This is a genomic window from Cupriavidus pampae (assembly GCF_914271485.1).
Lineage (GTDB): Bacteria > Pseudomonadota > Gammaproteobacteria > Burkholderiales > Burkholderiaceae > Cupriavidus > Cupriavidus pampae.
Window position 1 is genome coordinate 1 of record NZ_CAJZAG010000008.1, and the last position, 57,386, is coordinate 57,386.

Annotated in this window: 49 protein-coding genes and 1 rRNA gene (1 of these 50 running past the window's edge); 36 read left to right on the forward strand and 14 right to left on the reverse strand. The window is 65.3% G+C overall.

Annotation, left to right across the window (positions count from 1 at the left end; all coding sequences use genetic code 11):
• Positions 1 to 141: 141 nt before the first annotated feature.
• Together rrf and LDO41_RS20025 are read left to right on the forward strand one after the other, a co-directional pair.
• Positions 142 to 255: ribosomal RNA gene (rrf, locus tag LDO41_RS20020) — 5S ribosomal RNA — on the forward strand.
• Between the two features lie 242 nt (positions 256 to 497).
• Complete coding sequence (locus LDO41_RS20025; protein WP_223991441.1) at positions 498 to 1,451, forward strand: DUF3047 domain-containing protein; 954 nt, start codon at positions 498 to 500, stop codon at positions 1,449 to 1,451.
• 10 nt (positions 1,452 to 1,461) lie between these two features.
• Here LDO41_RS20025 and LDO41_RS20030 read toward each other — a convergent pair whose 3' ends face one another.
• Both LDO41_RS20030 and LDO41_RS20035 read right to left on the reverse strand, forming a co-directional pair.
• Positions 1,462 to 2,502 (reverse strand): DUF2891 domain-containing protein, encoded by a 1,041-nt coding sequence (locus LDO41_RS20030; protein WP_223991443.1) that lies wholly within the window; start codon positions 2,500 to 2,502, stop codon positions 1,462 to 1,464.
• Positions 2,503 to 2,514: 12 nt separating this feature from the next.
• Positions 2,515 to 3,708 (reverse strand): M20 aminoacylase family protein, encoded by a 1,194-nt coding sequence (locus LDO41_RS20035; protein ID WP_223991445.1) that lies wholly within the window; start codon positions 3,706 to 3,708, stop codon positions 2,515 to 2,517.
• A gap of 454 nt (positions 3,709 to 4,162) precedes the next feature.
• Here LDO41_RS20035 and LDO41_RS20040 point away from each other — a divergent pair, with 454 nt between their 5' ends.
• From LDO41_RS20040 to LDO41_RS20060, 5 genes are all read left to right on the forward strand, one after another.
• The gene (locus LDO41_RS20040; protein WP_223992071.1) at positions 4,163 to 5,686 is read left to right on the forward strand and encodes an ABC transporter substrate-binding protein; all 1,524 of its coding nucleotides are present in this window, start codon (positions 4,163 to 4,165) and stop codon (positions 5,684 to 5,686) included.
• Positions 5,687 to 5,829: 143 nt separating this feature from the next.
• Positions 5,830 to 6,807, forward strand: a complete 978-nt coding sequence (locus LDO41_RS20045) for an ABC transporter permease (protein ID WP_223991447.1) — start codon at positions 5,830 to 5,832, stop codon at positions 6,805 to 6,807.
• 4 nt (positions 6,808 to 6,811) lie between these two features.
• Entirely contained in the window at positions 6,812 to 7,759 is a 948-nt protein-coding gene (locus LDO41_RS20050) for an ABC transporter permease (protein WP_223991450.1), read from the forward strand.
• Positions 7,760 to 7,789: 30 nt separating this feature from the next.
• Positions 7,790 to 8,788 (forward strand): ABC transporter ATP-binding protein, encoded by a 999-nt coding sequence (locus tag LDO41_RS20055; RefSeq protein WP_223991452.1) that lies wholly within the window; start codon positions 7,790 to 7,792, stop codon positions 8,786 to 8,788.
• Entirely contained in the window at positions 8,785 to 9,873 is a 1,089-nt protein-coding gene (locus LDO41_RS20060) for an ABC transporter ATP-binding protein (RefSeq protein WP_223991453.1), read from the forward strand. The genes LDO41_RS20055 and LDO41_RS20060 overlap by 4 nt, the downstream gene beginning before the upstream one ends.
• A 43-nt stretch (positions 9,874 to 9,916) precedes the next feature.
• On the opposite strand, the gene LDO41_RS20065 is transcribed toward LDO41_RS20060, so the two are convergent.
• Both LDO41_RS20065 and LDO41_RS20070 read right to left on the reverse strand, forming a co-directional pair.
• Complete coding sequence (locus LDO41_RS20065) at positions 9,917 to 11,125, reverse strand: ABC transporter substrate-binding protein (RefSeq protein WP_223991455.1); 1,209 nt, start codon at positions 11,123 to 11,125, stop codon at positions 9,917 to 9,919.
• Positions 11,126 to 11,406: 281 nt separating this feature from the next.
• Positions 11,407 to 12,621 carry an ABC transporter substrate-binding protein gene (locus LDO41_RS20070; RefSeq protein WP_223991457.1) on the reverse strand — a complete coding sequence of 405 codons (1,215 nt, stop codon included), beginning with the start codon at positions 12,619 to 12,621 and terminating at the stop codon, positions 11,407 to 11,409.
• A gap of 184 nt (positions 12,622 to 12,805) precedes the next feature.
• Here LDO41_RS20070 and LDO41_RS20075 point away from each other — a divergent pair, with 184 nt between their 5' ends.
• The 4 genes from LDO41_RS20075 to LDO41_RS20090 all read left to right on the forward strand — a co-directional run bounded on the left by LDO41_RS20075 (position 12,806) and on the right by LDO41_RS20090 (position 18,638).
• Positions 12,806 to 14,914 (forward strand): molybdopterin-containing oxidoreductase family protein, encoded by a 2,109-nt coding sequence (locus LDO41_RS20075; RefSeq protein WP_223991459.1) that lies wholly within the window; start codon positions 12,806 to 12,808, stop codon positions 14,912 to 14,914.
• Positions 14,911 to 16,029 (forward strand): aminopeptidase, encoded by a 1,119-nt coding sequence (locus LDO41_RS20080; RefSeq protein ID WP_223991461.1) that lies wholly within the window; start codon positions 14,911 to 14,913, stop codon positions 16,027 to 16,029. Before LDO41_RS20075 ends, LDO41_RS20080 begins: the two co-directional genes overlap by 4 nt.
• A 66-nt stretch (positions 16,030 to 16,095) precedes the next feature.
• Positions 16,096 to 16,776: a TetR/AcrR family transcriptional regulator gene (locus tag LDO41_RS20085; protein WP_223991463.1), complete on the forward strand. Its 681-nt coding sequence runs from the start codon at positions 16,096 to 16,098 to the stop codon at positions 16,774 to 16,776.
• A gap of 179 nt (positions 16,777 to 16,955) precedes the next feature.
• Positions 16,956 to 18,638, forward strand: a complete 1,683-nt coding sequence (locus tag LDO41_RS20090) for a long-chain fatty acid--CoA ligase (RefSeq protein ID WP_223991465.1) — start codon at positions 16,956 to 16,958, stop codon at positions 18,636 to 18,638.
• A gap of 47 nt (positions 18,639 to 18,685) precedes the next feature.
• On the opposite strand, the gene LDO41_RS20095 is transcribed toward LDO41_RS20090, so the two are convergent.
• The 4 genes from LDO41_RS20095 to LDO41_RS20110 form a co-directional block, all read right to left on the reverse strand.
• On the reverse strand, positions 18,686 to 19,138 hold the full coding sequence (locus tag LDO41_RS20095; protein WP_223991467.1) for a hypothetical protein: 453 nt from the start codon (positions 19,136 to 19,138) through the stop codon (positions 18,686 to 18,688).
• A complete protein-coding gene (locus tag LDO41_RS20100) occupies positions 19,135 to 19,680 on the reverse strand; it encodes a MarR family winged helix-turn-helix transcriptional regulator (RefSeq protein WP_223991469.1) in 546 nt (181 codons plus the stop codon). The genes LDO41_RS20095 and LDO41_RS20100 overlap by 4 nt, the downstream gene beginning before the upstream one ends.
• Positions 19,681 to 19,744: 64 nt before the next feature.
• Positions 19,745 to 20,764, reverse strand: a complete 1,020-nt coding sequence (locus tag LDO41_RS20105) for a tripartite tricarboxylate transporter substrate binding protein (RefSeq protein WP_223991470.1) — start codon at positions 20,762 to 20,764, stop codon at positions 19,745 to 19,747.
• Between the two features lie 123 nt (positions 20,765 to 20,887).
• On the reverse strand, positions 20,888 to 22,030 hold the full coding sequence (locus tag LDO41_RS20110) for a porin (protein WP_223991472.1): 1,143 nt from the start codon (positions 22,028 to 22,030) through the stop codon (positions 20,888 to 20,890).
• A gap of 343 nt (positions 22,031 to 22,373) precedes the next feature.
• Between LDO41_RS20110 and coq7 the strand changes: the two genes are divergently transcribed.
• The 19 genes from coq7 (at position 22,374) to LDO41_RS20205 (ending at position 44,062) form a co-directional block, all read left to right on the forward strand.
• Positions 22,374 to 22,997, forward strand: coding sequence for a 2-polyprenyl-3-methyl-6-methoxy-1,4-benzoquinone monooxygenase (gene coq7 / locus LDO41_RS20115; RefSeq protein ID WP_223991474.1), 624 nt, complete (start codon positions 22,374 to 22,376; stop codon positions 22,995 to 22,997).
• Between the two features lie 511 nt (positions 22,998 to 23,508).
• On the forward strand, positions 23,509 to 23,937 hold the full coding sequence (gene mraZ, locus LDO41_RS20120) for a division/cell wall cluster transcriptional repressor MraZ (protein WP_223991476.1): 429 nt from the start codon (positions 23,509 to 23,511) through the stop codon (positions 23,935 to 23,937).
• 7 nt (positions 23,938 to 23,944) lie between these two features.
• On the forward strand, positions 23,945 to 24,937 hold the full coding sequence (rsmH, locus tag LDO41_RS20125) for a 16S rRNA (cytosine(1402)-N(4))-methyltransferase RsmH (protein ID WP_223991478.1): 993 nt from the start codon (positions 23,945 to 23,947) through the stop codon (positions 24,935 to 24,937).
• Complete coding sequence (gene ftsL, locus LDO41_RS20130; protein ID WP_223991480.1) at positions 24,934 to 25,251, forward strand: cell division protein FtsL; 318 nt, start codon at positions 24,934 to 24,936, stop codon at positions 25,249 to 25,251. The genes rsmH and ftsL overlap by 4 nt, the downstream gene beginning before the upstream one ends.
• Positions 25,248 to 27,104, forward strand: coding sequence for a peptidoglycan D,D-transpeptidase FtsI family protein (locus LDO41_RS20135; protein WP_223991482.1), 1,857 nt, complete (start codon positions 25,248 to 25,250; stop codon positions 27,102 to 27,104). Before ftsL ends, LDO41_RS20135 begins: the two co-directional genes overlap by 4 nt.
• On the forward strand, positions 27,101 to 28,648 hold the full coding sequence (locus tag LDO41_RS20140) for a UDP-N-acetylmuramoyl-L-alanyl-D-glutamate--2,6-diaminopimelate ligase (RefSeq protein WP_223992073.1): 1,548 nt from the start codon (positions 27,101 to 27,103) through the stop codon (positions 28,646 to 28,648). The genes LDO41_RS20135 and LDO41_RS20140 overlap by 4 nt, the downstream gene beginning before the upstream one ends.
• A complete protein-coding gene (locus LDO41_RS20145; RefSeq protein WP_223991484.1) occupies positions 28,645 to 30,090 on the forward strand; it encodes a UDP-N-acetylmuramoyl-tripeptide--D-alanyl-D-alanine ligase in 1,446 nt (481 codons plus the stop codon). The genes LDO41_RS20140 and LDO41_RS20145 overlap by 4 nt, the downstream gene beginning before the upstream one ends.
• Positions 30,091 to 30,092: 2 nt before the next feature.
• Positions 30,093 to 31,262, forward strand: a complete 1,170-nt coding sequence (gene mraY, locus LDO41_RS20150) for a phospho-N-acetylmuramoyl-pentapeptide-transferase (RefSeq protein ID WP_223991486.1) — start codon at positions 30,093 to 30,095, stop codon at positions 31,260 to 31,262.
• Between the two features lie 44 nt (positions 31,263 to 31,306).
• Positions 31,307 to 32,854: a Mur ligase family protein gene (locus LDO41_RS20155; RefSeq protein ID WP_223991488.1), complete on the forward strand. Its 1,548-nt coding sequence runs from the start codon at positions 31,307 to 31,309 to the stop codon at positions 32,852 to 32,854.
• Positions 32,851 to 34,092 (forward strand): putative lipid II flippase FtsW, encoded by a 1,242-nt coding sequence (gene ftsW, locus LDO41_RS20160; RefSeq protein ID WP_223991490.1) that lies wholly within the window; start codon positions 32,851 to 32,853, stop codon positions 34,090 to 34,092. The genes LDO41_RS20155 and ftsW overlap by 4 nt, the downstream gene beginning before the upstream one ends.
• The gene (gene murG / locus LDO41_RS20165) at positions 34,089 to 35,156 is read left to right on the forward strand and encodes an undecaprenyldiphospho-muramoylpentapeptide beta-N-acetylglucosaminyltransferase (protein WP_223991492.1); all 1,068 of its coding nucleotides are present in this window, start codon (positions 34,089 to 34,091) and stop codon (positions 35,154 to 35,156) included. Before ftsW ends, murG begins: the two co-directional genes overlap by 4 nt.
• Before the next feature lie 13 nt (positions 35,157 to 35,169).
• Positions 35,170 to 36,591 (forward strand): UDP-N-acetylmuramate--L-alanine ligase, encoded by a 1,422-nt coding sequence (gene murC, locus LDO41_RS20170; RefSeq protein WP_223991494.1) that lies wholly within the window; start codon positions 35,170 to 35,172, stop codon positions 36,589 to 36,591.
• Complete coding sequence (locus LDO41_RS20175; RefSeq protein ID WP_223991496.1) at positions 36,588 to 37,571, forward strand: D-alanine--D-alanine ligase; 984 nt, start codon at positions 36,588 to 36,590, stop codon at positions 37,569 to 37,571. Before murC ends, LDO41_RS20175 begins: the two co-directional genes overlap by 4 nt.
• 46 nt (positions 37,572 to 37,617) lie before the next feature.
• The gene (locus tag LDO41_RS20180; protein ID WP_223991498.1) at positions 37,618 to 38,505 is read left to right on the forward strand and encodes a cell division protein FtsQ/DivIB; all 888 of its coding nucleotides are present in this window, start codon (positions 37,618 to 37,620) and stop codon (positions 38,503 to 38,505) included.
• Positions 38,502 to 39,734, forward strand: coding sequence for a cell division protein FtsA (ftsA, locus tag LDO41_RS20185; RefSeq protein WP_223991500.1), 1,233 nt, complete (start codon positions 38,502 to 38,504; stop codon positions 39,732 to 39,734). The genes LDO41_RS20180 and ftsA overlap by 4 nt, the downstream gene beginning before the upstream one ends.
• 107 nt (positions 39,735 to 39,841) lie before the next feature.
• A complete protein-coding gene (gene ftsZ, locus LDO41_RS20190) occupies positions 39,842 to 41,032 on the forward strand; it encodes a cell division protein FtsZ (protein ID WP_223991503.1) in 1,191 nt (396 codons plus the stop codon).
• A gap of 393 nt (positions 41,033 to 41,425) precedes the next feature.
• On the forward strand, positions 41,426 to 41,932 hold the full coding sequence (locus LDO41_RS20195; protein ID WP_223991505.1) for a peroxiredoxin: 507 nt from the start codon (positions 41,426 to 41,428) through the stop codon (positions 41,930 to 41,932).
• Positions 41,933 to 42,085: 153 nt separating this feature from the next.
• The gene (gene lpxC, locus LDO41_RS20200) at positions 42,086 to 43,003 is read left to right on the forward strand and encodes a UDP-3-O-acyl-N-acetylglucosamine deacetylase (protein WP_223991506.1); all 918 of its coding nucleotides are present in this window, start codon (positions 42,086 to 42,088) and stop codon (positions 43,001 to 43,003) included.
• 171 nt (positions 43,004 to 43,174) lie between these two features.
• A complete protein-coding gene (locus LDO41_RS20205) occupies positions 43,175 to 44,062 on the forward strand; it encodes an alpha/beta fold hydrolase (protein ID WP_223991507.1) in 888 nt (295 codons plus the stop codon).
• 21 nt (positions 44,063 to 44,083) lie between these two features.
• Here LDO41_RS20205 and LDO41_RS20210 read toward each other — a convergent pair whose 3' ends face one another.
• Complete coding sequence (locus tag LDO41_RS20210) at positions 44,084 to 44,599, reverse strand: DciA family protein (RefSeq protein ID WP_223991508.1); 516 nt, start codon at positions 44,597 to 44,599, stop codon at positions 44,084 to 44,086.
• Positions 44,600 to 44,707: 108 nt separating this feature from the next.
• Between LDO41_RS20210 and LDO41_RS20215 the strand changes: the two genes are divergently transcribed.
• The 6 genes from LDO41_RS20215 (at position 44,708) to LDO41_RS20240 (ending at position 53,468) form a co-directional block, all read left to right on the forward strand.
• On the forward strand, positions 44,708 to 45,622 hold the full coding sequence (locus LDO41_RS20215; RefSeq protein WP_223991509.1) for a M23 family metallopeptidase: 915 nt from the start codon (positions 44,708 to 44,710) through the stop codon (positions 45,620 to 45,622).
• 227 nt (positions 45,623 to 45,849) lie between these two features.
• Positions 45,850 to 48,642, forward strand: coding sequence for a preprotein translocase subunit SecA (secA, locus tag LDO41_RS20220; RefSeq protein ID WP_223991510.1), 2,793 nt, complete (start codon positions 45,850 to 45,852; stop codon positions 48,640 to 48,642).
• A 113-nt stretch (positions 48,643 to 48,755) separates the two neighbouring features.
• Positions 48,756 to 49,982 carry a bifunctional glutamate N-acetyltransferase/amino-acid acetyltransferase ArgJ gene (gene argJ / locus LDO41_RS20225; protein ID WP_223991511.1) on the forward strand — a complete coding sequence of 409 codons (1,227 nt, stop codon included), beginning with the start codon at positions 48,756 to 48,758 and terminating at the stop codon, positions 49,980 to 49,982.
• A gap of 29 nt (positions 49,983 to 50,011) precedes the next feature.
• The gene (locus LDO41_RS20230) at positions 50,012 to 50,890 is read left to right on the forward strand and encodes an ATP-binding protein (protein ID WP_223991512.1); all 879 of its coding nucleotides are present in this window, start codon (positions 50,012 to 50,014) and stop codon (positions 50,888 to 50,890) included.
• Positions 50,891 to 50,898: 8 nt separating this feature from the next.
• Positions 50,899 to 51,345, forward strand: a complete 447-nt coding sequence (locus tag LDO41_RS20235) for an NUDIX domain-containing protein (RefSeq protein WP_223991513.1) — start codon at positions 50,899 to 50,901, stop codon at positions 51,343 to 51,345.
• Between the two features lie 59 nt (positions 51,346 to 51,404).
• Entirely contained in the window at positions 51,405 to 53,468 is a 2,064-nt protein-coding gene (locus LDO41_RS20240; RefSeq protein ID WP_223991514.1) for an OPT family oligopeptide transporter, read from the forward strand.
• Here LDO41_RS20240 and LDO41_RS20245 read toward each other — a convergent pair.
• The 5 genes from LDO41_RS20245 to LDO41_RS20265 form a co-directional block, all read right to left on the reverse strand.
• Positions 53,456 to 53,647, reverse strand: a complete 192-nt coding sequence (locus tag LDO41_RS20245) for a DNA gyrase inhibitor YacG (protein ID WP_223991515.1) — start codon at positions 53,645 to 53,647, stop codon at positions 53,456 to 53,458. The two genes, LDO41_RS20240 and LDO41_RS20245, sit on opposite strands and share 13 nt — an antisense overlap.
• Positions 53,648 to 53,669: 22 nt before the next feature.
• Positions 53,670 to 54,428: a cell division protein ZapD gene (gene zapD, locus LDO41_RS20250; RefSeq protein ID WP_223992074.1), complete on the reverse strand. Its 759-nt coding sequence runs from the start codon at positions 54,426 to 54,428 to the stop codon at positions 53,670 to 53,672.
• Positions 54,429 to 54,662: 234 nt separating this feature from the next.
• On the reverse strand, positions 54,663 to 55,271 hold the full coding sequence (gene coaE, locus LDO41_RS20255) for a dephospho-CoA kinase (RefSeq protein ID WP_223991516.1): 609 nt from the start codon (positions 55,269 to 55,271) through the stop codon (positions 54,663 to 54,665).
• A 97-nt stretch (positions 55,272 to 55,368) separates the two neighbouring features.
• The gene (locus LDO41_RS20260) at positions 55,369 to 56,232 is read right to left on the reverse strand and encodes a prepilin peptidase (RefSeq protein WP_223991517.1); all 864 of its coding nucleotides are present in this window, start codon (positions 56,230 to 56,232) and stop codon (positions 55,369 to 55,371) included.
• 3 nt (positions 56,233 to 56,235) lie between these two features.
• Positions 56,236 to 57,386: the 3' portion of a type II secretion system F family protein gene (locus LDO41_RS20265; protein ID WP_223991518.1), read on the reverse strand. The gene runs 118 nt beyond the window's last position; only the last 1,151 of its 1,269 coding nucleotides appear in the window; its start codon lies off the right edge, out of view; its stop codon occupies positions 56,236 to 56,238.

Sequence of the window (57,386 nt, forward strand, 5' to 3'; positions counted from 1 at the left end):
CCGTAAGGCTTGATCCTATAACCGGTGTGTCTTGCCCGGTGTATAGCGTTCCGCCAATGTGCCAGGCCACATACAGCACAACCTACCTTTACTACACCCAGATTCGTCGCGCTGACGCGTTCAGCGTGACAACCCCTTATGCCTGGTGACCATAGCGAGTTGGAACCACCCCTTCCCATCCCGAACAGGACCGTGAAACAACTTTGCGCCGATGATAGTGCGGATTACCCGTGTGAAAGTAGGTCATCGCCAGGCTCTTATGCTCAGAACCCCTCAGCGCTTCCCGCTGAGGGGTTTTGTTTTTTTGCAACGCGAATTCGCGTCAGGGTACCGGAGCATTCCTGCGTACCAACCCATCTGATATCTTCGTCCCAAGTTTTCGGTTTTCTGCCGAAAACGAAGCAGTCTGCAACAGCAAAGCCGTGGTGCCAAGTTGGAGCAATGACGTAGGACAGGCGCCGTAGCGGCACAGAAAAGTATTCGGGTTGGGGGAAGTTATGCGGGCCAAGATATTGCGGCCAGTGGTTTGGACTGGTGTGGCCGGCGCACTGCTGCTTGGTGGGTGCGCTTCGACGGTGCATCCGCCTGACGATCCATCCACGCTTGCGGCCGCGTCTGCGGTCGATTGCAAGACGTTTGCGGCCAAAGCGTCCCAGAAAGCCTCCCAAAACGCCTCCATACAGGCGGCTGTAAGCACACTCCCTTCATCCCTCGATCCCCTTGAAATTGCCAATCGCGCCGGCCATCCGGATGCCGATGCTGGTGGTGGGGACAGCGAGGGCGATACCGTCATCACACCGCCGTTGGCAACGCTGCCGCTGTTCTCGACGGCCGCCGACGCCAAACGCATGCCGTCTGGCTGGCAACCCTGGACGGTCAATCGCAACAAGACACCAACCCGCTACGCGCTGACGCAGGTCGACGAGCGCGTGGTGCTGCATGCGGAAGCCGACAGTTCGGCGTCCGGTCTCTACGTGCCGCTCGAGCAGCGCACCGCCGGTGGCATTCGCTGGACGTGGAAGACGCGTGACGTGATCCGTGGCGCGGACAATGGCGAGAAGCAGCGCGAAGATGCGCCGTTGCGTCTGTTCGTCGCGTTTGACGGCGATCATTCGACGCTGTCGCTGCGCGATCAGCTGATGTTCGAGATGGCGCGCATCACGACGGGGCGCGAGATGCCCTATGCCACGCTGATGTATATCTGGGGCGGACGTCGTGCCGAAGGCACGGTGCTGTCCAACCCCCATACCGATCGCGTGCGCATGATCGTCGTCGATTCCGGTTCGCGCCATGCCAATGAATGGCGTTGCCACGAGCGGGATCTGCGCGCCGACTACAAGAAGGCGTTCGGTACCGATCCCGGCAAGGTGATCGCGGTGGGTCTGATGACCGATACCGACAATACCAAGTCGCGCGTCGAGGCCTGGTACGGCGACATCGCGCTGGACTGATGTCGATCGCTTAAATGGAACAGGTCAGCGGTTCGGGCTTGTCCGCGAGGGCGAGCAGCGCGAACGACGCTAGCCAGTGGGTGGCCACGTAGTGGCCGTCCGCGGCCTGCGGCAGCGAGGCCTCGAGGTGTGCCGACCATGCGCGCACCGCCAGCGGTCGCAACGGTTCGGGTAACGCCGGCTCCAGCAGGCGCCAGCACCACGCGCGCGACAGGTTCAGGCCGTCGAGATGCGACAGCTTGGGATCCGAGCGGTCGCTGACCATCACGGGCGTCATCCACGTGGCCAGATCCGCCTGCGTGGGCGCGAACATCTCCCACCATTCATCGAAGTCGCAGCCGTCAAGCACATAGCGCATCAACACCGCTTCGGTCATGCCCCCCGAGAGGAACTCATCGCCGCCCGGTTCGTAGCGCGCCGGATACCGCTGATCGTGGCCGAACCAGCGATGGGCACGACGCACGATCGCGCGCTTCAGCGCGGGATGCGAGTCGGTGTTCGCGTACGACAATGCCATGATCAGCGCGAAGGCGCTGTTGAAGTGCGTGCCCGTACGAATCGGGAAATCCGCGATATCCAGGTAATCGATCAGGCGTTGCGCGAGGTAATCGGCCAGGGGCGCGCACGCTTCGGCCCAGTGCATTGCCTGCGCGTCGGTCGCCGCCAGCGTGTGCAGTTCTGCCTGCAGGCGCAGGACCCATGCCCAGCCGTAGGGACGTTCGAATGTGCGAGCGCCGCTATGCTCGAAGTACGCGAGCTCGATGGCGATGGCGTCCGGGCGCAACTGCGCATCGAGCGTGGCGCGGATCTCGGTGGCGATGTCGAGCGTGGGTCGCAAGGCGAGCACGCGCACCAGCAGCCAGTGCATGTGCACGCTCGAGTGCCAGTCGTAGCTGCCGTAGAACACCGGATGCATCGCGATCGGCTCGGCGATATCGTCGGGGCCGGTCATCAGGTGATCGACCTTGTACGGATAGCGCCGTACGATGTTGTCGAGCGCGACGCGCGCGAAGCGCGCAGCAGTGTCGTCATCCAGCAGCGTAGACGTCATGGGAAATTATGCTCAGGCCGGCGCGAGCCATTTCTCCACGAGCTTGACGAAGAACGTCGAGCCCACGGGCAACAGGTCGTCGTTGAAGTCATAGCTCGGGTTGTGCAGCATGCACGGACCCATGCCATGGCCGGACTCGCGATGCTTGCCTTCGCCATTGCCGATGAACAGATAGCAGCCAGGCTTCTCCTGCAGCATGAACGAGAAGTCTTCGGCGCCCATTGTCGGCTCGTAGTGGCCATCGACATTGTTCGCGCCCACGAGCTCGCTCGCGACGCCGACCGCAAACTCGGTCTCGGCGGGCGTGTTGATGGTCGGCGGATAGTTGCGGTGGAACGTGAATTCGACAGTGCAATCGAAGGCCTGTGCTACGGCGCGCGAGACTTCTTCCATACGGCGCTCGATCAGATCCAGCACTGGCACAGTGAAGGTGCGCACGGTGCCGCCGAGCCATGCTTCGTTCGGTACGATGTTGGTGGCATCGCCCGCGTGGAACTGCGTGACCGAGATCACCGCGGTGTCGATCGGGCGCTTGTTGCGCGTGATGATGCCCTGCAATGCCGAGACGATCTGCGCGCCGGTGAAGACGGGGTCGGCGCCGTTGTGCGGCATTGCCGCGTGCGCGCCCTTGCCGCGCACCACGATCTTGAACTCGTTGCTCGATGCCATGAACGGCCCGGCGGTAGTGCCGAACGAACCGGCCGCCATGCCGGGCCAGTTGTGCATGCCGAAGACCGCGTCGCACGGGAAACGCTCGAACAGCCCGTCCTTGATCATTTCGCGCGCGCCGCCACCGCCTTCTTCGGCCGGCTGGAAGATCAGGTTCACGGTGCCGTCGAACTGGCGATGCTGGGCGAGGTAGCGCGCGGCACCGAGCAGCATCGCGGTGTGGCCGTCGTGGCCGCACGCATGCATCTTGCCCGTGTGCTGCGAGGCGTGGCCGAACGTGTTGGCCTCCTGCAGTGGCAGCGCGTCCATGTCCGCGCGCAGACCGATGGCGCGGTTGCTGTTGCCATTGCGGATGACGCCGACGAGGCCGGTGGTGCCAAGGCCGCGATGTACCTCGATGCCCCACGACTCGAGGCTGCTGGCGACGAGATCGGACGTGCGCTGCTCCTGAAAGCACAGCTCAGGGTGCGCGTGAATGTCTCGTCGGAGCTTCTGTATTTCGGCTTGCGCCTGAAGAATTTCGGGAAGGAGTTTCATGATGCCGGCGGGGGTCGGGCCTTTGCAGGCCATTGGGGACACACCGGGATCATGCCACGAGAGCCACCAAAGCGCCAAAGCATGCACTTTCGATCACGCGGCCAATCACGTGACCAGGCACGCGGATGAGCACAAGGATGGACGCAAGGATGGACGTAACTGCGGCCGCAAGGACAATCGCGCGCGATTGCGGGTGGGTTTTCACGCATGGCGTGGAGGGGTTACTGCTGGAACAGTTCATGCTTGAAGTGCCCGGCCAGCCGCGTGAGATTCCACGATACGTAACGTGCCGCACCAAAACGGCGCGACGCGGCTGAATGATTTCGATGGTCAGTCCATTCAGATTCCAATTAGGGGGATTCGCGCGATGTTCCTTCGTCACGTCAAGGGGGCGGCCGGAAAGGCGGCCCGTCAGCTATGCGGGGCCGCATTGCTCACTGGTGCGCTGGGCCTGATGGCCGCGGCACCGGTTCAGGCAGCGGACCTGAAGATCGCCATGAGTTCGCCGCCGACCTCGATGGATCCGCACTTCTACAACCTGTTCTCGAACATCAACGTCTCGGAGCACGTCTTCGACACGCTGATCAAGCTCGATCCGGACAGCCGCGTGATTCCCGGCCTGGCCGAGTCGTGGAAGCTCCTCAACGACACCACGTGGGAATTCAAGATCCGCAAGGGTGTGAAGTGGCACGACGGTACCGAGTTGACTACCGAGGACGTGGCCTACGCGCTTGATCGTCCCGCGACGATCCAGAACAGTCCCGGCAAGTTCGACGTCTACACGAAGGCCATCGTCAGCAAGAAGGTCATCGACAAGTACACGATCCAGCTGATCACCGCGCAGCCTTATCCGCTGATGCTGAACGACCTGACGTCGGTGTTCATGGTGCAGAAGAAGGCGACGCAGGGCCTCTCGTCGGACGACTTCGCCCAGGGCAAGGGCATGATCGGCACCGGTCCGTTCAAGTTCGTGAGCTACGCGCGCGACGATCGGGTCGAGCTGGTGCGCAACCCGGATTACTGGGGACCGAAGCCCGCGTGGGACAAGGTGACGCTGCGCTTTATCCCGAACCCGGCCACGCGTCTGGCCGCCCTGCTGTCGGGCGACGTGCAGGCGATCGAGAACGTGCCGACGCCGGATCTGCCGAAGGTGCGTCAGGATCCGAAGCTGAACTTCTTCTCGAAGATCTCGCATCGCGTGATCTACCTGTACTTCGATACCAAGCGCGACAATTCGCCGTTCGTCACGACCAAGGACGGTCAGCCGATGGACAAGAACCCGCTGAAGGACGCGCGCGTGCGCATTGCCATCAGCACCGCGATCAATCGCCAGGGTATCAAGGACCGGCTGATGGAAGGCCTGTCGGAGCCGACCAACAACCTCGTGCCGGCGACGCTGTTTGGCTATAACCCGGAGCTCAAGACGCTCAAGTACGATCCGGAAGCGGCCAAGAAGATGCTGGCGGACGCGGGCTATCCGCAGGGCTTTGGCCTGACGCTGCATACGCCGAACAACCGCTACGTGAACGACGAGCGCATTGCGCAGACGATTGCGCAGAACCTGACGCGCATCGGCATCGTGACCAAGGTGGAAGGCTCGCCGATGGCCACGTATGCGTCGAAGGGCGGCAAGCATGAATGGTCGTTCGGCCTGGTCGGCTGGGGTGCGCAGACGGGCGAGGTGAGCTCGCCGCTGCGCGCGCTGCTCGCGTGCCAGGACTCGAAGAAGGGTTTCGGTACGGTGAACTGGGGCGAGTACTGCAATCCGAAGCTGGATACCGTGCTCGAGAAGGCCCTGGCCACCGTGGACGACAACGAGCGCTCGAAGCTGCTGCAGGAAGCGACGGCGATCGGCGTGCTCGACGGCGGTATCATCCCGATCCATCATCAGGTGACGACGTGGGCGACGATCAAGGGCATTTCATACACGCCGCGTACCGACGAACGCACCTATGCGCATAATTTCAAGCCGCAGTGATGGACGTATCGCAGTGAGTCGGCTGTAGTCTGGCAGTCGATTAAGAGTAGATTGACGAAACACGGCCGGCACGCCATGCGGTGTGCCGGCCGACTCGTCTGGCGGTCCGTATGGAGCGCCGGCAAAAGGATAGTGTCCCCAATATGCTGGTCTTCATCATCCGGCGGCTGATGCAGAGCGTTGTCGTGCTGCTGGTCATGTCGCTGCTCGTCTTCCTTGGCGTGTTCGCCATTGGCAATCCGGTCGATATCCTGATCAGCCCGCAGGCGGACCAGGAAGACATCCGGCGCACCATCGAAGCGCTTGGTCTCGACAAGCCGTTGTGGGAGCAATACGGGATCTTTCTGCAGAACGCGCTGCACGGGAATCTGGGCACGTCGTTCGCGCATGGCACCCCCGCGCTCAAGCTGATCTTCGAACGCATGCCGGCGACGATGGAACTCGCAATCTGCGCCATCCTGCTGGCCGTGGTGCTTGGCATTCCGCTCGGCCTGATCGCCGGCCTGCGCCCGAACAGCGTACTGGCCAAGTCGATCATGACGATCTCGATCCTCGGCTTTTCGCTGCCGACGTTCTGGGTTGGGCTGATGCTGATCGTGGTCTTCGCGGTGCAGCTGGGCTGGCTGCCATCGAACGGTCGCGGCGAGACCGTGTCCGTGCTCGGTGTGCCGCTGAGCTTTCTGACGATGGACGGGATTCGCCATCTGATCCTGCCCGCGATCACGTTGTCGCTGCTCAATATCGCGATGGTGATCCGCCTGACGCGCGCCGGTACGCAGGAGGCGATGCTGCAGGACTACGTGAAGTTCGCGCGCGCCAAGGGGCTATCGAACTCGCGCATCGTCGGCGTGCATGTGCTCAAGAACATCATGATTCCGATCGTGACGGTGATCGCGCTGCAGTTCGGCTCGATCATCGCGTTCGCGATCGTCACCGAGTCGATCTACGCGTGGCCCGGCATGGGCAAGCTGATCATCGACTCGATTCAATTGCTGGACCGGCCCGTGATCGTCGCGTACCTGATGGTGGTCGTGACGCTGTTCATCCTGATCAACCTCGTGGTCGACATTGTCTACAGCATGCTCGATCCGCGGGTGCGCATCGCCGACAACAAGGGCTGACGTCATGAGTCTGACTACCGCACCGCAAGAAACCCCGCGCTCGCCGACTCCGGTCGCGGCCGCCAAGCCGCAGCGCGAGCAGACGCCGTGGCGCCGCTTTGTCGCGCAGTTTATCGCCAGCAAGCTGGCCGTGACCGGGCTGATCGTGCTCGTGGTGATTCTGCTGATCGCGCTGTTTGCGCCGCTGCTGTCGCCGCAGAATCCGTATGACCTGTCATCGGTCAATATCCTCGACAACTTCCGCCTGCCCGGCGAGCGCGGCGACGACGGCATGCTGTTCGTGCTCGGTACCGACGAGCAGGGCCGCGACATTCTGTCGGCGGTGATGTACGGGCTGCGCATCAGCATTGCCGTGGGCGTGGTGAGCACCATCATCGCGCTGGTCGTCGGCGCGACACTGGGGCTGCTGGCGGGCTTTCTTGGTGGCCGCATCGAAGCGATCGTGATGCGCGTCGCGGATCTGCAGCTGTCGTTTCCGCCGATCCTGCTCGCGCTGATCCTGCTGGCGCTGCTGGGCCGCGGCATTGGCAATATCGTGATCGCGCTGGTGGCTGTGCAATGGGCGTATTACGCGCGCACCACGCGCAGCGCGGCACTGGTCGAGCGCCGCAAGGAATATATCGAGGCCGCGACATGCCTCGGCCTGCCGACGGGACGCATCATGTTCCGGCACCTGCTGCCGAACTGCCTGCCGCCGCTGATCGTGATCGCGGCGCTGCAGGTGGCTTCGGCGATCACGCTCGAGGCTACGTTGTCGTTCCTCGGGCTTGGCGTGCCGGTCACGGAACCGTCGCTGGGCTCGCTGATCGCCAACGGGCAGCAGTTCCTGCTGTCGGGCAAGTACTGGATCAGCTTTTTCCCCGGCATCGCGCTGGTGACGACGATCGTCGCGATGAATCTCGTCGCCGATCAGTTGCGCGACGTGCTGAATCCGCGTTTGCAGACGCAATGACGCCATGAGGCCATGACGAGGAATACAACGATGAGTCAGCCTACGTTGGTGGTGGAGAATCTGAAGACGCAGTTCGCGACGCGCGCTGGCATTGCGCGTGCTGTCGACGACGTGTCGTTCTCGGTGCGCCGGGGCGAGATCATGGGTCTGGTCGGCGAGTCCGGCTCGGGCAAGTCGATGACCGGCTATTCGATCATGGGATTGATCGATGCGCCGGGCAAGGTCGTCGATGGGCGCATCGCGCTCACGAGCCGCGATGGCGTGACGCGCGACCTGCGCGCGCTGACGCCGGCGCAGCAGCGCGACGTGCGCGGCAACCGCATCGCGATGATCTTCCAGGATCCGATGATGACGCTGAACCCGGTGCTGCGCATCGACACGCAGATGATCGAGGCGGTGCTCGCACACGAGAATGTCAGCAAGGCCGTGGCGCGCGAGCGCGCGCGCAATGCCCTGGCGCGCGTCGGCATTCCTTCGCCGGACGAGCGACTGCAGGCGTATCCGCATCAGTTCTCGGGCGGCATGCGGCAACGCGTGGCGATTGCGATCGCGCTGCTCAACAAGCCGGATCTGATCATCGCGGACGAGCCGACCACCGCGCTCGACGTGACGATTCAGGGCCAGATCCTGTACGAAATGCAGACGCTATGCCGCGAGTCCGGCACCGCGCTGATCTGGATCACGCACGATCTGTCCGTGGTGGCCGGCCTGGCCGACAGCGTATGCGTGATGTACGCGGGCAAGATCGTGGAGTCCGGCAGTGTGCAGCAGGTGCTTGAACATCCCGGACATCCTTATACGCATGGGCTGATCGGCTCGGCGCCGTCGCGCAATCCGCGCGGCACGCCGCTGCGGCAGATTCCCGGCATGACGCCGTCGCTGCTCAACCTGCCCGGTGGCTGCTCGTTCCGCGAGCGCTGCCCGTATGCGACCGATATCTGCAAGACCGAGCCGCCGCTCGCGCAAACGGCCGATGGCCGCGGGCTGCGCTGCTTTCATCCGGTCGCTGCGCAACAGGAGGCCGCATGAATGCACCCGTGATCGATCCCACGCGCGCCTCGGGGGCCCCGGCCGCGCGCGCATCCGCGAGTGTCTCCGATACGGTCGAGGGCACGCCCTCGGCGCCGTTGCTGGAACTACGGAGCGTGTCGAAGCGCTTCGTGAAGTCGCTCGATGTCGCCGCGAAGATCGCCAATGTGCTGGGCGCGCGCATGCGCGAGGAAGTCGTGCACGCGGTGGATCGTGTCGATCTGTCGATCCGCACGGGCGAGGTGGTGGGGCTTGTCGGTGAATCGGGCTGTGGCAAGTCCACGCTCGGCCGCATGGCGGTGGGCCTGCATTCGCTGACCGAGGGCGAGCGCTTCTGGCGCGGTACCGACCTCGACCGCCTGCCGCCCGAGAAGCGCCGCGAGCGGCAGCTGGCGATCCAGATGATCTTTCAGGATCCGTATGCCTCGCTGAACCCGCGCCTGCGCGTGCTCGATATCGTCGGCGAGGCGCCGGTGGTGCACGGTATCGTGCCGAAGGCCGAACAGAAGGCGTATGTCGAAGACATGCTGGTGCGCGTGGGACTCGATCCGACCGTGCTACGGCGTTTTCCGCATCAGTTTTCGGGTGGCCAGCGCGCGCGCGTCGGCATTGCCCGCGCGCTGGCGGTGCGGCCCGAGTTTCTGGTCTGCGATGAATCGGTCGCGGCGCTCGACGTCTCCATTCAGGCGCAGGTGTTGAACCTGTTCATGCAGCTACGCGAAGATCTCGACCTGACGTATCTGTTTATCAGCCACGATCTGGGCGTGGTGAAGCACATCAGCGATCGCGTGGTGATCATGTATCTGGGTCGCGTGGTGGAGTCAGCACCGACCGAGGATGTGTTCGCGTCGCCGAATCATCCCTATACGCAGGCTTTGCTCGCGGAAGCGCCGAAGCTGGAGGTGGGCAAGAAGACGTACGTGGCGATTCGGGGCGAGATCCCGTCGCCGCTGCATCCGCCGACGGGTTGCCATTTCCATCCGCGTTGTCCGCATGCGATGGAACGCTGCCGCAGCGAGCAGCCCGCGTTGAAGGAGATCGCGCCGATGCGGTGGTCGGCGTGCCACCTCAACGATATGGGGTGAGGCGTGAGGAGACCCTCTCCCTGTCGGGAGAGGGTGTTCTGCTTCAGCGAATAACGACGCCGCGCGAATTGATGATCGTCATCTCGACGAACTTCGAACCGACGTGGTTGTCCGGTCCGAACTGGACGATAAAGCCGCCGAGGTCGACGTTGCGCATGCCTTCGACCGTCGTCACGAATTTCTCGCGCGTCAGGTCGCGGCCGGTACGGCGCAGGCCTTCGACGAATGCCTTCGCGGCGATAAAGCCTTCGATACTTGCGTAGTCGAACTCGTTCTGGCGGCCCGCGACCTGCAGCAGACGCAGGTATTCGCGCACTACCGGCAGCGTCGCGTTGCCCGGATGCGGCATCACCTGCGAGATGATCACGCCGCTGCCTTGCGGGCCCACTTCCTTGGCCAGCGCCTGCGTGCCGACGAACGACACGTTATAGAACTGACCGCTATAGCCGCGGCGTAGCGCTTCCTTGACGAAGGAGCCCGCAGTCCGGTACGCGCTGACGAGCACGATCGCGTCCGGCTTCGCCTTCATCGTTTCCTGCATGGCATCGCCGATCTCGACGGTGTTGCGGACCACGCTGGACCGTGCGACCAGTTGCACGCCGCTGTCGCCGGGCAAGGCCCGGATCGCGTGTTCGACGCCTTCGAGGCCCGACTTGCCGTAGGCGTCGTCGTTGAACACCACGGCGACACGCTTGAGACCGGTGGTGCGGATCTGCCGCACGATGGCCTGGGTTTCCTCGTCGTAGCCCGCGCGCACGTGGAACACATAGCGGCTGCGCGGATCGCGCAGCGACTGGGCGCCGGAGAGCGGCGCGAAGAATGGTACGTGTGCCTGATTGGCGAGCGGCACCGCGGCCTGCGACGTCGGCGTACCCACGTAGCCGAACAGCGCAAAGACGCGCGTATCTTCGATCAGTTTCTTCGTGTTCTTGACGGCTTCGTCCGGCTCATAGCCGTCGTCGAGCACCTGCAGGTCGATGCGACGACCGAACACGCCGCCCTGCTGATTGATGTAGTCGAAATAGAGCCGCGCGCCCGCGTTCATCTGCTTGCCGAGCGCGGCAGTCGGGCCGGTCAGCGCGGCGGACTGGCCGATGACGATCGTGTCCGCGGTGACGCCGACTTCGGCGGGCGCGGTGTTGGCCGCGAAGGCGGCGCCAGAGATGCCGCCAATACCTGTTGCGCCGATGGCGGCGCACGCCACCAGCAGGCCGGCGAGCTGCCGGCGCTTGACCCCTGCTTGCAAAACCATTGTGATAGCCCCGTCAATCAAACCATTGTGCGTGCTGCGCTACGCGGCCTCCGGTCTGTCGCCGGTGCATGATTGTTGCGGGCCAGCCCGGCGTTACGCCGGGCCTTCCGGCCCCAAAAGGGGCCGGGAAGCGCCCGGATATCATAATCGAAGACCGGCAATTGCAAGCAAAATATGACGGTTTCGGCTGTTGCGGCGAGGCAGGCGCGCCACACACAAGGCGGCGCGAGACTGGAGAGCAGGTGATCGGGGCGGGGGCTTGGCTGGGCTTGAAGGGGCGGTTAGCGGACGGCCAGTCCGCGCGCATTGAGGATGGCCAGCTCCACGAACTTCGAGCCGAGGTGATCGTCCGGCGAGAACTGGATGTCGTAGCCGCCCAGATCGGTGGCGCGCATGCCTTCCAGCGCGGCGATGAATTTGTCGCGGGTCAGGTCGCGGCCGGCGCGCCGCAGCCCTTCGACGAAGGTCAGCGCGCCGATGAAACCTTCGAGGCTCGCATGGCTGTTGGCATTGGCCTCGCTGGCGGCGTTCAACAGGCGCTTGTAGTCGCGAACGAGCGGAAGCGTGCCGTTGCGCGGGCTCGGCATGACCTGCGAGACCACGACGCCGGCGGCTTGCCCCCCGAGCGCCTTGGCCAGCGAGGTGGTCCCCACCGAGGACAGGCAATAGAACTGGCCTGCGTAGCCCTGTCGCAGCGCCTCGCGGATAAAGGCCGCGGCGGTGCCGTAGGCGCTGATCACCGCGATCGCGTCGGGCTCCTGCGCCAGCACGGCGGTGGTGGCGACACCCACATCGACGGCGTTGCGCTCCACGGCATGCCGGCCGGTGATGTGCAGGTCGGCGGCGGTCCGGGCCTGCACCGCGTTGGCGATGCCTTCGAGACCCTCGCGGCCATAACTATCGTTGTTGTAGACCACGGCCAGGCGCCGCAGCCCCGAAGTAGCAATCTGTCGCACGATCGCCGCGGTTTCCCTGTCATAGCCGGCCCGCACATGGAACACGTGACGGTTGAAGGGACTGCGCAGCGCGCGGGCGCCCGTCATGGGCGCGATGAACGGGATGCGTGCCTGCTGTACCAGCGGTAATACCGCGAGGCTCATGCTGGTGCCCACATAGCCGAACAACGCGAACATGCCGTCGACGAGCAGCGTGCGGGTGTTGCGTTTGGTTTCTTCGGGATCGTAAGCGTCGTCGAGCGCGCGCAACTCGATCTGGCGGCCGAAGATGCCGCCCTGCCGATTGACCTGGTCGAAGCACAACCGGGCGCCGCGATTCAGGTGGATGCCGAGCTCGGCGGCCGGTCCCGTCAGTGGCGCGGACTGGCCGACGAGGATGGTGGTGGCGCTGACGCCGATCTCGGGCTTGGCGTTGGACCTGGTGTCTGGCGTGGAGGGCTGGGACTGCGCGGCATTGGCCCGAAGCGCCCAGAGTGGGGGCAGCGCGCAGGCAAGCTGGCCGCAGAAGCGCCGGCGGTGTTGTTGTGGTCGTGAATCCATATCTAAACGCGTGTGCGCAGGGGGTGGCGGTGAGGACGCAGGAGCGTACGGCGGGCCGCCGACCAGAGGCTGGATTCGAATACAATCCTTAACAAAATTCCGCCGCCCCTCCGTTTCGGGTGCGCGGGCGGTTTGCCGAACCTTTCGCCCCTCGATTCGCCCCTGATTTCGCATTCCCATCCCCATGGCCACCAGCATCGTCCGCGCCGCATGTCCCCACGATTGTCCCGATACCTGTGCGCTGCACGTCACCGTCCAGGACGGCCGCGCGATCAAGGTGGTGGGTGACCCCGATCATCCGGCCACACGTGGCGTGCTGTGCACGAAGGTGTCGCGCTACACCGAGCGGACCTATCACCGGGACCGGCTGCTGACGCCGCTGCGACGCGTCGGCAAGAAGGGAGAAGGGCGCTTCGAGCCCATAAGTTGGGATCAGGCGCTAGCCGAAGTGGCGGAGCGGTTGTCCGCGATCGCGGCGCGCGATCCGCAGGCGATCGTCCCCTACAGCTACGCCGGCACGATGGGCCTGGTGCAAGGTGAGAGCATGGCGGCGCGTTTCTTCCACAAGCTCGGCGCCTCGCTGCTGGATCGGACGATCTGCGCGAATGCCGGTGCCACCGCGCTGCGCTATACGTTTGGCGCGACCGTCGGCATGGACATCGAGTACGTGGCCGATGCGAAGCTCGTGATCATCTGGGGCGGCAATCCGATTGCGTCGAACCTGCATTTCTGGACGCGCGTGCAGGAAGCCAAGCGGCGTGGCGCGACGCTCGTGGCGATCGATCCATACCGATCGCTGACGGCCGAGAAGTGCCATCGCCATATCGCGCCGATGCCGGGCACCGACGGTGCGCTGGCGCTGGCGATCATGCACGTGCTGATTCGCGACGATCTGCTGGACCATGACTACATCGCGCGGCATACGGTGGGCTTCGAGGCCTTGCGCGATCGCGCGGCCGAGTTCTCGCCCGCGCACGCGGCGGCAATCTGCGGCGTATCCGTGGACGATATCGAATGGCTGGCCGGACTCTATGGCCGCACCGCGGTGACGGAGCGCCAGCCGGTGGCGATTCGCCTGAACTACGGCATGCAGCGCGCCCACGGTGGCGGGCAGGCTGTGCGCGCGGTGGCATGCCTGCCGGCGCTGGTCGGCGCGTGGCGCCATGCGGCCGGCGGCATGCAGCTATCGACGTCGGGCTTCTTCCCGATCGACAACATGGCGCTGCAGCGGCCCGACCTGCTGCCGGACTGGCCGCGCGTGCCGCGCACCGTGAACATGAGCACGATCGGCGACGCGCTGCTCGATGACGGTCAGGGTGGTAACGGACCAAAGATCGAGGCGGTGGTGGTCTACAACAGCAATCCGGTAGCCGTGGCGCCGGAGTCGGCAAAGGTGGCGGCCGGCTTCGCGCGCGAAGACCTGTTCACGGTGGTGCTGGAACACTTTCGCACCGACACCGCCGACTATGCCGATATCGTGCTGCCGGCCACGACGCAACTCGAACACCTGGACGTGCACAAGGCCTACGGCCACACGTACTTTCTGGCCAACAACCAGGCCATCGCGCCGCTCGGCGAATCGCTGGCGAACACCGAGATCTTCCGCCGGCTGGCCGCGCGCATGGGCTTTACCGAGCCGTGCTTCCAGGACGACGACGAGACCATCGCCGCGCAGGCGATCGATCGCAGCGACGTGCGCGCGCGGGGCATCGACTGGGACACGCTGAAGGCCGAAGGCTGGCGCAAGCTCAATGTGCCGGCGGCGCCGTTTGCCGACGGCAATTTCCCGTCGGCATCGGGCAAGTGCGAGTTCTACTCGGAGGCGATGCGGCGCGATGGCTTTGATCCGCTGCCTGCCTACGTGCCGCCCTACGAATCGCCGAATACCGCGCCGGAGCTGGCTGCGCGTTATCCGCTCGCGATGATCTCGCCGCCCGCGCGCAACTTCCTCAACAGCTCGTTCGTGAATGTCGACAGCCTGCGTGCCACCGAGGGTGAGCCACATCTGGACATCCACCCGGACGATGCGGCCGCGCGTGGCATTGTGGATGGCACCGTCGTGCGCGCGTTCAACGATCGCGGCACGCTGCGCGCCCGCGCGCGCGTGACCGAGCGCGCGCGGCAGGGCCTGGTGGTGGGCCTGTCGATCTGGTGGAAGAAGCTTGCGCCGGACGGAAAGAATGCCAACGAATTGACCAGCCAGCGGCTGACCGACCTCGGCCGCGCGCCGGTCTTCTACGACTGCCTCGTGGAGGTGGAAGCGGCGGCAGAGACCGAGGGCGTCGCTTCATGAACGGGCGGCCGGGCGCCCAACGTGTGGTGAGTGCGTGCTTCGCACTGGCCGCCGTCGTGCTCCTGGCCGGCTGCGACACGCTGGGCTATTACTACCAGTCGATCGGCGGCCATCTTGGCGTGATGGCGCAGGCGCGGCCGCTCGACGATGCCATCGCCAATGCGAAGGATGCCAACGACGCGCGGCTCGCGCAGCGTCTGGCACTGGCCGGTCGCATCCGCGACTTTGCCTCACGCGAATTGCAGTTGCCCGACAACGGCAGCTACCGCCGCTACGCGAACCTGCATCGGCCGTACGTGGTGTGGAGCGTATTTGCCACGCCCGAACTGTCGATGGATCTGCACAAGTGGTGCTTCCCGATCGTCGGCTGCATTACCTATCGCGGCTACTACGCGCAGGAGGAAGCCGAGCGTTACGCGGCGGGCCTGCGCAAGGAAGGTTACGACGCCTATGTGGCCGGCATTCCCGCGTATTCCACGCTCGGCTATTTCGACGATCCGCTGCTGAACACGTTCGTCTATCTGCCCGAGGGCGAACTCGCGCGGATGATCTTCCACGAACTTGCGCATCAGGTCGTGTACGTGCGCAACGACACCGCGTTCAACGAGTCGTTTGCCACCGCAGTCGAGATGGCCGGGGTGGAACGCTGGCTCGCCGAGGACGCCTCGGCCGACGCGCGCGCGAGCTATCGCAGCTATGACGAACGCAAGGTGCAGTTTCGCTCGATGCTATTGCGGACGCGCGACCAGCTGGTGGCGCTGTATCGCTCGAATGACGACGAGGCTGCCAAACGACGCGGCAAGGCGAAGATCTTTGCCGATCTGCGCGCGGAGTACGAGACGCTCAAGACTTCGTGGGGCGGCTATAGCGGCTACGACCGCTGGTTCGACATGCCGCTGACCAACGCGCAGCTTGCCGCCGTGGCTACCTATCAGCAATGGGTGCCGGCCTTCACCGTGTTGCTGGCGCAGTGCCATGGCGACTGGAAGTGCTTCTACGCGGCGGCCGGGCGGATTGGTGATCTGCCCGCGGATCAACGCGATGCGGCGCTGCGCAAGCTCGCGCCGCCCGCTACCCATGTGGAACCGCTGAAGGCGGATCGCGCGGGACATTGAGCCATCCTGCATCGCCCGGCTCGGAAATGGCCTAGGCGGTTCGCGCCCATGCGAGAATTGCGCACCATGTCGCACGCCCCAAAGAAGACTCACACCGGACCGCGCGCCGCCGAGGCCGTGACGCTCACAGAAGACGGCCCCGCGCGCGCGCACGTCGCCGAGCGGCAGGAGGCCCGGCGCCGCCAGATCCTCGATGCCGCCGCGCAGCTGTTCTACACGAAGGGCTACCCCGGCATGACGATGAACGACCTGTGTCGTGCGCTGGGTGTGACCAAGCCTGCCGTCTACTATTACTTCACCGACAAGTACGAGATTTTCGACATCCTGTGCCGGGAGTCGGCCGAGACCTGCCTGCCCGTGATCCGCGAGACCGCCGACGCGTCGCTGCCCGTGCGCGAGCGCTTGCAGGCCTGTCTGCTGGAACTCGCACGTCGCTGCGTGAGCTGCCATATCGCCGCCACGCTGAGCTTTCGCGACAACCAGTATCTGAAGCCGGACACGGTGGCGTGGCTCGAGCAGATGGCGCGCGATTTCTACAGCGACCTGTACGCGCAGCTGGAGGAGGGCCGCGCGGCCGGCGTGCTGTCGTTCGGCGACGCGCGCGTAACCGCGCATGCCATCGGCAGCGTGATCGGTTTCATGTACACGTGGCACAAGCCTGGCCGCATGGATGGTGAGCTGCTGGCGCGGGAACTGGCCGCGAACATGATGAAGCTGGTGCTGCCGTCGGCCGCTGCGCCGGCATAAGAGAGCTGAGTCGCCGCTAGGGGTAATCCCTCGTCCCGCCCTTTCGGGTGTCGCATAATTCACGATTCAAGCGAATTATGGTGTCGAGGACTTCGTCTAACGTGTTGTCTTAGAAAGGGCGCACGTTTAGGATTCCCCAAAAAAGTGAACGATCATTCAGAAATTCAGGAGACCGGCGTATGGAAAAACTGTGGCTGAAACAATATCCGGCAGGCGTCCCCGCGGAGATCGATGCCAGTCCGTATCGTTCGCTGGCCCAGTTGCTCGAGGAATCGTTCCGTACCCACGCTGACAAGCGCGCGTTCATCTGCATGGACGCGGCCATCACGTATGGCGAACTCGACAGGCTCTCGCAGCAGTTCGGCGCGTGGCTGCAGGCGCGCGGCCTGAAGCCGGGCGCGCGCGTGGCCATCATGATGCCGAACGTGCTGCAGTATCCGGTGGCGCTGGCCGGCGTGCTGCGCGCGGGCTACGTGGTGGTGAACGTCAATCCGCTCTACACGCCGCGTGAACTCGAGCATCAGCTCAAGGACAGCGGCGCCGAGGCGATCGTCATCCTCGAGAATTTTGCGGCGACACTGCAGGCGGTGCTGCCGAACACGCCGGTGCGCCACGTGGTGGTGGCGAGCATGGGTGACATGCTCGGCACGGTAAAGGGCGCGATCGTCAATTTCGTGGTGCGCAACGTCAAGAAGATGGTGCCCGAGTGGCAACTGCCGAACTGCGTGCGCTTCAACGACGTCATCCGCGAGTCGCGCAGCCTGACGCTGGCGCCGACCACGACCGGTCCCGACGACATTGCGTTCCTGCAATACACGGGCGGCACCACGGGCGTGTCCAAGGGCGCCGTGCTGCTGCACCGGAACGTGGTGGCCAACGTGCTGCAGTCCGAGGCATGGATGCAGCCCGCGCTCGACAAGGGCGCGCCGATCGATCAGGTGATCACGATCACGGCGCTGCCGCTGTATCACATCTTCGCGCTGACGGTCTGCTGCCTGCTGGGCATGCGCAATGGTGGCGTGTCGGTGCTGATCCCCAATCCACGCGACATCCCGGGCTTTATCAAGGAACTGCAGAAGTACCGCTTCAATATGTTCCCGGCCGTGAACACGCTGTACAACGCGCTGCTCAATCATCCCGACTTCGACAAGGTCGACTTCTCGGGTTTGCGCGTGGCGAACGGTGGCGGCATGGCGGTGCAGGAGGCGGTGGCGAAGAAATGGCTGTCGCGCACCGGCTGCCCGATCATCGAGGGTTATGGGCTGTCGGAGACGTCGCCGTCGGCCACATGCAATCCCACCGATACCGATGCGTTCTCGGGCACGATCGGGCTGCCGCTGCCTTCGACCGAACTCGCGATCCGCGACGATGATGGCAACGACGTCCCGCTCGGCCAGCCCGGTGAGATCTGCCTGCGCGGCCCGCAGGTGATGGCCGGCTACTGGAATCGTCCTGACGAGACCGCGAAGGTCATGACCCCCGACGGCTTCTTCAAGACCGGCGATATCGGCGTGATGGACGAACGCGGCTACACCAAGATCGTCGATCGCAAGAAGGACATGATTCTGGTGTCTGGCTTCAACGTGTATCCGAACGAGGTGGAAGGCGTGGTCGCCGAATGTCCGGGCGTTCTCGAAGTGGCCGCGGTGGGCGTGCCCGATGTGCACTCGGGCGAGGTGGTGAAGCTGTTTATCGTGCGCAAGGATCCCGCGCTGACCGAAGAGACCGTGGTCGCGTTCTGCCGGGAGCGCCTGACCGGCTACAAGCGTCCCAAGTATGTCGAATTCCGCACCGAATTGCCGAAGACCAACGTCGGCAAGATCCTGCGGCGCGAACTGCGCGACAGCCGTCAGGCGGCCTGAAGCTCAGGCTTAGGGATCAGGCTTCCCGGCGCGGGCCGGGAAGCCTCTCAGCATTCGTTCGACGGGCCCATCTGCGGCTGCGTCGCGCCATCCGCATAGGTCAATCGCACGCAGGTGCCAACCTCGAGTCCCGGCGCCGCGGGCGCATTGACGGCCGCGAGGGTGCCGTCCTGCGCCTGCACCTTGTACTGGAACAGGTCGATCTGCTGCGGCGGAGGCGGGCGGTTGAACAGCCGCGTCAGATCGAACGAGAGTCCGACGCCGCCGCCGCCTCCGCCACTGCCGCCAAAGCCTGCGGCGCCCACCCCGACGCCGGTGCCACCATAGTAGCTGCCGGCCTGCTCCACTTCCACACGCGACAGGTAGGTCTTCTCGGTCACGCGCCCGAGCTTCACGGTGGCGTTGATGGGCGTGACCTGGGGCGGTTGCGGCTGGCTCGCGCAGGCGCTCAGCAGGGCAGCGATGGCAAGCAGCGGAGGAAGGGCGCGAGCGAGGGTCATGATGTGGTCAGGCTGGACTTCAGTAGGCCGAGCAGGCGGAACAGTGCGTCGCGATCGGCGGGGGCGAGGCCGGCAAATAATCGTTCGACCCACGCTTCGTGCGCGCGTGCCATGCGCGAGAATGCCTCGCGGCCTGCCGGCGTCAGCCGTATCAGGTAGGCGCGGCGATCGTTGGGCAAGGCCTCGCGCGTCACGAGGCCTTCCTCCTGCAGTTGATCGGTGATGCCGGTGACATTGCCGCCGGTGACCATCATGCGGCGCGACAGCTCGCCCATCTTGAGGCCTTCCGGATGGCGGTCGAGCTGGGACATCAGATCGAAGCGCGGCAGCGTAACCGCGAAGTCCTGCCGCAGGCGCGAGCGGATATCGGTCTCGACGAGCGTGGTGCAGGTGAGCAGACGCAGCCACAGGCGCAGCGACTCGTGGCCGCTGTCGCCGGCACGGGTCTCGAGATCTAACGGTGGCAGACCGGCATCGCCGGACGTGTCGTCGGCAATGCCGTTGCTGGCGGGTCCGTTGGCAGTAGGCCTGGCGGTGGGCATGGCGGCGCGGCGGGCATTGGTTGATGCCTGAAGTATATGCCCATGCGCACCGCGCCCATGCCCGTCAGTCCACCTTGGCGCCCGAGTCCTTGACCACCTTGGCCCATTTGACGTGCTCGGACTTGATCAGCGCCGCGAATTGCTCGGGCGTGTTGCCGCTGGGGTCCGCGCCCTGCGCGAGCATGCGTTCGCGTACCGCCGGCGTGGCCAGGCTCTTGGCCACTTCCTGCTGGATCTTCTGGATGATCTCGGGCGGGGTGCCGGCCGGGGCCAGCAGGCCGAACCACGAACTGGCCTCGAAGCCGGGCAGCTTGGCAGCCTGCGCGATGGTGGGCAGGTCGGGCAGCGCCGGCGACTGCTTGGCGCTCGTCACGGCGAGTGCCTTGAGCTTGCCGGCCTTGATCAGGGCCATTGACGACGGCAGGTTGTCGAACATCACCTGCATGGTCCCGCCCGCCAGGTCCGCCAGCGCCGGGCCGCTGCCACGGTACGGGAAATGGACCATAAAGGTCTTGGTCTGCGTCTTGAACAGTTCGCCGGCCAGATGGATCGAGGTGCCATTGCCGCTCGAGGCCATATTCAGCTTGCCCGGATTGGCGCGCGCATAGGCGATGAGGTCGTTGACGCTGTTGATGTGGTTCTGCTGCGCGAAGGCCGGATTGACCACCAGCACGTTCGGCACCGACGCCACGAGCGTGATCGGCGCGAAGTCCTTGATCGGATCGAACGGCAGCTTGCCGTACAGCGACTGGTTGATGCCATGGGTGCCAACGGTGCCCATCAGCAGCGTGTAGCCATCGGGCGCGGATTTGGCGACCATATCCGAGCCGATATTGCCGCCAGCGCCGGGGCGATTGTCGACCACGACGGTCCAGCCCGCCAGCTTGGACAGTTCCGCGGACACCGCGCGCGCAAGGATATCGGTGGTGCCGCCGGCGGCGAAAGGCACGATCAGGCGGATGGGCTTGTTCGGGTAGGGGTCGGCGGCGTGCGCGGCAGTGATCGGACCGACGAACGTACCGACCAGCGGCAGCAGGGCGGCGGACAGCAGCTGCGCGAGGGCGCGGCGGCGAGGTTGTTGCATGGCGATGTCTCCAGAATGGGGCCGGGATGGGTCCGGTCTCGCCGCCATTCTAGTTGCATGTCGCGCACATCGTGGATGAGGGAAATCCCACTGTCAGCCGCGGAATTTCCCTCGACCCTTGGGTCAGAACTTGTGGCGGATACCGACGGCCACGCCAATCATGGTGTTCTTGCCCGTTTGCGGGAAGTACCCGTTCGCGAAGCTGACCGCCGAGGTGTCGAAGTTCAGGCCCGAGTTCTTGGAGAAACCCGTGGTCAGGTACACGTCGGTGCGCTTCGAGAAGTTGTAGTCCGCGACGAAGCTGATTTGCCACGGATTGGCCGGGTTGTTCGACGGCGAGGCGATCGTCGGGCGCAGTTGCTTGAGGTCCTGATAGAAATAGGCCAGCGTGAGACCAAGCGGCGCGGTGACCTGGTAGTTCAGGCCCACCCAGTAGTAGTTGTCGCGTTGCAGCTCGCTGCCATCGGGCGCGGTGATGCGGCCCCAGCGGTAACCGGCCATCAGCTTGGCGGGCCCGTATGAATAGCTGCCCGCGGCACCAATCTTGCGCGAGCGGCCCGGGTCGTTGATGGTCGCGGTGGGGCGCCATTCATCGTAGGCAACCGTCAGGCCGAACGGACCCGACAGATACAACAGGCCGGCTCCGCCGCCCGCGTTGTTGTCGAAGTTGCCCGGTTGCTCGCCCGCGCCGCCGTTGGCGAGCGGGTTCAGGCCGATGGCCGCGACGCCCGTGCCGAAACTCCAGTGGGCTTCCGCGGTGAGCGGACCGAACACGGCGGTGTATTTGACGGTGTTGTCGGAGCGGAAGTTGGTACCGAGCTGCGCGACCACCGGCTCGTAGATCGTGGCGTAACCGGTCGGCGAGAAGTTCGCGAACATGTCGAACATCGTCGTGTACTGACGGCCGAACGTCAGGCGACCCACCGAGTCGCTCTGCAGGCCGACGTAGGCCTGCCGGCCGAACAGACGTCCGCCCTGCTGCGATTTGCCGTCATCGAGGCCAAAGCCCGACTCGAGCACGAACAGCGCCTTGAGGCCGCCGCCAAGGTCTTCGGTACCGCGCAGACCCCAGCGCGAGCCGGACAGGCCGCCGCCAGTCTGCAGCCCCACGCGGCTGCCGCCGCCGGGTTGGTTGAAGCCGGGTGCGAGGTGATTGTTGTATTCGATCGGCACATCGACCACGCCGTAGAGGATCACGCTCGTTTGAGCGGCCGCCACGCCGGAGAACGTACTCAAAGCCGCAAGCGCGAGAAGCGATTTCTTCATGCTCGGTTATCTCCATATAAGAATTATTTGGAGCGCGGAAGAATCTCCTCACTGCCTCTCTCTCTCATCCTTTCGCGCTCAACTTCTTTCCGAAGTCGGGAAACACTCTAGCGCACGGAATCATGCATTTGACCCTGAGGTAAACGTCTTGTCTGCTTTTCACAACTAAGGGTTTCTGAGGACCGGAGCTAGCGCTGGCGCGGCTTGGCAGGGCGCGTACATGGAGGGGCAGAGTACAATGCGGGAATTCCCGGACCGGCTGTGGCCTCTTTTTCGTAGGGTTACGATGCCTGCTGGAAACTCCTCATTGCCTATTTTTTTGACAGCTCTGGCGTTGACATACATGGACTCCCTGATTCGAGAATTCGATGTGGCATTGCGTGCGATCGTGGGCGTGACGCGCGCCGGTCGTGAAAATCCCGCGAACCGGCTTGCGCCCGATACCGAACCGCTGTCGGAGGCCGAGCGCGGTCACGTGGCCGGGCTCATGCGAATCAACCATGTGGGAGAGGTCTGCGCGCAGGCCCTGTACCAGGCCCAGAAGCTGACGGCGCATAGCGCGCCGGTGCGCGCGCAGATGGACGAAGCCGCGCGCGAGGAAGAAGACCATCTGGCGTGGTGCGCGGATCGGCTGCGCGAGCTCGGCTCGCGTCCGAGCCTGCTCAACCCGGTGTGGTACGCGGGCGCGTTTGCCATCGGCTGGCTGGCCGGGCGCGCGGGCGACCGCGTGAGCCTCGGCTTCGTCGCCGAGACCGAGCGTCAGGTCGAACATCATCTGACCAGCCACCTCGACAAGCTGCCGCCGGCCGATGGCCGTTCGCGCGCGATCCTCGCGCAGATGCGCGACGACGAGATCCGCCATGGCGATGCCGCGCGCGATGCGGGCGGCGTGCCGCTGCCCGCGCCCATCCGCGCGCTCATGCGTGGTGCATCGCGCGTGATGACCACCACCGCTTACCGAGTCTGATGAGCGTCTGATGGACGTTCGACGCGCGTCCAAGGGGTATCTGCGATCGTCATCGCAGGCACCAGCGGTGCGTGCAATGCGCGCTGACTACGGTGCCTGTGGAAAACCCGCCTGAACCCTTGCGCGAGCGGGGCGTGCGGCAAAACGTTGTATCCTTCGCAACGATGCAAAATCGCAGAAAATTCGCATTTCAGCGCGGTGTCCTCCGGCAGTTCTCAGGTGTTTTCTCCGGTTTACTCCCTAAGACCTTCATTTCATTGATATTTCACTGTCATGGTGCGTGAGGTTGGCGCGCTAAGTCTTTGTTCTGATTACAAAAACCCCTTTCCTCCGCCGATACGCAGCCTTGACCGGCCAAAGTGCTTACTCTAAAGTGGGAAATTGTGTGAGCAAGTGTGTTTTTGTGTGATTTAGGGGTGCATTACTGCCATCATTCCGGGAAGCTTGCGGGTTCGCGCCGCAACGTCCGGCAAGCGATAGCAGGATGCTGCGGTGAAACCGGGGGAGAGATTTGTTCCAGGGAGCTTCGGCGCTCTCGCTGGATGCCAAGGGCCGGATGTCCATTCCGGCGCGGCATCGCGAGGCGCTGCATCAGCAGGCCGAGGGCCGGGTGACGCTGACCAAGCACCCGGACGGCTGCCTGTTGCTGTTTCCCCGACCCGAATGGGAATCCTTCCGTACCCGTATTGCGGCACTGCCGATGGACGCGCACTGGTGGAAGCGCATCTTTCTGGGCAATGCCGCCGACGTGGACATGGACGGCGCCGGCCGTGTGCTGATTGCACCGGAGCTGCGCAGTGCCGCCACGCTCGACAAGGAAGTCATGCTGCTCGGCATGGGCAGTCATTTCGAAATCTGGGATGCCGCGACGTACACCGCCAAGGAACAACAGGCGATGGCGCAGGGCATGCCGGAAGCGTTGAAGCAATTCTCTTTCTGAAGAGGTCATGAGCCCTACCGGAACGCCGGGGACCACCGCCCTGCGCCATCGCACCGTGTTGCTGGACGAAGCCGTCGAGGCGCTCGTCTGGCGGCCCGACGGCGTCTATGTGGACGGCACCTTCGGCCGGGGCGGGCACAGCCGCGCCATTCTCGCGCGGTTGGGACCAGCTGGAGCACTCGTCGCGTTCGACAAGGATCCGGCAGCAATCGCAGAAGCGGGCACCATCCAGGATGCCCGCTTCTCCATTGAGCACGCGAGCTACCGCACGATGGGCGAACGCCTGGCCGAGCGCGCGCCGCTCGCGGGTGTGTTGCTCGACCTGGGCATCAGCTCGCCCCAGATCGACGAGGCGGCGAGGGGGTTTTCCTTTCGTTTCGATGGCCCGCTGGACATGCGCATGGACACCACGCGCGGCATGACCGCGGCCGAATGGCTCGCGCAGGCGGACGAGCACGACATTGCCAGGGTGATACGAGACTATGGGGAAGAACGGTTTGCTGTACAGATTGCAAAGGCGATTGTTGCTCGCCGGAGCGAACCCGGCGATGGGGGACCTCTCGCCACTACTGCCGACCTTGCCGCGCTCGTGGCGAAAACCGTCAAAACACGCGAGAAGGGTCAGGACCCTGCGACCCGCACCTTTCAAGCTCTACGGATTTTCATCAATCAAGAGCTTGAGGACCTCGAAAGAGGGCTGAAGGCAGCGTACGAACTGCTCCAGGACGGAGGCCGTCTCGTGGTGATCAGCTTCCATTCGCTCGAGGATCGCATCGTCAAGCGGTTCATGCAGGCGCACGCGCGTCCGGATATGGACGCCGACCCGGCGCTGCGCCGCGCGCCGCTGCGTGCGGTGGATCTGCCGCAGCCGACGCTGAAGCTGCTTGGCCGCTTCAAGCCGGGCACCGAAGAGGTGGCCGAGAATCCGCGCGCGCGCTCCGCCGTGATGCGCGTGGCCGAGAAGTTGCCGAATGGGGCGGTAGGAGCGATGCCGGCATGAATCGACTGACCTTCTTCCTGCTCGCCGCGCTGGTGTTCTGCGCGCTGTCGCTCGTCGGTGCCCAGCACCAGGCGCGCACGCTGTTCGTCGCACTCGAGCGCGCGCAGGCGGAGGAGAAGCAGCTCGATATCGACTGGTCGCGCCTGCAGTACCAGCAGAGTGCACTTGGCAAGAGCGCGCGTATCGCCGATGCCGCGCGCGCGCAGTTGAAGATGGCCACGGTGATGCCGGGCAAGACCCAGTATCTGGCCGGCGTGGCGTTGCCTGCGTTCGGGGCCGCCGCGAGCGCCCCGGCGGCGGAGGACAGCAAATGAGCCTCGCCCGTCCAGGCCTTGGCGCTCGCACGCGCGCCAGCCAGTCCCGTCAATCCTCCCGGCAGCAGCCGCAGCCGCCCCAGCAGCCGTCGCAGTCACCACGGCCGCGCACGGGCCAGTTCTCGGCCAGTCCGGTGCTGGGTCTGCGGTTGCCGATGTGGCGTTCCAAATTCGTGGTGTTCCTGATGTTCGCGGCGTTCGCGGCGCTGGCCGCGCGCGCGCTGTGGATTCAGGGACCTGGCAATCAGTTCTACGAAGCCGAAGGCAAGAAACGGTTCCAGCGCACGCTGGAGCTGCCCGCCACGCGCGGCAAGATCCTTGACCGCAACGGCCTGGTGTTGGCGACGAGCCTGCCGGTGAAGGCGGTGTGGGCCGTGCCCGAGGACGTGCCGAACGACATCGCGGCTGCGGACAAGCGCCAGCTCGCGAAGCTGCTCGAGATGTCCGAGAAGGACCTGCAGCGCAAGTTCGACGAGGACAAGAGCTTCGTCTACCTCAAGCGTCAGGTGTTGCCCGACGCCGCCGACAAGATCGCCGCCCTCAAGATCGACGGTATCCATCAGACGCGCGAGTACAAGCGCTTCTACCCCGAAGGCGAGGCGATGGCGCACATCGTCGGCTTCAACAACGTCGAGGACAAGGGGCAGGAAGGCGTGGAGCTGGCGCGCGAGGAGATGCTGGCCGGCCGGCCCGGCGCGCGTCAGGTCATCAAGGATCGTCTGGGCCGTGTGGTCGAGGACGTCGGAATCCTCAAGACGCCGCGCGATGGCCGCGACATGCAGTTGTCGATCGACGCGAAGATTCAGTACCTGGCCTTCAACGAGGTCAAGGCCGCCGCCGAGCGCAGCAAGGCCAAGGCCGTGAGCGCGGTGGTGCTTGACGCCCAGACCGGCGAGGTGCTGGCGCTGGCCAACTGGCCGACCTACAACCCGAACGATCGCTCGCGGCTGACCGGCGAGCAGCTGCGCAACCGCGTGCTGACCGATACGTTCGAGCCGGGCTCGATGATGAAGCCGATTACGATCGGGCTCGCGTTGCAGCTCAAGCGTGTGACGCCGTCGACCGTGGTCCAGACCACTGGCAAGTACAACTTCGAAGGCGCGACGATCTCCGATACGCACAACTACGGCGCGCTGACCGTGGGCGGCGTGATCCAGAAGTCGAGCAACATCGGCACGACCAAGATCGCGATGATGCTCAAGCCGCAGGAAATGTGGGACATGTTTACCAGCGTTGGCCTGGGCCAGGCGCCGAAGCTCGGCTTCCCCGGCGCGGTGGCGGGGCGCGTGCGGCCGTTCAAGAGCTGGCGGCCGATCGAGCAGGCCACGATGTCGTACGGCTACGGTCTGTCGGTGTCGCTGTTCCAGATCGCGCACGCCTATACGATCTTCGCGCACGACGGCGAGATCATCCCGGTGTCGATGTTCAAGACCAATGGCCCGGTCACGGGCGAGCGCGTGCTCTCGCCGCAGGTGGCGCGCGATGTGCGTGGCATGCTCGAGACCGTGACCGCGCCCGGTGGTACCGCGCCCGAGGCGCAGGTGATGGGCTACCGCGTGGGCGGCAAGACCGGTACCGCGTACAAGCATGTGGGCCGCGGCTATGACCGCAGCAAGTATCGCGCGTCGTTCATCGGCCTGGCGCCGATGTCGAACCCGCGCGTGATCGTCGCGGTGAGCGTCGATGAGCCGACCTCTGGCAGCCACTACGGTGGCGCGGCGGCGGGGCCGGTGTTCTCGCAGATCATGGGTGGCACGCTGCGCGCGCTGAATGTCCAGCCCGATTCGCCGATCCGCCAGCTCATGGTCAGCGACAAGGTGCAGGAGAGCGAACCGTGGGCCGCGACGCAATGACGGACCATCCGATCCTCCCCGCAGACATTCGACAACAGGCCAGCGACGCGCTGGCCTGGCTGCATGCGCGGGTGCCAGCCGGCGCGCGCCTGACGGGCGACACGCGCCGGCTCGCGCCCAACGACGTGTTCTTCGCGTACGTGCTGGGCAATGCGCGGCTGGCGACCGATGGCCGCCCGCATATCGCCAGCGCGATTGCCGCCGGCGCGTCGGCGGTGGTGTACGAAGCCGACGGTTACGCGTGGAAGGACGGCGATGCTGCTCCGCATCTGGCCGTGACCGGCCTGCACCGTGTGGCGGGCCCGATCGCCGCGGGCTGGTATCGCATCGCCGAGCGCAATCTTGCCGTGACCGGCATCACCGGTACCAATGGCAAGACGTCGTGCGCGCAATGGCTGGCGCGCGTGCTGCAGGCCGCCGGCACGCCGTGCGCGACTATCGGCACGCTGGGCACGGGCTTTCCGGACGCGCTGCATATGACGGGCTTTACCACGCCCGATGCGGTGCAACTGCAGCAGAGCCTGGCCGATCTTAACGACGCCGGCGCGCGCGCGGTGACGATGGAAGTGTCGTCGCACGGGCTCGAGCAGGGCCGCGTGGCTGGCACGCGCTTCGACGTGGCGGTGCTGACCAATCTGACGCAGGACCACCTCGACTATCACGGCACGATGGCCGAATACGAGGCGGCCAAGCAGTTGCTGTTCCGCTGGGAAGGCCTGGGCACGGCGGTGATCAATCGCGATGACGCGATGGGCCAGCGCTTGCTCGCCAGCGACGCGGCGGGAACATCCGCGCCGCGCGTGATCGAATATGGCATCGACGGCGACGCCACCCCGTCGGCCGCGCGCGCCGAATGGCTGCGCGCGACCGGCGTACGTGCCACCGCTACGGGTACGGCATTCCATATAGATGGCAGCTTCGGCAGCGCCGATGTACTGACTCCGCTGATCGGCCAGTTCAATGTGAGCAATCTGCTCGCGGTGCTCGGCGCCGCGCTCGCCAACGGCGTGGCATGGGATGCCGCGCTCGGCGCGTTGCGCGCGCTCACGCCCGTGGATGGCCGCATGGAGCTGTTCGGCGGCCACGAGGCCCCGCTCGCGGTGGTCGACTACGCGCATACACCCGACGCACTGGCCAAGACGCTGGCCGCGCTGCGCCCGGTGGCGGCTGCGCGGCAGGGTCGGCTGTGGTGCGTGTTCGGCTGTGGTGGCGATCGCGACGCGACCAAGCGTCCGCTGATGGGTGAGGTGGTGGAACGCCTGGCCGACGAGGCGGTGCTGACCAGCGACAACCCGCGCAGCGAAGATCCGCAGGCCATCCTCGACGCCATCGCCGATGGCATGCAAGATCGCGCGCGTGCCCGGCAGATCGAGGACCGCGCGGCCGCGATCCTTTACGCAATCAAGCATGCGGCACCAGCCGACGTGGTGCTGGTGGCAGGCAAGGGCCATGAGGCGACGCAGGAGATTCAGGGCCGCAAGCGTCCGTTCTCCGATCGCGAGCACGTGCGCCTGACGCTCGGTACCCGGGGGGTGTCCGCATGACCTCCGAGATGAACAACATGATGACCACGCTGCAACAGGCCGCTGCCTGGATCGACGGCGGACGCGTGCTGGGGGATGCCACGCAGGCGTTCTCGCGCGTGCATACCGACAGCCGCACCGTGGCGCCCGGCGACCTGTTCGTCGCGCTGCGCGGCGAGCGGTTCGATGCGCATGACTTTCTCGCCGACGTGGTGGCGCGCGGCGCCGCCGCGGTATTGGTGAGCCGTGATGTCGATGTGGGCGTGCCCGCCATCGTCGCGCCCGATACGCGCGTGGCGCTGGGCGACCTCGCGGCCGGCTGGCGTCGCACGTTCACGCCGCCGACCGTGGCCGTGACCGGCAGCAACGGCAAGACCACCGTCAAGGAAATGATCGCCGCGATCTTCGCGGCGGCCGTCGGCGAAGCCGATCGCCTCGCCACCGGCGGCAACCTGAACAACGATATCGGCCTGCCGCTGACGGTGCTGCGCCTGCGCGCGCACCACAAGCTGGCCGTGCTCGAGCTCGGCATGAACCATCCGGGCGAGACGATCTATCTGGCGCGCATCGCGCAGCCGACCGTTGCGGTCATTACCAACGCCCAGCGCGAGCACCAGGAGTTTATGGTCAGCGTGGAGGCGGTGGCACAGGAGCATGCGCACGCGATCGCCGCGCTGCCGGCCGATGGTGTCGCGGTGTTCCCGGTCGATGCAGAGAGCGGTGGCGCGCATGCCGACATCTGGCGCAAAAGCGCCGCGGGCCGGCCGGTGCTGACGTTCGGCACCGATGCCGGTGCGGATGTACGCGCGACAGTCACGCTCGATGACGGTGTGCAGGTGCTGCATGTGACCGCACCCGGCAAGACATTCGATGTCCGCCTGCAGGTGCTTGGCACGCACAACGTGCGCAATGCGCTCGCGGCCACGGCCTGTGCGCTGGCCGCCGGTGTCGAGGTGGCCGCGATTCAGGCGGGCCTCGGCGGCTTCACGGCGGTCAAGGGCCGCCTGCAGGTCAAGCACACGCCGGCCGGCGTGGTGGTGATCGACGACACCTATAACGCCAATCCGGATTCGATGCGCGCCGCGATCGACGTGCTGGCCGGGTTTGCCGCGCCGCGCGTGCTGGTGCTCGGCGATATGGGCGAGGTGGGCGATCAGGGCCCCGCGTTCCACACGGAGATCGGTGCCTATGCACGCGAGCGCGGCGTCGATGCCCTGTGGGCCACCGGCGAACTGGCCGTGCATACGGTCAACGCATTCGGTGCGGGCGCCACGCATGTAGAGAGCGCCGAGGCGCTCGCGCAGGTGCTGCTGCAGACGTCAGGCAATGCGACGCAGGACAACAAGGGAGGGACGGTGGCCGATGCGGGCGCCGTGCTGGTGAAGGGATCGCGCTTTATGCGCATGGAACGGATCGTCGATGCGCTGGTCGCATCCACTCCCGTTCAATCACGAAAAGACTAACGATGTTATTGGCTCTGGCCCAGTGGCTGCAAAACGATTACAGCTTCCTGCGGGTCGTCAACTACCTGACGTTTCGCGCGGTGATGGCCAACCTCACCGCGCTGGTGATCGGCCTCGGTTTCGGCCCGTGGGTGATTCGTCGTCTGACCGAACTGAAGATCGGCCAGGCCGTGCGCACGATCGGCCCGCAGACGCACCTGGTCAAGTCGGGTACGCCGACGATGGGTGGCGTGCTGGTGCTGATCTCGATCGGCGTCTCCACGCTGCTGTGGTGCGACTGGGGCAATCGTTTCATCTGGGTGGTGTTGCTGGTCACCATCGGTTACGGCGCGGTGGGCTGGGTCGATGATTACCGCAAGGTGGTGTATCGCGACCCGCGCGGCATGTCGAGCCGCGAAAAGTTTTTCTGGCAGACGCTGATTGGCCTCGTGGCCGCGACCTACCTCGCGTTCTCGGTGTCGGAGGCCAGCAACGTGCGCGTGTGGACGCTGTTCCTTAGCTGGATCGAAGGCGGCTTTCTGGCGGACGTGCCGTACAAGACCAACCTGATTGTGCCCTTCTTCAAGGAGGTCAGCTATCCGCTTGGCGTGGCCGGTTTTATCGTGCTGTCGTACTTCGTGATCGTCGGCTCGAGCAACGCGGTCAACCTGACCGACGGTCTCGACGGCCTGGTGATCATGCCGGTGGTGCTGGTGGGTGGCGGTCTGGGCGTGTTTGCGTATGTGATGGGCAGTTCGGTGTACAGCAAGTACCTGCTGTTCCCGCATATCCCGGGCGCGGGGGAGTTGCTGATCTTCTGCTCGGCGATGGCCGGCGCGGGGCTCGCGTTCCTCTGGTTCAACGCGCACCCGGCCAAGGTTTTCATGGGCGACGTAGGCGCGCTGGCGCTCGGCGGCGCGCTGGGCACGATCGCGATCATCGTGCGGCAGGAGATCGTGTTGTTCGTGATGGGCGGCATCTTTGTGGTGGAAACGCTGTCGGTGATGCTGCAGGTGACGTGGTTCAAGTTCACCAAGCGCCGGTATGGCGAGGGCCGTCGGTTGTTCAAGATGGCGCCGCTGCACCACCACTTCGAGCTGAGCGGCTGGAAGGAGACGCAGGTGACGGTGCGGTTCTGGATCATCACGATGCTGCTGGTGCTTATCGGGCTCTCGTCGCTGAAGCTGCGGTAATCGTTATATCAACTGATCAACTGGATAGAAGGCGGGAATACGAAGTGTTTGGCGCGTTGCAGAAACCTCATGTGCTGGTATTGGGCCTCGGCGAGTCGGGGCTGGCCATGTCACGCTGGTGCGGCCGGAACGGCTGCCGCGTGCGTGTGGCCGACACGCGCGAGGCGCCTGCCAACCTGACCGCGCTGCGGGCCGATGTGAGCAATGCCGCCTTTGTCGGCGGGGCTTTCACCGAGTCGCTGCTCGACGACGTGGCACTGGTGGCGATCAGCCCGGGCCTCTCGCCGAACGAGCCAGCCACCCGTGCGCTGCTGGACGCCGCGCAGGCACGTGGCATTCCCGTGTGGGGCGAGATCGAACTGTTCGCGCAGGCACTCGGTTATCTCGAAGGCGTGTCTGGCTACGCGCCGAGCGTGCTGGCGATTACCGGCACCAACGGCAAGACCACAACGACCGCGCTGACCGGCCGTCTGGTCGAGCGCGCGGGCAAGACCGTGGCGGTGGCAGGCAATATCAGCCCGTCCGCGCTGGACAAGCTGTCGGCGTGCATCGACAGCGCGACGCTGCCCGACGTGTGGGTGCTGGAGCTGTCGAGCTTCCAGCTGGAATACATGTTCTCGCTGGCGCCGCATGCGGCGACGGTGCTCAACGTCACGCAGGATCACCTCGACTGGCACGGCACCATGGAAGCGTACGCGGCCGCCAAGGCGCGCGTGTTCGGGCCGGCGGACAAGGGTTGCGTGCAGGTGCTCAACCGCAACGACCGCCTGACCATGGACATGGCGCGCTCGGGTCGTGATTCGGGTCGCGATTCAGGCCGCGATTCCGGTCGTACGCCGGTGACGTTCGGCACCGATCTGCCGGAACACGCGGGTAGCTATGGCGTGCTGCGCGAGGGCGGCATGCCGTGGCTCGTGCTGGCGGAGCCCGATAGCGAGGCCGAAGGCGAGCAGAAGCCACGTCGCCGCAAGGCGGCCGGTGCCGTCGAGGAAGCCGTGCCGGTGCGCCACAAGCGCCTGATGCCGGCGGACGCGCTGCATATCCGCGGGCTGCACAACGCGACCAATGCGATGGCCGCGCTGGCGCTGTGCCGCGCGATCGATCTGCCGCTGTCGGCGTTGCTGCACGGCCTGCGTGAGTATCGCGGCGAGCCGCATCGCGTGGAATGGGTGGCAACGATCGACGAGGTCGAGTACTTCGACGACAGCAAGGGCACCAATGTCGGTGCCACGGTGGCGGCGCTCAACGGGCTGGACAAGCGCGTGGTGCTGATCGCGGGCGGCGAGGGCAAGGGGCAGGATTTCTCGCCGCTGGCGGCGCCGGTGGCGCAGTACGCGCGCGCGGTGGTGCTGATCGGCAAGGACGCGGGCGAGCTGCGCGCGGCGCTGGAGGCTACGGGGGCGAACCTGCTCGATGCGGAATCGCTCGAGGCCGCCGTGATGCAGGCGGCCGGGCTGGCGCACGGGGGGGACGTGGTACTGCTGTCGCCGGCCTGCGCGAGTCTCGATATGTTCCGCAATTACGTGCATCGCGCCGAGGTGTTCCGCGGCGCGGTGGAAGAACTGGCACTGTCCCGGGGGATCCTGCCATGAACGACGCACAGGTCAAGCGCAGCGGTTTCATCGGCGCCACCATCGGCAACGCGTGGGGTGGCCTGCGCGATGCCGTCTCGGGGGTCAAGCCGACACGTTCCCGCATGATGGAGTACGACCAGCCCCTGCTGTGGGTGTCGATCGTGCTGCTCGCGTTCGGCCTGGTGATGGTCTATTCGGCCTCGATCGCGCTGCCTGACTCGCCGCGCTACGCCAACTACCGCGAAAGCCATTTCCTGTGGCGGCACGCGTTTGCGCTGTTTATCGGGCTGTCCACGGCGCTGATCGCGTTCCAGATCCCGGTCAAGGTGTGGGACCGCTACGCACCCAAGCTGTTCGTGATCGCGCTGCTGCTGCTGATCGTGGTGCTGGTCCCGTTCGTGGGCAAGGGCGTCAACGGCGCGCGGCGCTGGATTCCGCTCGGCGTGATGAATTTCCAGCCGTCGGAGCTGATGAAGCTCGCGGTGGTGCTGTACGCGGCCAACTACACGGTGCGCAAGCAGGAGTGGATGCAGACCGTGTCCAAGGGCTTCCTGCCGATGGGCGTGGCGGTGGTGGTGGTGGGCATGCTGCTGCTGCTCGAGCCCGACATGGGTGCGTTTCTCGTGATCGCCGCGGTGGCCATGGGCATCCTGTTCCTCGGTGGCATCAACGGCAAGCTGTTCGCGGGCCTGGTCGGGGTGGCGGTGGGCGCGTTCGCGCTGCTGATTACCGCGTCGCCATGGCGGCGCGAGCGGATCTTCGCGTATCTGAATCCGTGGGAAGAGAGCAACGCGCTGGGCAAGGCGTATCAGCTCACGCACTCGCTGATCGCATTCGGCCGCGGTGAATGGACTGGCGTGGGATTGGGCGGCAGCATCGAGAAGCTGCACTACCTTCCGGAAGCGCATACCGACTTTATCCTCGCGGTGATCGGCGAGGAATTCGGCTTTATCGGCGTGCTGGTGGTGATTGTGCTGTTCTACTGGCTCGTGCGCCGCGCGTTCGGCATCGGCCGCACCGCGCTGCAGCTGGATCGCACGTTCGCGGGGCTGGTGGCGAAGGGCATCGGCGTATGGATCGGGTGGCAGACCTTTATCAACATGGGCGTGAACCTCGGGTTGTTGCCGACCAAGGGGCTGACGTTGCCGCTGGTGAGCTACGGCGGCTCCGGCATCCTGATGAACTGTGTTGCGTTGGCGATTCTGCTTCGTATCGACTACGAGAATCGCGTTCTGATGCGTGGGGGGAAGGTATGACCGCACGCACGCTGCTCGTGATGGCTGGCGGCACCGGGGGACATGTGTTCCCGGGGCTGGCGGTCGCGCGGGCGTTGCGCGACGAAGGCTGGCGCGTGGTCTGGCTCGGCAATCGCACGGGCATGGAAGCGACGCTGGTGCCGAAGCATGACATTCCGATGGAATTCATCCAGTTCGGCGGTCTGCGCGGCAAGGGTCTCGTGACCAAGCTGCTGCTGCCGCTGAATCTGCTGCGCGCGTTCTGGCAGAGCATCGGCGCGCTGCGCCGCGTGCGGCCCGACGTGGTACTCGGCATGGGGGGCTACATCACGTTCCCGGCCGGGATGATGGCGTCGCTGCTGGGGCGTCCGCTCGTGCTGCACGAGCAGAACTCCATCGCGGGCCTGACCAACAAGGTACTGGCGAAGGTGGCGGACCGCGTGTTGTGCGCGTTCCCCGATGCGCTGCCGAACAGCGAATGGACCGGCAACCCGGTGCGCGAAGAGGTGACGCAACTGGCCCCGCCGGAGCAGCGCTATGACGGCCGCACCGGCCCGCTGCGCGTGCTCGTGGTGGGCGGCAGCCTGGGCGCGGCCGCGCTCAACGACGTGGTGCCGAAGGCCATCGCGCTGTTGCCGGAGTCGGCACAGCCGGTGGTGCGGCATCAGGCCGGCGCCAAGCAGATCGATCAGCTGCGCGCGAACTACGCCGCCGCCGGTGTGGCGGGCGAGTGCGTGGCGTTTATCGACGACATGGCCGCGGCATATGCCGAGGCCGATCTGGTCATCTGCCGCGCGGGCGCGATGACGGTTTCGGAAGTGGCGGCCGCCGGTGTGGCCGCGCTGTTCGTGCCGTTCCCGCACGCGGTGGACGACCACCAGACCACCAATGGCGCATTCCTGTCGAAACAGGGAGCGGCGCTGCTGGTGCCACAACATGAACTGACCGCGCAGGGGCTGGCACAGACGCTGGCCACCCTGTCGCGGCCGCAATTGAAAGACATGGCGCGCGCGGCGCGCGGCCTGGCCAAACCTGAAGCAACCCGGCGCGTCGCCGAGATCTGCGATCAGATGGCGGGCGCATGACAGAACGGAATCGATGAAGCATATCGTCAAAAACATCCACTTCGTAGGCATCGGCGGCGCCGGCATGAGCGGCATCGCGGAGGTCCTGTTGAACCTGGGCTACAAGGTGTCGGGGTCGGACGTGGGCAGCAATGCGGCCACGAAGCGGCTGGCCTCGCTCGGCGCGCGCGTGACCCACGGGCACGACGCCGCCAATGTGGCGGGCGCCAACGCGGTGGTCGTATCGACCGCCGTCACCAACGACAACCCCGAGGTGCTGGCCGCGCGCGCGCAGCGCATCCCGGTGGTGCCGCGCGCGGTCATGCTGGCCGAACTGATGCGGCTCAAGCAGGGCGTGGCGATTGCCGGCACGCACGGCAAGACCACCACCACGAGCCTGGTGGCTTCGGTGCTGGCCGAGGGCGGACTCGATCCGACCTTCGTGATCGGTGGCCGCCTGAACTCCGCGGGCGCCAACGCGCGCCTGGGTACCGGCGACTTTATCGTGGCGGAAGCCGATGAATCGGACGCGTCGTTCCTGAACCTGTTCCCGGTGATGGAAGTGATCACGAACATCGACGCGGACCACATGGAGACGTACGGGCACGACTTCTCGCGGCTCAAGCAGGCGTTTATCGAGTTCACGCAGCGCCTGCCGTTCTACGGCATCGCGGTGCTGTGCGTGGATGACCCGAACGTGCGCGAGATTCTGCCGTTCGTGTCCAAGCCCGTGGTGCGTTACGGCTTTGCCGAGGATGCGCAGGTGCGCGCGGTCAATCCGCGCGCGGTCGATGGCCAGATGCATTTCACGGTGCTGCGCCAGCTCAACGGCCACGCCGAGCCGCCGCTCGACGTGGTGCTGAATCTGCCGGGGCTGCACAACATCCAGAACGCGCTGGCCGCGATCGCCATTGCGACCGAGCTCGAAGTCCCCGATGCCGCGATCGTCAAGGCGCTGCGCGAATTTCACGGCGTGGGCCGTCGCTTCCAGCGCTACGGCGAGGTGGCTACGCCCGATGGCACCGGCACCTTCACGCTGGTCGACGACTATGGTCACCATCCGGTGGAAATGGCCGCGACGCTGGCCGCGGCACGCGGCGCGTTCCCGGACCGCCGGCTCGTGCTGGCCTTCCAGCCGCACCGCTTTACCCGCACGCGCGACTGCTTCGAGGATTTCATCAAGGTGCTGGGCACCGTTGACGCGCTGCTGCTGGCCGAGGTCTACGCGGCCGGCGAGCAGCCGATCATCGCCGCCGACGGCCGCGCGTTGACGCGTGCGCTGCGCGTGGCCAACAAGGTGGAGCCGGTGTTCGTGGAACAGATCGACGAGATGGCGCAGGCCATCCTGACCGCGGTACGCCCCGGCGACGTGGTGGTGACGATGGGTGCCGGGTCGATCGGCGGCGTTCCGGGACAACTCGTGTCCCACCAGCAACAGGCAGGAGGCCAGGCATGAGCTTCGTCGCCAACCCCAATATCGATCCGAAATCGCTCGGCAAGGTCGGCGTGCTGTTCGGCGGCCGTTCCGCCGAGCGCGAAATCTCGCTGCTGTCGGGCAACGGCGTGCTGGCCGCGCTGCTGGCGCGCGGTGTGGACGCGCATGGCTTCGACCCCGCGTTGCGCCCGCTGACGGACCTGGTCGCCGAGAAGTTCGACCGCGTCTTCATTGCGCTGCATGGCCGCTACGGCGAGGACGGCACCATGCAGGGGCTGCTCGAGCAGTTCGGCATTCCGTACACCGGCAGCGGTGTGCTCGCGTCCGCGCTGGCCATGGACAAGCAGGCCACCAAGCGGCTCTGGATCACGCACGACCTGCCGACGCCGCGCTTCGCGATGCTGCGGGCCGATACCGATTTCGCGGCCGTGGTGCTCGACCTCGGCCTGCCGCTGATCGTCAAGCCCGCGCGTGAAGGCTCCTCGATCGGCCTGACCAAGGTCACCGCCGCGGACCAGATGCAGGCCGCTTTCGAGAAGGCGGCCGCGCTCGATCTCGACGTGATTGCCGAGTCGTTCATCGACGGCGACGAGCTGACTTGCCCCGTGGTGGGGGAGGGCGCCAGCGCCGAAGCGCTGCCAGTTATCAAGATTGTCGCGCCCGAGTCGAACTACGACTATCAAAATAAGTACTTTACTGACGTTACCCAATACTTGTGCCCGTCAGGTTTGCCTCCCGCCATCGAGGGCGAGGTGCGCAAGCTGGTGGTCGACGCGTTCCGCGTGCTCGGCTGCCGGGGATGGGCGCGTGCCGACGTCATGCTCACGCGCGACGGCAAGCCCTACCTGCTTGAAATGAATACCTCGCCCGGCATGACCGGTCACTCGCTGGTGCCGATGTCCGCGCGCGCGGCCGGTATCAGCTACGAGGATTTCGTGCTGCAGGTCGTGGCGCAGGCCACGCTGGAGCTGCACCCCAACGAACACTGGAAGCCCGAGTAACGCCAGAAATCGACAACTGAAATAGACGACCGAGATCAACCAAGACATGTGGCACAACGCACGCGCACTCAACCTCATCGCTTCCGCGCTCTACGCGCTGGTGGCGGTGATGGCGCTCGCGGCCGGCCTGTTGTGGCTGGCCCAGCGGCCGGTGTTCGCCATCACTCATGTCGATCTGTCGTCGATGGACGGCGCCACGCTGCGCCACGTGAACGGACCGAGCGTGCGCGCCAACGCGCTGGGCAAGCTGTCGGGCAATTTCTTCACGCTCGACCTCAATGCCGCGCGCCAGGTGTTCGAGTCGGTGCCATGGGTACGCCGCGCAAGCGTGCGCCGCGAATGGCCCAACGGGCTGGCCGTGGAAGTGGAAGAGCACGAGGCGCTCGGCACGTGGGGCGGCGCGGACACCGGCCGCCTGATCAATACGTATGGCGAGGTGTTCGTCGCCAATACCGCCGAGGCGGAAGAAGATGCCCAGTTGCTGGCGCTCGACGGGCCGCCGGACAGCCAGGGCGATGTGGTGGAAAAGCTGGAGGTCATGCGCGAATGGTTCAAGCCGTTGAAGGCCGAGCCGCTGGCGGTGGCGCTGTCGTCGCGCTATGCGTGGCGCGCGCGGCTGTCCAACGGCATGGTCGTCGAGCTGGGCCGCGAGCAGACCGAGGAGGACCGGGCGGCGATGGAAGCCCGGGTCAAGCGGTTCGTGACGGCGTGGCCGCAGGTGACTGAACAGTGGGGCCGGCAGATCGAGTACGCGGATCTGCGCTACCCCAACGGCTTTGCGATTCGTGCGGCCAATGTGCGCTTCCTGACCGATGCGCAGGCCGCGGCAGCGGCCAAGGCGGCGGCCACCGCGGCAACGCGCGCGGCGGCAGGTAATGGTCCCAATAACAATCCGACGCGACTCAAGAGCAAGAACGCGGAGAAAACTCGATGAGCAAGGAATACAAGGACCTTCTGGTTGGTCTGGACATCGGCACCTCGAAGGTGGCGGCGGTGGTCGCGGAATTGCGCCCCGACGGCAGCTACGAAGTGATCGGGATGGGCCAATCCGAGTCCAAGGGGCTCAAGAAGGGGGTCGTGGTCAATATCGAGGCCACCGTGCAGTCGATCCAGCGCGCGCTTGAAGAAGCCGAGCTGATGGCCGACTGCAAGATCTCGGAAGTCTTCACCGGCATCGCGGGCAGCCACATTCGCAGCTTCAATTCGAGCGGAATGGTCGCGATCAAGGACAAGGAGGTCACGCAGACCGATGTGGCGCGCGTGATCGAGACCGCCAAGGCGGTCAATATCCCGACCGATCAGCAGATCCTGCACATCCTCACGCAGGAATTCATCATCGATGGCCAGGAGGACGTGCGCGAGCCGATCGGCATGAGCGGCATCCGCCTCGAGGTGAAGGTGCATATCGTCACGGGCGCGGTCAGCGCGGCGCAGAACATCGTCAAGTGCGTGCGCCGCTGCGGCCTGGAAGTGCACGACCTGATCCTGCAGCCGCTGGCCTCGAGCCTCGCGGTGCTGACCGAGGACGAGAAGGAGCTCGGCGTGGTGCTGGTCGATATCGGCGGCGGCACAACCGATATCGCGATTTTCAGCGAAGGCGCGATCCGTCATACCGCGGTGATTCCGATCGCCGGCGACCAGATCACCAACGACATCGCCATGGCGTTGCGCACGCCGACGCCCGATGCCGAAGACATCAAGATCCAGTACGGCATCGCCAAGCAGGCGATTGCCGATCCGGACGACATGATCGAAGTGCCCGGCGTGGGCGATCGCGGCACCCGCACGCTGTCGCGCCAGGCTCTGGCCGCGGTGATCGAGCCGCGCATCGAAGAACTGTATTCGCTCGTGCATCAGGTGGTGCGCGAGTCGGGCTATGAGGAACTGCTGTCGTCGGGCGTGGTCATCACTGGCGGCACCGCGATGATGCCGGGCATGGTGGAACTGGGCGAAGACATCTTCCTGAAGCCGGTGCGCGTGGGCGTGCCCGAGTATCGCGGCAACCTGCACGAGGTGGTGAAGAGCCCGCGCTACTCGACGGTGATGGGCCTGCTGCTGGAAGGCCGCGTGCAGCGCATGCGGGGCCGCAAGGTGGCCGTGCAGAGCGGTTCGGTGAAGCAGGTGTGGACACGTATGAAGGAATGGTTCGTCGGCAATTTCTGACGAGCGGTTTTTTTTGATTTTTCTCTTTTCTGTTTTTTTGTTCAGAAACCAAGGGTTGCGGCGGGGAGGCTGCAGCGTTTGGGGACTGATTCTTCTCGGAGGCAGTGATGGACTTTGACATGATCGAATCGGAGTTGCAGGACGGCACCATCATCAAAGTGGTCGGTGTGGGTGGCGCGGGCGGTAACGCTGTGCAGCACATGATCAGCCGCGGTGTGCAGGGTGTGGAATTCATCTGCATGAATACCGACGCGCAGGCGCTGAAGCGTTCCACCGCCTCGCGGGTGCTGCAACTGGGCAACACGGGTCTGGGCGCTGGTGCCAAGCCGGAGGTTGGTCGCAACTGCGCGGATCAGGCGCGTGAGCAGATCGCCGACTCGCTGCGCGGCGCGCACATGGTCTTTATCACTGCCGGCATGGGCGGCGGTACCGGTACGGGTGCCGCGCCGATCGTGGCGCAGGTTGCCAAGGAAATGGGCATCCTGACCGTGGGCGTGGTCAGCAAGCCGTTCGAGTTCGAAGGCGCGCGCCGTGCCAAGGTCGCCGAGCATGGCTCGAGCGAGCTCGAGTCGTCGGTGGACTCGCTGATCGTTGTACTCAACGAGAAGCTGTTCGAAGTGATGGGCGACGACGCCGAGATGGACAAGTGCTTCCAGTGCGCGGATGACGTGCTGCACAACGCCGTGGCCGGCATCGCCGAGATCATCAATGTCGATGGTCTGGTGAACGTCGACTTCGAGGACGTGAAAACCGTCATGGGCGAGCAGGGCAAGGCCATGATGGGCACGGCCACCGTGTCCGGCGTGGACCGTGCGCGCCTGGCGGCCGAACAAGCCGTGGCAAGTCCGCTGCTGGAAGGCGTGGACCTGTCCGGCGCGCGTGGCGTGCTGGTGAACATCACGGCCAGCCGTTCGCTGAAGCTGTCGGAAACCAAGGAAGTCATGAACACCATCCGCAGCTATGCCGCGGAAGATGCGACCGTGATCTTCGGTACGGTGTACGACGACTCGATGAGCGATGCGCTGCGCGTGACCGTGGTGGCGACAGGCCTGGGCCGTTCGGCCAAGAAGCAACAGCCGATGACGCTGCTGCGTACGGGTACCGACAACAACCCGGTGCAGATGATGGCTGGCATGGTGGCGGCACCGAGCCATGCCTCGCCGGATTACAGCGGCCTGGATACGCCGGCGGTATGGCGTTCGTCGCGCGAATCGGCGTCGGCACACGTGGCCGCGCTGCAGGAGAAGGGCGTCGATACGTACGACATTCCCGCATTCCTGCGCAAGCAGGCGGACTGAGTTGAGTCCGGCGGTGCCGCGCAGCGGCCGCGCCAGACAGAACGCGCCGCGCCCCACGCGCGTGGCATGAGCGCTCCCCATCCGCTCGTGCCACGCGGGGCCTGACTCGTCCTGACTGTGCCGGCCGTCACGCGACGCCGTGCAGGAAAGCCTCCGTCCGCATCCCGTTGCCGGAACAGGCGTGCCAGCGGCCGCCTCCCCGGACTGTTTCTCGCCCTTCCGGTGGCGGGATGCTGCCGTCCGCCCCGAGGTCTGACCGACCCCGGGGCGGACGGCTTTTCTGAAAACGTGTTTCAATTGCGACCCGCAGTGCCCTCTTGCGTGACTGCGGCTTGGTCACGGCTGCATCCGCCCCTATGATGCAGGCAGGCTTCAACCGAAAGGACCCCCCGCATGATCGCCGTTGGTAATCGCGTGCCCGACGCCACGCTCTATGAGTTTTTCGAAGTCGAGACCGGTGGCTGCGCGCTCGGTCCCAATGCGTTCCCGGTTGCGGAGCTGGTCAAGGGCCGCAAGGTGGTGGTGTTTGGTCTGCCCGGCGCGTTCACGCCGACCTGCTCGGCCAAGCATGTGCCAGGCTACGTCGCGCTGGCCGATCAGCTGCAAGCCGCCGGCGTGGACGAGATCTGGTGCCATTCGGTCAACGACGCGTTCGTGATGGGTGCATGGGGCCGTGAGCAGCAGGCTGGCGGCAAGGTCCGTATGATGGCCGACGGTGCCGCGGAGTGGGCACGCGCGCTCGGCCTCGACCAGGATCTGAGCGGCCGTGGCCTCGGTGTGCGCGCCAAGCGCTACGCCATGGTCATCGACGACGGCGTGGTGACGCACCTCGCCATCGAAGGTCCGGGCGAATTCAAGGTCAGTAGTGCCGAAGCCGTCCTCGCGGCGTTGCGCGGCTGATACGACCCACCGCCAAATTGTGATTTACTCGCAATATATGACCGTTGCGCTAACACCCCGAAACAAAGTGGTGCAGCGCGGGATACAAGGCGGTGGTAGTATTGCGTTATTGAAAAATAACGCCAATAGCTTTAGGCAATAGTTGAGGCTGGCATGCTCAAACAGCGCACCATCAAATCTCTGGTGAAGACCGTCGGAATCGGGTTGCACTCCGGCCGCAAGGTGACCTTGTCCCTGCGTCCCGCACCCGCCGACGCCGGCATCATCTTCACCCGCGTCGATCTGCCCGAGCCGGTCGAGATTCCCGTGGCCGCCTCGGCCATCGGTGATACACGTCTGGCGTCCGTGCTGCAGAAGAACGGCGCGCGCGTCTCGACGGTCGAGCACCTGATGTCCGCCTGCGCGGGCCTCGGTATCGACAATCTCTACGTCGATGTGGATGCCGAGGAAATTCCGATCATGGACGGCAGTGCGGCGTCCTTCGTATTCCTGCTGCAGTCGGCGGGCATCGAGGAACAGTCGGCCGCCAAGCGTTTCATCCGCGTGAAGAAAGCGGTGGAAGTGCGCGAAGGCGACAAGCTCGCGCGGCTGGAGCCGTTCTTCGGTTTCAAGCTCGCGTTCACGATCGATTTTCGTCATCCCGCGGTGGACAAGACCGGTCAGACGTTCTCGATCGACTTTGCCGACACCAGCTACGTGCGCGAAATCGCGCGCGCCCGCACGTTCGGCTTTGCGCACGAAGTGGAAGCGCTGCGCGAGATGGGCCTGGCGCGTGGCGGCAGCCTCGACAACGCGATCGTGCTCGACGAGCACCGCATGCTGAACAACGAGGAACTGCGTTACGGCGACGAGTTCGTGCGCCACAAGATTCTCGATGCGATCGGCGACCTCTATGTGGTCGGCCATCCGCTGATCGGCGCCTACGTCGCGCACAAGTCCGGCCATGGTCTCAACAACCAGTTGCTGCGCGCGCTGCTGGCGGACCAGGAAGCGTACGAAATCGTGACGTTCGACAAGGTGGAGGACGCACCGGTCGCGTTCCTGCCGCAGATCCAGCCGGCCTTCGCCTGAAGGCGGTCGCGCACGAAAAAAGCTCCCGCAAGGGAGCTTTTTTTTTCGTGCCTTGTTTCGCTTTGTATCGCCCATGCGAATCGCGGCAATGCGGGCTTTTGCTAGCAATGCGATCGGTGGCGGCTGTCAAGCTGGTGCGATCACGCCCTTCAGCGCTGCCACAGGAATCGCATGTACGCCCACCTCAACGACACCACCCTCTTCTACGACATCGACGGCGCGGAGTTTGACCCCGGCCATGGCGAACTGCTGCGCAAGCCGGTGCTCGTGGTGCTCCACGGCGGGCTGGGCTTCGATCACGCCTACCTGAAGCCGGGCCTCGGCCCGCTGCGCGATCACGCGCAATTGCTCTACGTCGATCTGCGCGGGCAGGGCCGTTCAGGCCGGCCGCCGCTGGAGAGCTGCACGCTCGAGCAGATGGCCGACGATGTGGCCGCGTTGTGCGCGTCGCTTGGCCTGCCGCGCGTTCAGGTGTTCGGGCACTCGGCCGGTGGTTTCGTCGCAATGCACCTCGCGCTGCGCCATCCAACGCTGGTTGCGGGACTGATCCTGTGTGGCAGTTCACCGACCGTGCAGCCGATCATGGACGAGGAAGGCACCGAGCCCGCGCCATCGCTGGCATCGCGCGCGGGGCCGGAGACGCTCGCGGTGGCGGGCCGCGTGTTCGGCGGTGATATCACTGACGAGAGCGTGGCCGATTTCTTCCGCGAGGTTGGGCCGTTCTACGCCGCGCCCAGCCACATGCACGTACCGCCGCGGCTGACGGCGCTGAGCATCATGACGGTCGGGATGATGCGTCATTTCATGACGGCGATTGCGCCCGGTTACGATCTGCGGCCGCGCCTGGCCGAGATCGCGGCGCCGACGCTGGTGGTGGTGGGGCGGGAAGACTGGGTATGTCCGCCGCGCGCCAGCCGTGCCATCGCACGTGGCATTCCGGGGGCGAGGCTGATCGTGCTCGGCGAAGCGGGGCACTTCACGTTCTCGGAGACGCCGGCGGCGTTCCTCGATGCGGTGGTCAGCTTCCTGCCGCCGGCCGCATCAGACCCGGCGGCCTGACGACTGCATGACGGCTACTGCCTAACGGCGGCCGTGGCGGGACAGCAGCGCATCGACGGCGGCCTTCAGCGGGGAGTCGGGCAGACTGCGCGACAGTTCGTCCATGCTGGTCAGGCCGAGCGGCGTCATGTCGCGCTGGCGCTGGCGTACCACCGGCCCGGTGTCCCAGTCGCTCCGGCCGGCCTCCGGTTGAACCCTTACCCGGATTGCGGTAACCTGCGAGCCCCGCTGCTGCAGCCTGGAAAGCAACGTTGGCGCCACCTGGCGCACGCGCGCCGCGGCCGCCCCGTTGGCGGCCAATAGCAGCAAGGTGTGCTCCGTCTGCGGTCCACGGTTGTCCTGCTTGATGCCGGCGACCGAGATGCCCGTTCGCAGTCCCTGCAGGCCTTGGGGCAGCAGCGACAGAACTTCCGCTTCCAGAGACGCCAGATCCCGCGCCGTCCGCATCAGGGACGACACCGGACCGGATTTTTCCAGCCAGTCGTTGAGCGGCTTGGCGGCCTGCGTCTGGAGCGCGTGGTGTGTGAACATTCGCATGCCGTGAATTCTAGCGTGCAATCCCGCGCCCATGAGAGTGCGGGAGGTACGCGACATCCGCGCGGGCATCATGCCCGGTAGGCGGACCTTGGTCGGAAGGGGTATGTCATGCAGATCATCATGGTTCATCCGCGCGGTACACGCGTGGTGCGGTTCGAACTCACGCGGTTGCGCGCCGTGCTGGCGCTCACATTGATGTGCGCGCTGGTCGCGGCGGCAGCGTCGGGCCTGACGTGGCAGTTCGCCAGCCGTGGGGCCGGCGCCGCCGCGGTAGCGCGCGACAACGACTACCTGCGCGAGAATCTGGCGGTCATGGCCACGCGCGTGGGCGAATTGCAGGCGCGCATGGTGCGCCTCGACGCGCTCGGCGAGCGCGTCTCGGGCCTGGCGGGCATCTCGCCGCAGGACTTCGACTTCCGTCATGTACCGCCGCGTGGCGGCCCGGAACGCCATGCCAGGTCGGCGGCGGCGGAACTCACGCTGCCCGATCTCGATACCGCGCTGAAACAGCTGGGCGAGGACGCCGACCACCGGGCCGACTATTTCAACGTCATCGAAACCACGCTGCAGGACCGCCAGTTGAGCGACCGGCGCCTGCCGCGCGTGATGCCGGTGGCCACCGGCTACAACGCCTCGAGCTTCGGCGCCCGCATCGACCCGTTCTCGGGACGGCGCGTGCAGCATGACGGCGTCGACTTCGCGGCACCCGGCGGCACGCCGATCGTGGCGGCCGCGGGCGGCGTGGTGGTGGCGCAGGAATGGCACCACGAGTACGGCAACATGATCGACATCGACCATGGCAATGGCCTCAAGACGCGCTACGCGCACGTTTCGCGCTCGCTGGTCAAGGTTGGCGACCTCGTGCGTGCGGGCCAGAACATCGCCCAGGTGGGCAGCACGGGCCGTTCGACGGGCTCACACCTGCACTTCGAAGTCCATGTCAACGGCCAGGCGCGCAACCCGGCGGGTTTTCTGATGTCGGCGACGGCGCCCACGCCGACCGACCGCGCGGCCATTCGCTGAGTAATGAACCCGGCTCCCGGGGTTGCGTCAAACCGGGGTGACCAGGGCCGGGTCGCGAGTCGAGAGGGGGTGGCGCGGACGCAAGCCGCCCCACGGGCGCGTGATAAACTCGGCGTTTTGCGCCAGTTTTTTCAGCGCCAACGTTTCCAATGTCTCGCGCCGCTGATCGATACAGAGTCATACGCATCCGACTCTGTGTCCAACCAGCGCGCAGGTGAAAGCACTCGATGATCACGGGCCTTCTCAAGAAAGTCTTCGGCAGCCGCAACGAACGGCTGATCAAACAATATCGCCGCACGGTCTTGCAGATCAATGCGCTCGAGCCGAAGTTCGAAAAGCTTTCGGACGACGAGCTGCGCGGCATGACCGAGACCTTCCGCCAGCGCCACGCCGGTGGCGAAGCGCTGGAGGCATTGCTGCCCGAAGCGTTCGCGGTGTGCCGCGAGGCCAGCAAGCGCGTCATGAAGATGCGGCACTTCGACGTCCAGATGATCGGCGGCATGGTGCTCAACGACAACAAGATCGCCGAAATGCGCACCGGCGAAGGCAAGACGCTGACCGCGACGCTGGCGGTGTACCTGAACGCCATCTCGGGCAAGGGCGTGCACGTCGTGACGGTGAACGACTACCTCGCGCAGCGCGATGCCGAGTGGATGGGCCGTCTGTACAACTTCCTGGGCCTGTCGGTGGGTGTGAACCTGTCGCAGATGCCGCATGATCTGAAGCAGGCCGCCTACGCGTCGGATATCACGTACGGTACCAACAACGAGTTCGGCTTCGACTACCTGCGCGACAACATGGTCTACGACCCGTCGCAGCGCGTGCAGCGTCCGCTCAACTATGCGATCGTCGATGAGGTGGACTCGATCCTGATCGACGAGGCGCGTACGCCGCTGATCATTTCGGGCCAGGCCGAGAACCAGACCGACCTGTACCAGCGCATGAACGGCATTCCGAAGCTGCTCGAGCGCCAGATCGGCGAAGAGAAGGCGGACGGCACCGGCGTGGAGAAGCCCGGCGACTACTACGTCGACGAGAAGGGCCATCAGGTCTACCTGACCGAGGCCGGCCATGAAAAGGCCGAGCAGATCCTCGCGCAGCAAGGTTTGATCGCCGAGGGCGAATCGCTGTACGCGCCGCAGAACATCACGCTGATGCACCACCTGTACGCCGCACTGCGCGCGGCCAGCCTGTTCCATCGCGACCAGCACTACGTGGTGCAGAACGACGAAGTGATCATCGTCGACGAATTCACGGGTCGCCTGATGACGGGCCGCCGCTGGTCCGATGGCCTGCACCAGGCCGTGGAAGCGAAGGAGGGCGTGACGGTTCAGCAGGAAAATCAGACGCTGGCGACCATCACGTTCCAGAACTACTTCCGCATGTACACGAAGCTGGCCGGCATGACCGGTACGGCCGACACGGAAGCGTACGAATTCCAGGAAATCTACGGCCTCGAAGTCGTGGTGATCCCGACCAACCGCCAGGCTCAGCGCAACGATCTGCAGGATCAGATCTACAAGACGTCGAAGGAACGCTACGACGCCGTGGTGCGCGATATCCGCGACTGCTACGAGCGTGGCCAGCCGGTGCTGGTGGGCACGACCTCGATCGAGACCTCGGAGTACCTGTCCGATCTGCTGAACAAGGAAAAGCTGCCGCACCAGGTGCTCAACGCCAAGCAGCACGAGCGCGAGGCGGAGATCGTCGCGCAGGCCGGTCGTCCGAAGATGGTCACGATCGCGACCAACATGGCCGGTCGTGGTACCGACATCGTGCTCGGCGGCAACGTCGAGAAGCAGGCGGGCTTCATCGAGGCGGATGCCAGTCTGTCCGACGAAGAGAAGGCCGTGCGCATCGCGCAGCTCAAGGACGAATGGCAGTCGCTGCATGACGCCGTGAAGGCCTCCGGCGGCCTGCATATCGTCGGTACCGAGCGTCACGAGTCGCGCCGGATCGACAATCAGCTGCGTGGCCGCGCGGGCCGCCAGGGTGACCCGGGGTCGTCGCGCTTCTACCTGTCGCTCGACGATCAGCTGCTGCGTATCTTCGCGGGTGACCGTGTGCGCGCGATCATGGAACGTCTGAAGATGCCCGAGGGCGAGCCGATCGAAGCCGGCATCGTCACGCGCTCGATCGAATCGGCGCAGCGCAAGGTGGAAGGCCGCAACTTCGATATCCGCAAGCAGCTGCTGCAGTATGACGATGTGGCCAACGACCAGCGCAAGGAAATCTACAAGCTGCGCAACGACGTGCTCGAAGCGAAGGACGTTGGCGACATGGTCGGCAACCTCCGCGAGAGCGAGCTCGTGGAGATGTTCCGCGAGCACGTGCCGGCCGAGTCGATGGAAGAACAGTGGGACGTGGCGGGCCTCGAGCAGCGCCTGCGCGACGACTGGAGCCTGCCGGTGCCGCTGGCCGCGACCATCGAGGCCGCGCAGAGCATCGAGGATGAAGAACTGCTCAACATGATCATGACCGCGGCGCGCGAGCAGTACGAGGCCAAGGTGAATCAGGTGGGCCGCGAATCGTTTGCCGGCTTCGAGCGCTCGGTCATGCTGCAGAGTATCGACACGCACTGGCGCGAGCATCTGGCCGCGCTCGATCACCTGCGTCAGGGCATTCACCTGCGCGGCTATGCGCAGAAGGATCCGAAGCAGGAGTACAAGCGCGAGTCGTTCGAACTGTTCGCGCGCCTGCTGGACGTGATTCGCGCCGAAGTGACGCGCGTGATCTTCAACGTGCAGATTCAGTCGCCGGAGCAGCTCGAGCAGGCGTCCGAGCAGATCGAGGAAAACCTCGCTCACCTCGAGAACCTGCAGTTCAAGCATGACGAGTTCGCCGAAGGTGGCGAGCCCGTGGAAGACGCGTCGCTGGCGCGCCGCGGCACCGCGATGGCTGCCTCGGCCGCCATGGGCGGCGAGGTGGAGCTCGCGGGCATGCCGAAGGTCGGCCGCAACGACCCGTGCCCGTGTGGCTCGGGCAAGAAATTCAAGCAGTGCCACGGCCGTCTGAGCTGATCGCGCGCTGACCGCCGGTCGTCTCAAGTATCACGTTCATGCCCGCGCCATGCGGGCATGTTCATCAGTAGCACCAGAAAACGCATCAGAACACATTCGCAGAGGTATCGCTCATGGCCGTCAACCTTCCGCTGCCGCAGGCAGAACACCTGAAATCCGTGGCCGGCGTCGAGCTTGGCTGGGCCGAGGCGGGCATCCGCAAGGCCAACCGCAAGGACGTGCTCGTGGTCCGCGTGGCCGACGGCAGCACGGTGGCCGGCGTGTTCACGCAGAACCGTTTCTGCGCGGCGCCCGTGCAGGTGTGCCGTGAACATCTGGCCGCGGGGGCGGGCATTCGCGCGCTCGTGGTGAACACTGGCAATGCCAATGCGGGCACTGGCGAACCGGGCCTCGTGGCCGCGCGCGCCACGTGCGACGCGGTGGCGGCGCAGCTCGGCATCGCGGCCAATCAGGTGCTGCCGTTCTCGACCGGCGTCATCCTCGAGCCGTTGCCCGTGGATCGCCTGACCGCCGGCCTGCCCGCGGCCATCGCCAATGCGAAGCCCGACAACTGGCTGGCCGCCGCCGAGTCGATCATGACCACCGACACGCAGCCGAAGGCGGCCTCGCGCACGGTGCAGATCGACGGCAAGACGGTCACGCTGAGCGGCATCAGCAAGGGTGCAGGCATGATTCGCCCGAATATGGCGACGATGCTTGGGTTTATCGCGACCGACGCGGGCGTGGCGCAGCCGGTGCTGCAGCAGCTCGTGTCGCATGCGGCGGACCACTCGTTCAACAGCATCACGATCGATGGCGATACTTCGACCAACGACTCGTTCGTGCTGATCGCCACGGGCAAGTCCGGCATCACCATCGATCGGGCCGACGGCCCCGCGTTTGCCGCGCTGAAGGAAGCGGTGACCTCGCTGGCGCAGGAACTCGCGCAGATGATCGTGCGTGATGGCGAGGGCGCGACCAAGCTGATGACGATTCGCGTCGAGGGCGGCAACAGCGTGGCCGAGTGCCGCCAGATCGCCTATGCCATCGCCCATTCGCCGCTGGTGAAGACCGCGTTCTACGCATCGGACCCCAATCTTGGCCGCATCCTGGCCGCCGTTGGCTATGCCGGCGTCGACGATCTCGATGTGAACCGCGTCAACCTGTGGCTCGACGACGTCTGGGTCGCGCGCGACGGTGGCCGCAATCCCGAGTACCGCGAAGAAGACGGCCAGCGCGTGATGAAGCAGGCCGAGATCACCGTGCGCGTCGCGCTCGGCCGCGGCAATGCCGAAGCCACGGTGTGGACGTGCGACCTGTCGCACGACTACGTGTCCATCAACGCCGACTATCGTTCGTAATCCAATCAAGCTGCAGGACTCGCCCCATCATGTCTGACCTTGCCAATCGCCTTGACGCTTTTCTCGCCCGACTCGAACAATGGTTGCCGCCGCAGCTGACTGACGCGGACTGGCAGGAGGCGGTAGCGTTTCGCTGGCGCAAGCGACAGAGCCTGTTCGGCAATATCGGTTATCTGCAGGCGATCAGGCAGCTGCCGCCGATTCATCTGGACGACCTCAAGAACATCGAGCGCCAGAAAGATGCGATCGTCGCCAATACGCGCCAGTTCGTGAACCGCCTGCCGGCGAACAACGTGCTGCTGACGGGCGCGCGCGGCACCGGCAAGTCGTCGCTGATCAAGGCGTGCCTCAACGCGTTTGTGAAAGACGGACTGCGACTGGTCGAGGTAGACAAGGATGACCTGGGCGACCTCGGCGATATCGTCGAACAGCTGTCGCAGCGTCCCGAGCGTTTCGCGATCTTCTGCGACGACCTGTCGTTCGAGGATGGCGAGTCCGGCTACAAGTCGCTGAAGTCCGCGCTCGACGGCTCGGTGGCCGCGCAATCGGACAACGTGTTGATCTACGCCACGTCGAACCGCCGCCATCTGTTGCCCGAGTACATGAAGGACAACGAGACCTATCGTCATACCGACGACGGCGAGATCCATCCCGGCGAAGTGGTCGAGGAGAAGATTTCCCTGTCGGAGCGATTCGGTCTTTGGCTGTCGTTCTATCCGCCCAAGCAGGACGAGTATCTGGCCATCGTCGGCCACTGGCTGTCGCACTTCGGCTGCACCGAGGAAGACATTGCCGCCGCGCGCGGCGACGCGCTGGTGTGGGCGCTCGAGCGCGGTTCGCGTTCCGGCCGTGTCGCGTGGCAGTTCGCGCGCGACTGGGGCGGCAAGCACGGCAAGCCGTACGCATGAGCGATGCAATGAACGGCACTCAGCGTGATACCGGCCTCGACGCCAACGGACAACCGCGCAAGGTGACCGAGGTCGCGGTCGGCGTGCTGGTGCAGGCCGACGGACGCTTTTTGCTGGCTCAGCGTCCGGCTGGCAAGCCGTACGAAGGCTACTGGGAGTTTCCGGGCGGCAAGCTGGAGCCGGGCGAGTCGGTGGAGGCGGCGCTAGCGCGCGAACTGCATGAAGAGCTCGGCCTCGATGTGACACGCAGCGAGCGCTGGCATGTGCTCGAGCACGACTACCCGCACGCGTATGTGCGGCTATATTTCTGTAAGGTCACGGCATGGCGGGGGGAGCCCGTCGGTCGTGAAGGCCAGGCGTTTGCATGGCAGACGGTCCCGGTGGAAGTGGAGCCGCTGTTGCCGGCCACCATCCCGGTCGTCGCGTGGCTCTCGGAGGAAGCGCAGCAGCAATAGGGACGCGCCGGGCAGAGCGCGGGTTTGTTGGCTAGTTCATCCACTACCGGAGTGTCCGCATGCAACGTGCAGAACGCGTCGCCGACTCTGTTTCCCTGCCCGAACTGACCTTGCGCGGCGTTATCCTCGGCGCGCTCATCACGGTGGTCTTCACGGCCTCCAACATCTACCTCGGCCTCAAGGTCGGCCTGACCTTCTCCTCCGCGATTCCCGCCGCCGTCATCTCGATGGCGGTGCTGCGATTGTTCCCGGGGGCCAATATCCTCGAGAACAACATGGTGCAGACGCAGGCTTCGGCCGCGGGCACGCTGTCCTCGATCATCTTCATCCTGCCCGGACTCGTCATGCTTGGCCACTGGCAGGGCTTTCCGTTCTGGCAAACGATGGCGATCTGCGCGGCGGGCGGCATGCTCGGCGTCATCTTCAGCATTCCGCTACGCCATGCGATGGTCGTGAACAGCGACCTGCCATATCCCGAAGGCGTGGCGGCAGCGGAGATCCTGCGCGTCGGTAGCGCTTCGCAGGAGGCAGGGGGAAAAGCTTCGACCGGACTCGCGGACCTCGTGGCCGGCGGGCTTGCGGCCGGCCTCTTCAGTTTTGCCGCGAGCGGGCTGCGCGTGCTCGCCGAGGGCGCCAACGCGTGGCTGGCCGCGGGGGCGTCGGTGGTGCGCCTGTCGATGGGGTTCTCGCTCGCCCTCGTGGGCGCCGGCTATCTGGTCGGCATCGTTGGCGGGCTGGCGATGCTGCTCGGTCTGATTCTCACGTGGGGCATCGCGGTGCCATGGCTGACCGCCATCACGCCGATGCCGGTCGATGCCACGCTGGCGAGCTTCGGCACGAAGATCTGGAGCACGCAGGCACGCTTTATCGGCGCCGGCACGATTGCGATCGCTGCCATCTGGACGCTGGCCACGCTGTTCAAGCCAATGGTGGAGGGCGTACGTGCTTCGATGGGGGCATCGTTTGGCGCCCTGCGTACCGCGGGCCAACAAGATGGGCAGGGCGGCATCCCGCGTATCCAGCGCGATCTGCCCGCGCGCTGGATCGGCGTGCTGACGCTCGTGATGATCGCGGTGCTGGCCATCACGTTCGGCTACTTCCTGGCCCCGGCACCGCTGGCCACCGGGCCCGCCTGGCGACTGGTCGCCTGCGCGGTGCTGTTCGCGTTCGTGTTCGGCTTTCTGGTCGCGGCCGCATGCGGCTACATGGCGGGACTGGTTGGATCGTCGGCCAGTCCGATCTCGGGCATCGGCATCATCGCGGTGATCCTGGTCTCGCTGCTGATTCTCGGTGTGGGCACGCTCGATGGTTTGCTTGGCACGCCGGAGGGCGGCAGGTTCGCGATTGCGCTGGCCATCTTCACCACCTCCGCGGTGGTCGCGGTGGCATCGATCTCCAACGACAACCTGCAGGATCTGAAGACCGGCTGGCTGGTCGGGGCCACGCCGTGGCGCCAGCAGGTGGCGCTGCTGATCGGCTGCGTGGTCGGCGCCGCGGTCATTCCGCCGGTGCTCGAACTGCTGTATCACGCGTACGGCTTCGCGGGCGCGTTGCCGCGCGCGGACATGGATCCCAATCAGGCGCTCGCGGCACCGCAGGCCACGCTGATGACGGCGATCGCCACCGGCATTTTTACCCATCAACTCAACTGGACCATGATCCTGATCGGCGTCGCGCTGGGCGTGGTGCTGATCGCGATCGACGAGATGCTGCGCCGCCGGGGCGGCGTGGCGCGCCTGCCCGTGCTGGCGGTCGGCATCGGTATCTATCTGCCGCCGACCATCAGTTCGGCGCTCGTGGTTGGCGCGGTGCTGTCATGGTGGCTGATGCGTGCCGAGCGTCGCCGTGTGCAGGCACGAGGCGACGATGTGCAGCTGGCGCTCGAGCATGCGGAACGCCGTGGCACGCTGCTCGCGTCGGGGCTGATCGTGGGGGAGAGTCTGGTGGGCGTGGCGCTGGCCGCGGTCATCGGCCTGTCGGGCCACGAAGCGCCGCTCGCGCTCGTCGGCGAGGGCTTTGCGACGATGGCCCAGTGGCTGGGCCTCGCGGTATTCGTGCTCGTGTGCGTGGCGTTCTGCCGCCGCGTATTGACGGCGGCGGGGGCGGCCGTTCAGTCGTCCTGATCTTCGGGCAGATCCGGTGACGGTGTTTCGCCGGGCTTGCCGCCGATCACGTACTTCTCGGCGGCCCAGGCGCCCAGATCGATCTGCTTGCAGCGATTCGAGCAGAACGGCCGGAATTTGTTCTCGGGCACCCATTCGACATCGGTACCGCAGGTAGGACATTTGACAACGGCAGGCATCAGCGTTCTTGAGTCTGCAACTTCAGAAATTGCACAGCTTGAGCAGGAACGGGATATCGGCATCGACCGAGCGCGGTCGCATGTCGCCGTCCTGCTGGGTAAAGCGAACCCACAGCATGTACTTGTTGGCGCTCATCTCCGGAATGAAGGCGAGCAGCGATTCGTCGAGATACACCTGCATCAACTGATAGCTTCGACCCGACAGCATCTGCTGATAGCTGCCACCGGTGGCGATGACCTTGCCGCTCTGCCCCGATTCGCGCAGCAGGCGCAGCACGATCGACGCGCCCATGCGCAGCGAGGCGAGAGGGCGCGCCCACTTCAGGACATCGGCGCGGCGATCCTCGGCCGGGCGATGCTGCCATGCATAGTAGGCGGGCAGGTCGAACTCGCAGGTGCCGCCCGGAATGATCGCGCGGCTGCGGATGCTGGTCAGCCATTCGTTGTCGGTCAGCAACTGGCCGGCCTTGCCGAAGGTCTGATTGAGCGCGGTAATGCCCTGTTCGATCTCGGAAATCACGGTCACGAGCGCGTCCTGATCGATCTGCGGGTTCGCGCGCAGCGGCGCCAGCGCCTGACGCTGCCGCTCGAGTTCCTTGATCAGGTCAGTCTTGAGGTCGGCCCGGCCCGCCACGTCGATGATCTCGAACAGTGTCGTGATGGCAACGTGGTGCTGCAGGGCATGTTCCTGCGCGAGGAAATAATCCAGCCGATCGAACAGGTCTTCCAGCCGCAGAAGCGTCCTGATTCGCTCGTTGAAAGGATATTCGTACAGGATCAAGTGGTAGTCCGTGCTGCACGCCGCTAGTGGATAGCGGCGATGGTCTGGCCAGATACGGCAGTTGCGGCAGTTGTGTCCCGCGTCGTTTGCGGGCGCTTGCACCGACTTTCGGAGATCTTTCGAAGATCCGAAGTTCGGCGATTTGCGATTTTTTCCGCTTGTTTTCAGCGCATTCTATGCGAGTCGGGGCGCAAGAACAAACTCATTTGATGGGAACTTTCTTCGAAATTGCCCTCAGGCGCCCAATGTCCGATACAAGGCATCGAGACGCTCGACCTGCGGCGGCAATGCTTCGGTGCCACCATCGTTGTCGATCACGTCATCCGCGCAGGCCAGGCGGGCCGCGCGCGTGGCCTGCCGGCGCATGATGGCCTCTACCTGCTCGCGCGAAAAACCATTGCGAGCCATCACGCGCGCGATCTGGGTCTCCTCGCGACAGTCGACCACAAGCACCCGGCCCACGCGCTCGCGCCAGGTGCCGGACTCCACCAGCAGCGGTACCACGTAGATCAGATACGGATGGGCGCCCGCGCTGCGAATGGCGTCCGCGCGGGCCACCGTCAGCGAACGGATCAGCGGATGCGTGATGGCTTCGAGCGTGTGTTTGGCTGACGGGTCCGAGAACACGCGCGCACGCATCGCGTCGCGGTCCATGGCCCCGTCCGGGCGCAGACAGTCGGCGCCGAACGCGGATACCAGCGCGGGAATGGCGGCACCGCCCGGTGCCGTGATCTCGTGCGCGAGCAGATCGGTGTCGATCAGTGCCGCGCCGCGCTCGGCAAACAGGTCGGCCACTCGGGTCTTGCCGGAGCCGATGCCACCGGTCAGTCCGATTTCAAGCATGCGTGTCGCGGGAGGGAAGTCGTCGATGCCGCAACAATACAGCAACTGCAGGGCTCCCTCGCCCTTTGGGAGAGGGGAGAGAGGGGAGCAGGGCGCGCTAGCGAATACCCAGTCCCAGCGGCAGCAGGTCCGCACCGAAGAACAGCACGAGCAGGCCGGCGCCGGCGATGAACGGGCCAAACGGGAACGGCGTCTCGCGACCCTGTCGGCGCGCGACGAGCATCGCGATGCCGAAGACCGCGCCGACCATCGAGGACAGCAGTACCAGCGCGGGCAGGGCCTGCCAGCCGAACCAGGCGCCGAGCGCGCCCATCAGCTTGAAGTCGCCATAGCCCATGCCTTCCTTGCCGCGCACGAGCTTGAACAGCCAGTACGCGGACCACAGCACGAGGTAGCCGGCGGCTGCACCGATCACGGCATCGGCCAACGGCACGAACACGCCCTGCAGATTCAGCAGCAGGCCCAGCCACAGCAGCGGCAGCGTGATCTGGTCGGGCAGCAGCTGGGTGTCGGCATCGATCATCGTGAGCGCGACCAGCGCCCACACCATCACGATGGCCGCCAGCGCCTGCACGGTCGGGCCGTAGTGCCACATCGCCAGCGCGCTCAGCACCGCGGTAGTCAGCTCCACCAGCGGGTAGCGCACGCTGATCGGCTTGCGGCATGCCGCGCAGCGGCCGCGCAGGAACAGATAGCTGACGACGGGGATGTTCTCCCATGCAGCGATCTGGTGCCCGCAGTGCGGACACGCCGAGCGCGGCACCATGAGGTTGTAGCGGCCCGGATGCGGCAATGGCTCGCCGCGCAACTCGGCGATGTAGTTCGCCTCGTCGTACTCCATCATGCGCGGGATCCGGTGGATCACCACGTTCAGGAAGCTGCCAACCATCAGGCCGATCAGTCCGGCCGCGAAGACGAGAAAGGCCGGCGGCAGCGCCGCCAGCACCGATACCTGCAGCATGCGTTACACCACCTGTCCCAGCTTGAAGATCGGCAGATACATCGCCACGACCATGCCGCCGATCAGCACGCCGAGGATCACGATGATCAGTGGCTCGATCAGGCTCGAGATGGCCGCCACCGCGTCATCGACTTCCGCTTCGTAGAACTCGGCGACCTTCAGCAGCATATTGTCGAGCGCGCCCGACTCTTCGCCGATCTGCGTCATCTGCAGCACCATGTTGTCGAACACGTGCGTGGCCTGCATCGCGTTGGTCAGGCTGGTACCGATGCGCACGGACTGTTCGATCTCGCGCGTGGCGTCGTAATACAGCCAGTTGCCGGCGGCGCCCGCGACCGATTCCATCGACTCGACGAGCGGCGTACCGGCCGCGAACATCGTTGCCAGCGTACGCGTCCAGCGCGCGATCACGGCCTTGCGGAACAGGCTGCCGAAAATCGGCAGTTTCAGCAGCACGCGATCGTGGAAGCGCTGCACTTTCTCCGATTTGCTGCGCGCCCGGATATACCCCATGATCCCCAGGATTGGCGCAAAGACGATGATGTACCAGTTGGAGACGAAGAAGTCAGAGAGACCGATGACGACCAGCGTCGGGGCCGGCAGCGCCGCGCCAAAGCTCGAGAATACGCCCTTGAAGGCCGGAATCACGAAAAGCATCAGGATCACGGTGACCGCGAACGCCACCGTCAGCACCGCGATCGGATAGATCATCGCGGACTTGATCTGGCTCTTCAGCGCGATCGACTTTTCCATGTACAACGACAGCCGCTCGAGCAGCGCATCGAGAATACCGCCCTGTTCACCGGCGTCGATCAGGTTGCAATACAGCGTGTCGAAGTACTTCGGATGCCGGCGGAACGCCGTGGCCATGCTGCTGCCGGACTCGATGTCGAAGCGAATCTCGGACAGCAATTGCGTGAAGTTCGGATTGGCGTGGCCACGCGCGATGATGTCGATCGACTGCAGCAGCGGAATACCCGCCTTGAGCATCGTCGACAGCTGGCGCGTGAAATACGCGATGTCCTTCTCGGTGATCTTGCGCCCGCGCGCGGCCTTGCGCTTCTTGAGCTTGACGACCGTCAGGCCCTGCTTGCGCAGCGTGGCGGTGACCTCCGCCGCGCTCTCCGCGCGTTGCTCGCCGGTGAAGGTCTTGC

Bases quoted from the DNA above. Each gene is read 5' to 3' on its own strand.
- LDO41_RS20030 (WP_223991443.1), bottom strand. From the start codon at position 2,502: ATGACGTCTACGCTGCTGGATGACGACACTGCTGCGCGCTTCGCGCGC.
- ftsL (WP_223991480.1), top strand. From the start codon at position 24,934: ATGAATCGACTGACCTTCTTCCTGCTCGCCGCGCTGGTGTTCTGCGCG.
- LDO41_RS20070 (WP_223991457.1), bottom strand. From the start codon at position 12,621: ATGGATTCACGACCACAACAACACCGCCGGCGCTTCTGCGGCCAGCTT.
- LDO41_RS20175 (WP_223991496.1), top strand. From the start codon at position 36,588: ATGAGCTTCGTCGCCAACCCCAATATCGATCCGAAATCGCTCGGCAAG.
- LDO41_RS20145 (WP_223991484.1), top strand. From the start codon at position 28,645: ATGACCTCCGAGATGAACAACATGATGACCACGCTGCAACAGGCCGCT.
- LDO41_RS20050 (WP_223991450.1), top strand. From the start codon at position 6,812: ATGAGTCTGACTACCGCACCGCAAGAAACCCCGCGCTCGCCGACTCCG.
- mraY (WP_223991486.1), top strand. From the start codon at position 30,093: ATGTTATTGGCTCTGGCCCAGTGGCTGCAAAACGATTACAGCTTCCTG.
- LDO41_RS20110 (WP_223991472.1), bottom strand. From the start codon at position 22,030: ATGAAGAAATCGCTTCTCGCGCTTGCGGCTTTGAGTACGTTCTCCGGC.
- rsmH (WP_223991478.1), top strand. From the start codon at position 23,945: ATGAGCCCTACCGGAACGCCGGGGACCACCGCCCTGCGCCATCGCACC.
- murG (WP_223991492.1), top strand. From the start codon at position 34,089: ATGACCGCACGCACGCTGCTCGTGATGGCTGGCGGCACCGGGGGACAT.
- LDO41_RS20065 (WP_223991455.1), bottom strand. From the start codon at position 11,125: ATGGTTTTGCAAGCAGGGGTCAAGCGCCGGCAGCTCGCCGGCCTGCTG.
- LDO41_RS20230 (WP_223991512.1), top strand. From the start codon at position 50,012: ATGTCTGACCTTGCCAATCGCCTTGACGCTTTTCTCGCCCGACTCGAA.
- LDO41_RS20235 (WP_223991513.1), top strand. From the start codon at position 50,899: ATGAACGGCACTCAGCGTGATACCGGCCTCGACGCCAACGGACAACCG.
- LDO41_RS20180 (WP_223991498.1), top strand. From the start codon at position 37,618: ATGTGGCACAACGCACGCGCACTCAACCTCATCGCTTCCGCGCTCTAC.
- LDO41_RS20210 (WP_223991508.1), bottom strand. From the start codon at position 44,599: ATGCGAATGTTCACACACCACGCGCTCCAGACGCAGGCCGCCAAGCCG.
- LDO41_RS20085 (WP_223991463.1), top strand. From the start codon at position 16,096: ATGTCGCACGCCCCAAAGAAGACTCACACCGGACCGCGCGCCGCCGAG.
- LDO41_RS20040 (WP_223992071.1), top strand. From the start codon at position 4,163: ATGGCCGCGGCACCGGTTCAGGCAGCGGACCTGAAGATCGCCATGAGT.
- ftsA (WP_223991500.1), top strand. From the start codon at position 38,502: ATGAGCAAGGAATACAAGGACCTTCTGGTTGGTCTGGACATCGGCACC.
- LDO41_RS20090 (WP_223991465.1), top strand. From the start codon at position 16,956: ATGGAAAAACTGTGGCTGAAACAATATCCGGCAGGCGTCCCCGCGGAG.
- LDO41_RS20055 (WP_223991452.1), top strand. From the start codon at position 7,790: ATGAGTCAGCCTACGTTGGTGGTGGAGAATCTGAAGACGCAGTTCGCG.
- LDO41_RS20025 (WP_223991441.1), top strand. From the start codon at position 498: ATGCGGGCCAAGATATTGCGGCCAGTGGTTTGGACTGGTGTGGCCGGC.
- LDO41_RS20100 (WP_223991469.1), bottom strand. From the start codon at position 19,680: ATGCCCACCGCCAGGCCTACTGCCAACGGACCCGCCAGCAACGGCATT.
- LDO41_RS20080 (WP_223991461.1), top strand. From the start codon at position 14,911: ATGAACGGGCGGCCGGGCGCCCAACGTGTGGTGAGTGCGTGCTTCGCA.
- ftsZ (WP_223991503.1), top strand. From the start codon at position 39,842: ATGGACTTTGACATGATCGAATCGGAGTTGCAGGACGGCACCATCATC.
- LDO41_RS20215 (WP_223991509.1), top strand. From the start codon at position 44,708: ATGCAGATCATCATGGTTCATCCGCGCGGTACACGCGTGGTGCGGTTC.
- LDO41_RS20205 (WP_223991507.1), top strand. From the start codon at position 43,175: ATGTACGCCCACCTCAACGACACCACCCTCTTCTACGACATCGACGGC.
- coaE (WP_223991516.1), bottom strand. From the start codon at position 55,271: ATGCTTGAAATCGGACTGACCGGTGGCATCGGCTCCGGCAAGACCCGA.
- LDO41_RS20195 (WP_223991505.1), top strand. From the start codon at position 41,426: ATGATCGCCGTTGGTAATCGCGTGCCCGACGCCACGCTCTATGAGTTT.
- murC (WP_223991494.1), top strand. From the start codon at position 35,170: ATGAAGCATATCGTCAAAAACATCCACTTCGTAGGCATCGGCGGCGCC.
- lpxC (WP_223991506.1), top strand. From the start codon at position 42,086: ATGCTCAAACAGCGCACCATCAAATCTCTGGTGAAGACCGTCGGAATC.
- LDO41_RS20060 (WP_223991453.1), top strand. From the start codon at position 8,785: ATGAATGCACCCGTGATCGATCCCACGCGCGCCTCGGGGGCCCCGGCC.
- LDO41_RS20035 (WP_223991445.1), bottom strand. From the start codon at position 3,708: ATGAAACTCCTTCCCGAAATTCTTCAGGCGCAAGCCGAAATACAGAAG.
- LDO41_RS20135 (WP_223991482.1), top strand. From the start codon at position 25,248: ATGAGCCTCGCCCGTCCAGGCCTTGGCGCTCGCACGCGCGCCAGCCAG.
- coq7 (WP_223991474.1), top strand. From the start codon at position 22,374: ATGGACTCCCTGATTCGAGAATTCGATGTGGCATTGCGTGCGATCGTG.
- LDO41_RS20095 (WP_223991467.1), bottom strand. From the start codon at position 19,138: ATGACCCTCGCTCGCGCCCTTCCTCCGCTGCTTGCCATCGCTGCCCTG.
- ftsW (WP_223991490.1), top strand. From the start codon at position 32,851: ATGAACGACGCACAGGTCAAGCGCAGCGGTTTCATCGGCGCCACCATC.
- LDO41_RS20140 (WP_223992073.1), top strand. From the start codon at position 27,101: ATGACGGACCATCCGATCCTCCCCGCAGACATTCGACAACAGGCCAGC.
- secA (WP_223991510.1), top strand. From the start codon at position 45,850: ATGATCACGGGCCTTCTCAAGAAAGTCTTCGGCAGCCGCAACGAACGG.
- LDO41_RS20260 (WP_223991517.1), bottom strand. From the start codon at position 56,232: ATGCTGCAGGTATCGGTGCTGGCGGCGCTGCCGCCGGCCTTTCTCGTC.
- LDO41_RS20045 (WP_223991447.1), top strand. From the start codon at position 5,830: ATGCTGGTCTTCATCATCCGGCGGCTGATGCAGAGCGTTGTCGTGCTG.
- argJ (WP_223991511.1), top strand. From the start codon at position 48,756: ATGGCCGTCAACCTTCCGCTGCCGCAGGCAGAACACCTGAAATCCGTG.
- LDO41_RS20075 (WP_223991459.1), top strand. From the start codon at position 12,806: ATGGCCACCAGCATCGTCCGCGCCGCATGTCCCCACGATTGTCCCGAT.
- LDO41_RS20245 (WP_223991515.1), bottom strand. From the start codon at position 53,647: ATGCCTGCCGTTGTCAAATGTCCTACCTGCGGTACCGATGTCGAATGG.
- LDO41_RS20240 (WP_223991514.1), top strand. From the start codon at position 51,405: ATGCAACGTGCAGAACGCGTCGCCGACTCTGTTTCCCTGCCCGAACTG.
- LDO41_RS20105 (WP_223991470.1), bottom strand. From the start codon at position 20,764: ATGCAACAACCTCGCCGCCGCGCCCTCGCGCAGCTGCTGTCCGCCGCC.